Source organism: Mordavella massiliensis, assembly GCF_016902415.1.
GTDB lineage: Bacteria > Bacillota > Clostridia > Lachnospirales > Lachnospiraceae > Merdimonas > Merdimonas faecigallinarum.
Genome location: NZ_JACJLV010000016.1, coordinates 1 through 49,194 on the forward strand (window position 1 = coordinate 1; position 49,194 = coordinate 49,194).

The window sequence follows — 49,194 nt, forward strand, 5'->3', positions numbered from 1 at the left end:
CTGTGGTATCAATAAGATTCATTTAACCGTACTTTTTTCTATGCAAATACGGATTAATGAAAAAAAAGGAAGATTCCAACCGTACAAAAATATAAAATGTACGGCTATGTAAGTTAAAATTCAATTCAAACCGTATTTAAAGGCATAAGTGTACGGTTAACAAGGGAAAAGTCGTATCCGAACCGTATAACAGAGCCCGGGGACACGGCTGAGATATTAAAAGATCAATCTTAACCGTTTGCAACCTGGCCGGCCCTGTTTGGAAAATCCTATATCTTTCTGAAAGAGATTATGCTAAAATGATGATATCTTCCCGGGAAGGAGGTCTTTGTATGAAACTGAAAAATGTCCTGATCGTAGTATCTGATATGGAAAGATCCAAACGCTTTTATCGTGATTTGTTTGGTTTGCCTGTGATCCTGGAGCAAGAGGGAAATGTGATCCTGGCGGAAGGTCTGGTCCTGCAGGAGAAACAGGTTTGGCAGAAAGCAATCGGAAAAACAGTTCAGATCGGTGATGCCGGAGCGGAGCTGTATTTTGAAGAAACAGATATGGAAATATTTCAAAAGAAACTAAATAATTACCAAGAGGATGTTTGTGAAATTCGTTTTTTACAGTCGGGATCTGACGAAGACCTGATCCGGCTGTACGATCCTGACGGGCATCTGATCGAAGTGCGAAAGAAAAACGCGCGCCATGGCTGTTAAGCCGGGGCGCGCATTTTTTTGAGTGTTGCTTTAAAACTGAAGGTGAACATGGTCACTGTTGTTGCAACTGCAATAAAGTCTGCGATGGGTTCTGCCAGAAAGACGGCCATCACCTTATCTGAAAGAAAGGCCGGAAGGATATAGATCAGAGGGATCAATACCAGGATCTTGCGGAAAATGGCAAGAAATGCAGACACTTTTGAGTTTCCAAAAGCAATAAAAGTCTGCTGGCAGGAAATCTGAAGCCCCATCAGAACCACAGATCCCATGTAAATGCGAAGAGCCCAGGAGGCCAGAGCCGACAGCTCCGGATCGCTGGTAAAGACCGCTACGAAGATTCCGGGGGTCAGTTCTGACAAGATCCACAAAATGGCGGCAAAGCTGACACAGCAGATGGTTTGCATTTTAAAGGCTTCCTTTACCCTGTCTGCATTTCCGGCTCCATAGTTAAAACTGATGATCGGCTGCCCGCCCTGGGTGAGGCCCTGCAGGGGCAGAAGGGCAAACTGCATGACACTGGATAAGATCGTCATGGCGCCGACTGCCAGGTCCCCGCCATATTTCAGCAGGGAAGAGTTGAAGCACAGCACCAGAATGCTTTCTGTGGACTGCATGACAAAAGGCGCGACGCCAAGTCCGATGCAGGGAAGTAAGATTTTGGAACGGATCTTTAAATGTTCCTTTTTCAGGCGCAGCACAGTGTTCTGTCCGGTCAGGAACCGGATGGCCCAGACCGCGCTGATCGCCTGGGATAAAATGGTAGCCAGGGCCGCGCCCCGGACGCCCATGCCGAAACCGAAGATAAAAACCGGATCCAGGATGATGTTGGTGACTGCGCCGATCACGACTGTCAGCATACTGATCTTGGAAAATCCCTGGGCAGAGATAAACATGTTCATACCAAGGGTCAGCTGCACAAAAATGGTGCCGATGGCGTAGATGGACATATAGTCCAGCGCATAGCCGATGGTATTTTCACTGGCTCCAAAGAGAAAGAGCAGCGGACGCTGAAAGATCAGGATCAATATCGTTAGCAGCACTGCGGCGATCACCAGGGCGGTAAAACAGTTTCCCATAATTTTTTCCGCCCCCTGATTGTCTTTTTTGCCCATCAGGATACTGGCCCTTGGAGCGCCGCCCATTCCCAGAAGCGAGGCAAAGGCGGAAACGATCATGATCAGCGGAAAACATACACCGACGCCGGTCAGTGACGCGGCGCCGGTTTCTGGTATGTGGCCGATATACATCCGGTCCACCATGTTATACAGGGCATTGACAACCTGTGAGGTGATGGCCGGGACAGCAAGCACAAACAGCAGATGGCGGACCGGCTCGCGGCCAAGGTCCACCTCGTTAGACATTTTCAGTTTCATATTTTATCCTTCTTTCGATGTATGTGTGGAGGGAGTAAGAAGCTTGTGGATTTTATAGATCATGGAAAGAGTTTCCAGAAAATCCACTTCGCTTTTCCCGTAATTCAAGATTTCCTTCAGATTGTTGATCCGGTAGCGGACCGTGTTTTCATGCAGAAACATGGCGGCTCCAGTCCGTTTATAATCTGCGCCGTTTTCGATGAAGCGGCAAAGGGTGACAAAAAGCTGGGAATGATTTTCCTTGTCATATTTTATCAGCGGCGCGATGGTCTCCTGATAATACTTCTGAATCGCCGGATGCCCCTGAATGGATACCAGCAGCCGCATCACGCCCAGATCGCTGTAGGAAGCAGACTGGCCAAAGTCAGCTGAATCAGCCGCTACAAAGGCCTGGGAGATCGCGTCTCCAAGCTGGGAGACGGGCAGGGTGTCGCTGATGCCGATCCGTATTTCCGGAAGCTGTTCCCGCAGATAAGCAAGAATCTCTTCTGTCGCCTGGCGAAGCTGGGAATCGGATTTCCGGTGGAAAGAGTAGGCCAGCAGAATCCCGTCCCGGTACTCTGCGATCAGAGAAGTGATCCCGTAGTAGAGCGGTGTGTCAGATGGCATTTTTTGCTGGAGCGGCTCTGCCCCGGAGCAGAAAAATGCGATCACATGACTGGAAAAACTGGGGTTCAGTTCCCGAATAATCTCCCGCTTCTCTTTTTCTGCCGTATGTTCCGAAGTCAGCGCCAGAAGCTGATTGGTGACGAAACGGCGGCGCTCCAGAGAAAGCTTGCATTCAATAATGTTTGAGATCACGGTGGAATAGGGGACCTGCTGGCTGATAAAGATCACAGGAAGCCTGTGCTCATCACAGAGCCGGACCACCTTTTCCGGGAGCTCGTTTATATACAGATCAATGATACAGACTGCAGATGCCTGGATAGACAGATACCACTCCATGACACTGTAAATATAGTCGGGGTTGTCTTTTCCATAATACAAGGCGGTGAGATAAAAATCATGGCGGGCGGTCAGTTCATCAAGTACGGGATCGCCTGCGTCATGAGGGATATCATATACATTTGGAAAATGGACCGGATTGTCCAGGCCCGAAGCTCCCGCAGCCAGACGATATCCGTCCATAAATGGAAGATTTAATATATCTCGGACAGTCAACTCATTCATCTTTTGTCATTCCTTTCCCCTTTTTTGTAATTCTAACAGCATTTCAGAAATAAATCCAGAGGTGTTTGTAAAAGAAACAAAAAAGGATGAATTTTTTTATATAAGAAATGATGTGTAAAGAAAAAAAGACTGGAAAGAGTACGCAAGGCTTCCGGTTCTGGGCTATCCGGAATCTCTGCTTGCCTTCCGTACACTGGAAGAGTATTTCGGGAAACCATTTTTTGGCGTGGTGGCTACAGAACTGGGAGGAGCCAATACTGCTTACGCGTTTCACATTGCCTGTCAGCTGGGACTTCCGATCATTGACGGGGATCCGGCGGGACGTTCCGTACCGGAACTGCAGCACAGCTCTTTTTGGATTTCATTTTGATTACGTTCCTTTCTCATAAAGTCTGTCAATTTGGAGAGAACTGCGGTATAATGAAGAAAACAACTGCATTTTACGTTTCAGGAGAAAGGGGGACTCTCTATGACAGAACACAGGATCATTACTATCGGCCGTGAATTCGGAAGCGGCGGCCATGAGATTGGAAATCTTTTAGCCACCAGGTTGGATATTCCGCTCTATGATAACAATCTGATCCGTATGGTGGCGGAAAAGCTGGACATCCGGGAAGAGACGGCCCGGGCAGTGGATGAGACAACGCTGAACAGTTTTCTTGCAGGATTTATCTTTGAGCCGATTGAAGAGTCCAGCCGTCTGAACGGTACAGAGTACGTTCCGCCTCTGACACAGCAGGTGTATGAACTGCAGTGCGATATCATCCGCAAACTGGCGGAGCGGGGACCGTGCATTATAGTGGGACGCTGCGCGGATTTTGTCCTGCGGGATCATAAGAACTGTATCAATGTATTTATCTGTGCGGACTGGGAGGACCGGGTGGAGAGGATCGCCGCGAAGTATGACATTTCTCAGCGGAAAGCGGCAGATAAGATCAAGAAGATGGACCGGGAGCGCAGGAATTATTATGAGTCCCATACCGGACAGGAGTGGGGCAGCATCGACTCCCATCACATGCTCCTGAACGTGAGCCGTCTGGGAATGGATCGCACGGTTGATATACTGGAAAGAATCTGCAGATAGAGGAGGCGCTTCATGGACGGACAGATTTATTTTGACAATGGGAGCACTTCCTGGCCCAAAGCGCCCGGGGTGGCAGAAGCGGTGTGCCGTCTGCTGGAAGAGGGGGCATTTAACATTAACCGCGGGAACTATACCGGTGCCTATGAAGTGGCGGGGAAAGTGCTTTCCACCAGAGAAAAACTGGCCCGGATGTTTCAGGTGGAGGATTCCAGGCATGTGATCTTTACATCAGGCGTTACATGTTCTTTAAATTATTTTATCAACGGATTTTTAAAGCCCGGGGACCATGTACTGGTAACCGGGCTTGAACATAATGCGGTGATGCGTCCGCTGCACCGGATGACGAAGCAGGGAGTGGCTTATGATGTGATTCCGGTAGACCGGCAGGGGAACCTGAAGGCCGAGCAGGCGGAGAGTCTGATCCGGCCGGCGACAAAAGCCATGATCGTTTCCCATGCGTCTAATGTGTGTGGAACCGTTGTGCCTATCCGCGATCTGGGAGAGGTGTGCCGGCGCCACGATCTGTTTTTTGCGGTGGATTCAGCGCAGACGGCCGGTACATTTCCAATTGATATGCCTGGAACCGGGATCGATCTGCTGGCGTTTGCCGGACATAAGGGACTTCTGGGACCGCAGGGGATTGGCGGGTTTGTGATTTCTGACCGGCTGAGCCGGGAAATGGAGCCCTGTATCCTTGGAGGAACGGGCAGTCAGTCTGATTCATATGAAATGCCGGAGCAGCTTCCGGATAAGTATGAAAGCGGCACCATGGATCTGCCGGGGATCATCGGACTTCACGCGGCGCTTTCTTATCTGGAGCAGACAGGAATCGACAGCCTTCGCGAAAAAAAGATGGAACTGACCGGTTATTTTCTGGAACAGATCCGCGAATTTCGGGATATCCGGATTGTAGGAAGACCGGATCTGAAAAATAGAACGGCTGTTGTTTCTCTGGATTTTCAGACAATGGACAACGCGGTGGCGGCATTTGAACTGGAACAAAGAGCAGGGATCATGACCCGTGTGGGGCTTCACTGCGCGCCGCTGGCCCACCGGTCGTTACATACATTTCCGGAAGGTACGGTACGGTTTGCCTTCAGCGCTTCCAATACAAGAGATGAGATTGATCGTTGTATTCAGGTGATGAAGGAACTTTTTCAGTAATTAATGATAGAAATCATCAATAAGCAGGAGTAAATGACAGAAAAAATCAATAAATGATCTTTAGCGGTCCGGTTGTTCTTGCCATCTAAACGTGTTACGGTAAATTCAGGAAAATCGTAAGACAAAGGAGGAAATTGAAATGGCAGACAACCGGAAAATGTGGAGTGACCTTGGGATGAACCTGGAACTCCATGATCAGTTATGCGAGGTGCTTCCCCAGGCGTTTGGAGATGTTTTCCTTTCCCAGGAGAACCGCCCGGAGGCAATGGACTATTATAATATGGTGGTAGCCGATATTCACGGCATCCGTCCGGCAGAGCTGATCGAACATCAGAAAAAAGGCGGAAAAGTGTTTGGAACTTTCTGCGTATATGTACCGGATGAAGTGATCTTTGCGGCAGACGCTATTGCCACAGGACTTTGCGGCGGCTCTCAGTTCTGGGTGCCGGGCGGGGAAAAGGTGCTGCCTGTTAACACCTGTCCTCTGATCAAAGCGTCTGTAGGGGCAAGGCTTGACAGAACCTGTCCGTTTTTCCGGATTGCGGATATGTACATTGGGGAAACTACCTGCGATGGAAAAAAGAAGGCGTGGGAAATCTTAAGTGAGGATGTTCCGGTGTATGTGATGGATCTTCCGCAGATGAAGCGGGCAAAAGACGTGCAGGCGTGGGCGGAAGAGATCACTGCCCTGAAGGATCAGGTAGAAGAATTTACCGGAAATAAAGTGACTGCAGAAAAGCTGGCTGCAGCGATTAAACTGATCAATGATAAGAGGCGTGCGCTTGACAGACTTTATAACTGCAGAAAGAGTGAAGTCCTTCCAATCAGCGGAACCGATGCGCTTGTCATCTCTCAGATTGCATTCTATGATGATCCGGCAAGATTTGCGCAGATGACCAACAAACTGTGCGACGAACTGGAACAGAGGATCAGAGACGGCGTCAGTGTAGTGCCTGCAGGAACCAAGCGGATCATGCTGACAGGAACACCTCTTGCAATCCCCAACTGGAAACTTCATAATATCGTGGAGACCAGCGGCGCTGTAGTTGTCTGTGAAGAGATGTGTACCGGAACCAGATATTTTGAAAATCTGGTGGATGAGACGAAGGAAACCGTGGAGGATCAGATTCAGGCAATCGCAGAAAGATATATGAAGATCAACTGCGCATGCTTCACACCGAACCACGGCAGGATCGATGATATTTTCAGACTGGCAAAAGAATATAAGGTAGACGGCATTATTGATGTAAACCTGAAATTCTGCAATCTGTACGATACAGAGGGCTATTTTGTAGAACGGGCCATGAAAGAAGCCGGCATTCCGGTACTTGGCATTGAGACAGATTATACGGACAGCGACGCGCAGCAGCTTCGCACCAGGATCAGCGCATTTGTAGAAATGTTAAACAGCAAATAAAAGAAGGATGAGCGAAATGCAGCAAATGCAGCACTACGTCATTTTCCCCAACCATGATAATGGCATGCGTCTTTATCAGGAATTAAAAAAACAGGGCATTCAGGCAACGATATCACCGACTCCCAGGGCAGTCAGCAAGTGTTGCGGGATTGCGCTGATGATCCGAAAAGAAGATATACCGGCCATAGAAAAATGCGTAGAAGAAAAAGGGATTGAGATTTTGCGGATTGCAGAGATAGCAAAAGATGTCAATCCAAAAAGAGACAGATATTGTTAATTTGCTAACAGGGGACGTAGACCTTTTGCAAAGGTCTACGTCCCCAATTGCATTTTACCCTGTACCTTTTTGAATTATTTCAGGAAAAACCGTATCATTTTTTCGTGTAATTTCCGGTATGGCTGATAGCGCATAGGCAGATCCAGCCAGGTTTTCTTGTCTACGATGCTCTTGTAGTGCGAGAAGGTATCGAAGCCGATCTTTCCGTGATAAGCGCCCATACCGCTTTCTCCAAATCCGCCGAATCCCATTTCTGTAGTGGCCAGGTGGATGATGGTGTCGTTGATGCACCCGCCGCCGAAGCCGCAGTGTGATGTGACCCGTCTGGCTGCTTTTTTGTCTGAGGTAAAGAGGTAGAGAGCCAGCGGATGGGGCCTGGAGTTGACATTGCGGATGACCTCGTCCAGGTGGTCGAATACCAGGATGGGCATGACCGGTCCGAAGATTTCTTCCTGCATCACGGCATCAGCAAATGTGACATTGTCCATGACTGTGGGTTCGATGCGAAGGGTTTTGCGGTCGGATTTTCCGCCGTGCACGACCTTTTCGCCATCGATCAGGCCGAGGATCCGGTCGAAATGTTTTTCGTTGATGATCTTTCCGTAATTTGCGTTTTTCAGCGGCTGCTTGCCGTACTGCTTCTGGATCTGTTTTTGTACTTCTTTGATCAGTCTGTCTTTGACGGATCTGTGGCAGTAAATGTAATCCGGGGCCACGCAGGTCTGGCCGCAGTTCAGATATTTGCCGAAGACGATTCTTCTGGCGGCCAGCCGGATATTTGCGGAAGCATCCACGATGCAGGGGCTTTTTCCGCCAAGTTCCAGTGTAACCGGAGTCAGATGTTCTGCGGCGCTGCGCATGACTTCTTTGCCAACGGACTGGCTTCCGGTAAAGAAGATATAATCGAAATGTTCTTTTAACAGGCAGGTATTTTCTGCCCGCCCGCCGGTGACAACCGCCACGTATTCGCGATCAAAACACTGGGACAGGATCTGCAGGATCACGTCGCTGGTATAAGGAGAATAGGCGCTTGGCTTTACCACCGCGGTATTTCCGGCCGCCAGTGCGTCCACCAGTGGAGAAAGCGTCAGCATAAAGGGATAGTTCCAGGGGCTCATGATCAGCGTGACTCCGTACGGCGAAGGCTTCCGGTAACTGTGGGAATGGAACTGGGCCAGAGGGGTGCGAACCGTTTTTTCTCCGGCAAATTTCCGGACATGTTTTAGCATATAGCTGATTTCTTCCAGAACCAGTCCTGTTTCACACATATAGCTTTCAAACCCGCTTTTTCCCAGGTCCTTTTTCAGCGCACTGTGGATTTCTTTTTCACATTCGGAAATGACAACATACAGTCTTTTCAGGGCGCTGATCCGTGCTTCTACCGGAAGAGTTGCTCCGGTCTGGAAATATTTTCTCTGTGCGGTAACAATGGATTTAATTTCCTGTTCCGTCATGGGTATCCGCTCCTTTCCTATCATCATTTTCATCGTCCGGAGCGCCTTTGTCGGTGTCCGGATCGTCATCGTTCATTAACATATAATAGAAGGCCTCCAGTTCAGCGGCATTCAAAAGGACCGGAACCGGATAAAGAGGGTTGGCCTCCTTATCTGCGTAATGCGCCAGTTTGGGGATGTCCTCTTCCCGGATCTCCGGGATGCGGCTGCCGATACCGAATCTTTCTTTCATCAGTTTGATGGCTTCAATGAACCGGCCGGCTGCTTCTTCGTCAGGAGTGTCCTGGTCGGCAAGGCCGGCGGCAATGGCCAGCCGGTGCAGTTTTTTGTGGATTTTTTCGCCATAGGCTTCCAGTACCATAGGAAGGATCACTGCATTTGCGAATCCGTGGGGGACGTTGTATTCGCCGCCCAGGGAGTGGGCGACGGCGTGAACATATCCCACGTAGGATTTGGTAAATGCGCATCCTGCGTAGAAGGAAGCGTGCAGCATGTTTCTGCGGGCGTCGATGTTGCTGCCGTCCTGATAGACTTTATCAATGTTTTCAAAGATCAGCTGAACAGCCAGCAGCGCATCCTTCCTGGTGCCGTAGGTAGTGGAATTGCCGATGTAGGCTTCCACTGCGTGCGTCAGGGCGTCCATGCCGGTTGTGGCCGTGATAAATGGCGGCAGGCTTAAGGTGACTTTGGGATCCAGGACCGCGTACCGGGGGATCAGCGGGAAATCGTTGATCGCGTATTTGTACCGGGTCTGGGCATCGGTGATGACAGCGGCCAGGGTGGTCTCGCTTCCGGTGCCTGCGGTGGTCGGAACGGCCATCAGAAGGGGAAGTTTTTTATGTACTTTTAAAATGCCCTTCATTTTTGCCAGGGACTGACGGGGTTTTACGGCCCGCGCGCCCACGGCTTTGGCGCAGTCCATACTGGAACCGCCGCCAAAACCGATGATACAGTCGCATCCTTCGGTCTGATAGAGTTCCAGCGCCTCAGCTACATTTGCAGTCGTAGGATTGGCTACGGTTTTATCATACATGCAGTAGGGAATCCCGGCACCGGTGAGGGCTTTTTCCAGCCGGCCGGTGAGGCCGAGTTTTCGGATCCCGGCATCCGTGATGATCAGCACCTTGCTGCACTTTTTCTTTTGAATGATTTCCGGCAGAGCCTTGACGCTGCCGACAATCCTGGGTTTGCGGTATGGCAGGAACGGCAGGGCGATCTTAAGTCCTGTCTGAAAGGTCCTGCAATAAATTTTCTTAAAATAGTTCATAGCGTTGGATCCTTTCCGGCGCGTAAAAAACGCGCATTTTTACATATTTTTCACAAAAAAATATTAGCAGTTACGTCAAGGTTTGTCAATAAACCTGAGTTGCCAGAAGCGGAGAAAAATACGTATAATAGAACTGATGCTTTGGGATGGGGTCCTGCCTCTCCCAAAGGGATTTGCAGAGAAAAGAAGGAGACGAAAATGGATAAGAAAGCAGCATTGTTTTTTGATATAGACGGCACGCTGATCGACGACAGAACGAACGAACTTCCAGAGAGCGCTGCGGAGGCAGTAAAACGGGCCAGGGCAGCAGGGCATCTGATCTTCATTAATACAGGGCGGACGGTCTGCAGCATCCCGGTCGGGATAAAAATGATGGGGATCGACGGGATCCTGGGAGGCTGCGGAACCTATATTAATTACCGGCACGGCGTTCTTCTGGAACATCCGATCCCCGAGGACCGGGGATACCGTTATATTGACGCCATGAAGCGTCTGGGGATCGAAGGTTTCCTGGAGGGTACGGATGATGTGTATTTTTCTGAGCGGATCAGCCGGTTTGAAAATGTGGAGAGCACCCGCCGGTACATGGCGTCCCTGGGGCTTGGCGTGGAGCGGTACTATGAGAGGAAAGGGCTTCGATACGATAAGCTTTTGATCTGTACCGATCAGGCGAGCCGGAAAGAAGAGTTTTTCGAGGCGATCGCAGAAGACCTGGTTCCCATCGACCGGACCAGAGGCGTGTATGAGTGTATCCAGAAAGGATATTCCAAGGCGACGGCCATTGAGTTTATGCGGAAATACCTGAATCTGGATCTGGAACAGATCTATGTGTTCGGTGACAGCAGCAATGATCTTTCCATGTTTGAATATGCAAAGCACGGGATTGTCATGGGTGAGCATGATCCGGTGCTGGAGCCCTATGCCGAATACATTACGGATACAGTGGAGCAGGACGGGATCTGGAAAGCTATGGAACATCTGGGGCTGATCTAGCGGACAGGGGGCTTTTCTTTGCTGCCGGCTTGCGCACTTTTGTATTGTGTATTTGCGTACGGTTTGTGTATTTGCGTGCAGTTTGTGTAGTTGCGTGCAGTTTGTGTAGTTGCGTACTTGACATCAGAATATTCCCGTGATACCATATATTTAACGATAAACATTAAATAATTATCGCAGAACATGTATCGGAGGTGCGGGAATGATGAACGAAGAAGGAAAAGTACAGGAAGAAAGAGCCGTTCAGGTCAATGATTTTGCGGTGGATACGCAGAAGGAAGGAAGAAAAAGAACACCCAGAAGGCTGAAAGTACTTCTGGGGCTGTCGTTAGTTGTGACAGGATTCGCGGCGCTTGGCTGCCTGTGGTCTTTGCCGTGGATGATAAAAGCAAGAGAGTGGGAAGAGGCCGGCGCGGTGGCTTTTGCAGGGCGGATCCTCTTTGTTTTCACCATTTTGATCAGTTTTGCTGGTCTGATCTGTATCGCGAAAGACCTGCATGCAGGCAGGATGTTTTCCGGGACGCTGGCCAGGTGCGTGCTGTTGCTGGGAGTGATTTATACGGCGGCATCTGTATGGATCCCCAGACTTTCCGGTTATCATTCGTCCGGGTATGAGATCTTATCCAGCGATGCGTTTGTACTGATCGACGGAACCATTCTGCTTCCGGGACTCTTGCTTCTCGTATTGGGAAGTCTGATCCGCGAGGGAGCAAGGATGCAAAAAGAACAGGAGGAAATATTGTAGGAGGTGCCGTCATGGCGATTATATTAAGACTGGACCGGGTGATGGCAGACAGGAAGATGTCGTTAAATGAATTATCCGACAGAGTAGGGATTTCCAATGTCAATCTTTCAAATCTGAAAACAGGCAAAGTAAAAGCCGTGCGGTTCTCCACACTGGACGCCATCTGCGACGTGCTGGACTGCCAGCCCGGAGATATATTAGAATATAAGCGGGAAACAGAAGAAAAGACAAAAGAAAAAGCATAGCATGCAATGAATATAAAAAGAGAGAGGAGAAAGAAAAAGTGGGCGAACAATTGACGCCAAATGACGTAAAAAAGATCAAGGAAGAAATCGAGTACCGGAAACTTGTAGTACGGAAAAAAGAATTAGAAGCCGTAAAAGAAGCAAGAGCCCAGGGGGACTTAAGCGAAAACTTCGAATACAAAGCGGCCAAGCAGGATAAGAACCGCAACGAAAGCAGGATCCGCTATCTGGAACGGATGCTCAAACACGCAAAAATCGTTTCCGATCAGTCGGCAGGCGATGAAGTGGGCATCAACAACACCGTAGACCTTTACTTTGAAGACGATGAAGAAGTAGAAACATACCGGCTGGTAACCAGCATCCGCGCCAATTCCATGGAAGGGAAGATCAGCATCGAATCACCGCTTGGAAAAGCGATCCGGGGACACAGAGAAGGCGACCGTGTATTCGTAAAAACCGGCGAAAACGGCGGATATTATGTGGAGATCAGGAGGATAGACAAATCCACGGATGACTCACAGGATCAACTGCGCAGGTACTAACTTGCTAATTTGGGACGTAGTCCTTTTGCAAAGGACTACGTCCCAAATTGCATTTCACCCTGTACCTTTTTGAAAAACAGGGTGTACCCTATTGCCGGCGTCTATAAGTGAGGATGGTTTATCAGCTTTTTGAATTGGTGAGAATGTTTTTGTGCTGTTACAATAAAGGATAGGACAAAATGTACCACTGTGTGGTTCGGAGAGGAGATTTTTATGGAAGTTATTAAGGATTTACCAGAGGTTTTTGAGGAATTTGCAGAGCAGCGCAAGAAGTCTTTCCTGGCGGTGAAGGAGCTGAAGGATAAAGGGGTTCCGGTGGTCGGAGCGTATTGTACGTATTTCCCGCAGGAGATTGCCATGGCTATGGGCGCGGCCACGGTGGGCCTGTGTTCTACATCGGATGAGACGATTTCCGTGGCGGAGAAGGATCTGCCGAAAAATCTGTGTCCGCTGATCAAATCCAGCTATGGGTTTGCCGTGACTGATAAATGTCCGTTTTTCTATTTTTCTGATGTTGTGGTTGGTGAGACTACCTGCGACGGCAAGAAGAAAATGTATGAATATATGTCGGAGTTTAAGGATGTATTTCTGATGGAGCTGCCGAATACGCAGGGCGAGCAGGCGTTTCAGCTGTGGAAGAGTGAGATCATCCGCTTTAAAGAATACCTGGAGAAGAAGTTTGATGTGGAGATCACCGAGGATCAGATCCGGAATGCGATCAAGATCAATAATGCGGGTCGCAGATCGCTGCGCCGTCTCTACGAAGTAATGCATCATGATCCGGCGCCGATCACAGGCCATGATCTGTTTAAAGTATTATATGGAAGCACATTCAAATTTGACCGTTCCCAGATCCCGGCAGAGGTGGACGCGCTGGTGGACAAGATCGAAAAGGAATATGCAGAAGGCAAGATGCAGGAGAAGAAGCCGCGTATCCTGGTGACCGGCTGCCCGATCGGCGGCGCGACAGAGAAGGTGATCCAGGCCATCGAAAATAACGGCGGCATTGTTGTTACATATGAGAACTGTACCGGAGCGAAATCCATTGACAAGCTGGTGGACGAGGACAATCCGGACGTATACGACGCGCTGGCAAGAAGATATCTGGATATCGGATGTTCCGTCATGGCGCCGAACCCCAACCGTCTGGAGCTTCTCGGAAGGCTGATCGATGAATATCAGGTGGACGGCGTAGTGGAAATGATCCTGCAGGCCTGTCATACCTACAATGTGGAAAGCACCGGCATCCGCAGATTCGTAAATGAAAAGAAAAATATTCCGTACATCGGTGTGGAGACCGATTACTCACAGGCTGATATCGGACAGTTAAATACCAGAATTGCGGCATTTATCGAAATGCTGTAAGATAGGTATGAAAGATCCGGACTGCAGAGGTTCAGATGACGAGAGGTCCGGATGACAGAAAGGATGAAGAAAACATGAATTTTGTGGGGATCGATATCGGCTCCACCGCATCTAAAGTTTCCGTGCGGGGAGACAAAGAGATCAATTATGTGCTCCCGACAGGATGGAGCAGCAAGGAGACGGCTGGTACCATTAAGGAAAAGCTTCTGGAAGAGGGCGTAGACGTGGAGGCGGAAGATACGAAAGTAGTTGCCACCGGATATGGCCGGATCGCGGTAGATTACGCAGATTATGTGATCACCGAGATCACCTGCCATGCCAGAGGAGGCCGGGAATTTGCCGGAAATGACTGCGCGGTCATCGATGTGGGCGGACAGGATACCAAAGTCATCATTCTGGAAGACGGGATGGTAAAAGATTTCCTGATGAATGATAAATGTTCCGCCGGAACCGGAAAATTCCTGGAGATCATGGCGAACCGGCTGGGCGTTACGCTACAGGAACTGTTTGAGATGGCGGACAGGGGAAATATTCTGTCTATCAGTTCTCTGTGCACCGTTTTTGCAGAGTCCGAGGTCATCAATTATATCGGAGAGGGCAAACCAAGGGAAGATATTGCGGCAGGAGTGGTGGATTCTGTGGCCGCAAAAGTAGCCCAGCTTGCCCAGAGAAAGGATCTTCCAGAGAAGATCATCCTGACCGGAGGCTTAAGTAAGAGCCGTTATTTTACCGCCCAGCTGTCTGATAAGCTGGGAAGGACCGTGGAGCCTACGGAGATGGGCCGGTATGCCGGAGCCATCGGCGCCGCGAAGCTTGCGGAAGAAAAGAGCCGGAAGCGCCGGTAAAGAATAGAAGGAGCAGATCCGGGAACCGAAGAAAACCATGAAAAGATAAGGGGGCGTGCATAGCAAAAAATGCACGTCCCCATTTACGTTTTCCCTGGTCACCTGTTATAATAGACGAAAAGAAATGTGGGAGGAACAACAATCTATGATTGGAATCTATCTGGACCAGGTGCGCGCACACGCACCACTGATACACAATATTACCAATTATGTCACGGTGAATGACGTGGCAAATATGATCCTTGCCTGCGGGGCGAGTCCGATCATGGCAGACGAGGCGGAAGACGCGGCCGAGATCACGGTCATCTGCGGCGGCCTGAACCTGAATATCGGCACCCTGAACCGGCGGACCATCGAAGGAATGTTTGCGGCAGGCAGGCGGGCAAAGGGACTGGGGCATCCGGTACTCTTAGATCCGGTGGGAGCCGGAGCCAGTACCCTTCGGACCAGGACTGCTTTAGAGATCATGGAGAAGATCCGTCCGGACGTGATCCGGGGAAATATCTCAGAGATCCGTACTCTCTGGGAGAACAGGCCGGGCAGGAGCCGGGAAAACGGGGAAGAGCAGGTGTCTGCCGGAGCGACCCGGGGCGTGGATGCGGATATCAAAGATGCGGTGACAGAAGAGAATCTGGAGGAAGGGATCGCATTTGCAAAGGCATTTGCAAAGGAAATAGGATGCATCGTGGCCATTACCGGCGCTATCGATCTGGTCAGCGACGGGGACAGCTGTTACGTGATCCGCAACGGACGCGCGCAGATGAGCCGTATTACCGGAACCGGATGCCAGCTCTCTGGTCTGATGTGTGCATTTGTTACGGCAAATCCGGAACAGAAGCTTGCGGCGGCAGCGGCCTCGGTCTGCGCCATGGGACTGGCCGGGGAGATCGGATGGAGCCGCATGAAGGACGGGGAAGGCAATGCCACTTACCGGAACCGGATCATTGACGCGGTGTATCAGATGGATGGAGATACATTAGAACAGGGAGCAGCTTATGAGATACGATAAACAACAGTTGGAAAAAGATTTATTACTCTATGCGGTCACAGACCGGTCCTGGCTGGACGGCCAGACACTGGCGCAGCAGACGGAGGAAGCCCTGAAGGGAGGCGTGACCTTTGTCCAGATCCGGGAAAAGGATCTGTGCCGGGAGGAGTTCTCTAAAGAAGCCCGAGAACTGAAAGCGTTGTGCCAGGCCTATGGAGTGCCTTTTGTGGTCAATGACGACGTAGAACTTGCCATGGAGGTGGACGCAGACGGCGTCCATGTGGGGCAAAGCGACATGGAGGCAGGCCGCGTCAGGGAGAAACTGGGACCGGACAAGATCATCGGCGTGTCTGCAAGAACGGTAGAAGAAGCTCTTCTGGCGCAGGAACGGGGCGCCGACTATCTGGGGGTGGGAGCTGTGTTTCACACCAGTTCCAAAGCAGATGCGGCAGACGTCAGTTTTCAGACGCTGCGGGAAATCTGCCAGGCAGTGGATATTCCGGTGATCGCCATCGGCGGCATTACCAGGGAAAATGTAACGGAGCTTGCAGGCAGCGGCATCTGCGGCGTGGCAGTGATCAGCGCCATCTTTGCCAGCCCGGACCGCAGGAAAGCGGCGGAGGAACTGAAAGCAGCAGTGCAGCAGGCGGTAGCACAGGAAAGAGAACTGTCATGATCCGGGGCGCAGTATTTGATATAGACGGGACCCTTCTGGATTCCCTTGGGATCTGGGAGGAAGCAGATGAGAGATATTTAATGGAGCAGGGCATCCGGCCGGAGAAGGATCTGGGACGGATCTTGTATCCTATGACCATGCAGGAAGCCTGCGCCTATATCCGGAAGCACTATCCGGTGAAAGATACAGAAAGCGGGATTGCCGCTTCCATTTTAAAGATCGTGGAGAACTTTTATCAGAAGGAAGCGCCGTTAAAAGAAGGCGCCGCCGGGTTTCTGCGATCTCTGAGTCAGGAGGGACTTCCGATCATTGCTGCAACCACCGGGGAAAAAGAGCTGGCAGACGCGGCGTTCCGTCGCCTTGGCATCCGGCAGCTGTTCCGGGAGATCCTGACCTGCACACAGATAGGAGCCGGGAAAGACCGGCCGAAGATCTATGAAGAAGCGGCGCGGCTTATGGGAAGCAGGCCTGAAGAGACGTTGGTATTTGAGGACGCATTCTATGCGGTAAAGACGGCGGCTGCCGCCGGATTCGTGACCGTGGGCGTCCGGGATCCCTATAACGATGAAGACAAAGAAAAGATCATAGAGACAGCAGATTATTATCTGGAGGATCTGACAGATTTTCCCGGATTCCGGGAAGCCTTAAGAGCATCCGGAAAATTATCCGGGTAATTATCCGGGGCATCATTCAGATCATTATTCAGGTAATCATCCAGGAAAGGAAAACAGATATGAGACATACAGCACTTACCATTGCAGGCAGCGATTCCAGCGGAGGGGCGGGGATCCAGGCAGATATTAAGACCATGCTGGCAAACGGAGTCTATGCCATGAGCGCCGTGACAGCGCTGACTGCACAGAACACCAGAGGCGTCGCCTCCATTCTGGAATCTACGCCGGAATTTCTGGCAGACCAGCTGGACAGCGTTTTTACGGATATTTATCCGGATGCCGTGAAGATCGGAATGGTCTCTTCCGGCGAGCTGATCCGGACGATCGCAGAGAAACTGAAGGAATACGAAGCAAAAAATATTGTGGTGGATCCGGTCATGGTGGCTACCAGCGGTGCAAAACTGATCAATGACGAAGCCATCGGTACTTTGAAGGAATGCCTGTTTCCGCTGGCCGCGGTGTTGACGCCCAATATTCCGGAAGCAGAGGTGCTTTCCGGCAGAAAGATCACCTCAAAGGAGGGAATGGAAGAAGCCGCGGAAATGATCGGCAGGACCTACCACTGCGCGGTTCTTTTAAAAGGAGGACATCAGCTTAATGACGCCAATGACCTGCTTTACTGCGACGGGAAAAGCAGATGGTTTTACGGAAAACGGATTGACAATCCCAATACACACGGCACCGGATGTACGCTGTCCAGCGCGATCGCCGCTGGCCTGGCAAAGGGATACGGCCTGGAAGAAGCGGTAGAACAGGCAAAGCAGTACATTTCCGGAGCTCTGGAAGCCATGCTGGATCTGGGCGGCGGCAGCGGCCCGATGGATCACGGCTTTGACATCCAGAGCCGGTTTGCCCGGTAAGAAGAGGGAAAAGAAAGAAGGAATGACAGGTGGAACAGCTTACATTATTTGATGACAGGCAGGAGAACATTCCCCTGGCCAGCCGGGTGCGCCCGGCTTCCCTGGAGGAATTCGCAGGCCAGAAGCATCTGCTGGGGCCGGGAAAAATGCTCCGGCAGCTGATCGAAAGGGATCAGATCTCCTCCATGATCTTCTGGGGGCCTCCGGGAGTGGGAAAGACAACGCTGGCCAGTATCATCGCCGGAAGGACGAAGGCGAATTTTATCAATTTCAGCGCCGTCACCAGCGGGATCAAGGAGATCAAAGAAGTCATGAACCAGGCGGAGGCCGCCCGCAGGATGGGAGAACGGACCGTTCTTTTTGTAGACGAGATCCACCGGTTTAATAAAGCGCAGCAGGACGCGTTTCTGCCCTTTGTAGAAAAAGGAAGCATCATCCTCATCGGGGCTACCACAGAGAATCCTTCCTTTGAAGTCAATGCGGCGCTTCTGTCCAGGTGCAAGGTATTTGTCCTGAAGGCGCTGGAAGAGGATGACCTGGTACAGCTTTTGTACCATGCGCTGAAGCATCCGAAGGGATTTGCAGACCAGAACGTGAAGATCACGGAAAGGCAGGTCCGCATGATCGCTGCATTTGCAAACGGCGACGCGCGAACGGCTCTGAATACCCTGGAGATGGCGGTGACCAATGCGGACATTACGCCGGAGGGCATGGTGGTGACCGAGGAAGGTCTGGCCCAGTGTATCAGCCGCAAGTCTCTGCTTTATGACAAAAACGGGGAAGAGCATTACAATCTGATCTCCGCCCTTCACAAATCCATGCGCAACAGTGACCCGGACGCTGCCATCTACTGGATGTGCCGGATGCTGGAGGGAGGAGAAAATCCTCTGTATATCGCAAGGCGTCTGATCCGGTTCGCAAGTGAAGACGTGGGGATGGCGGACAGCCAGGCCCTTCAGGTGGCTGTATCGGCTTACCAGGCCTGCCATTTTCTGGGAATGCCGGAATGCGACGTTCACCTGACCCATGCGGTTACCTACCTTGCGATGGCACCCAAATCCAATGCGCTGTACAAGGCCGTGGAGGCCTGCAAGCGGGATGTGAGAAACGGGCAGGCGGAGCCGGTGCCTCTGCAGCTTCGCAATGCACCCACCAGACTGATGAAGGAACTGGATTACGGGAAAGACTATCAGTACGCGCACGACACAGAGGAAAAGCTGACCCGGATGCAGTGCCTGCCGGACAGCCTTGCCGGAACCATCTATTACCATCCTACAGATCAGGGAAAGGAAGCTGCCGTAAAGGAACGGCTTCAGAAGATCAGAGACTGGAAAAATCAAAATGCATAATGGAGGGACAGCTATGGGAGAACACACAGTAAAACTTTATACCCGCCAGAATGACAAGACGCTGTATCAGCTGGAAAGAGACGGGCGGATCATCAATCAGAGAGTGTATGTGGAACTTCATTTTGGGGATATTGCTCCTCTTTTCATGGAAAGCTACGACTGGTTTACAAAGGAGGCGTCCAAAAGACTTCCAAAGCCTGAGGATGTGCATGCGCCCATCTGGTGTTCGATCAGTGTGGAAAACTGTTTAAAACCGATACCTGGGACTGTGGTCTATTGTCTGGAAGTGCCGGAGGATCAGGTCATTTACTTTGATGACGTAAAATGGGACTATGTGCTGAACCGGATCTATCTTCCCAAAGACGAAGAGGACAAGAAGGCTTACCGGCAGCATCTGAAAGACATCGGGGTGGAAAATGGATTTGAATTTCTTTCCGGAAAATATAAAGGAATGTTCCCGGAAGAGGAAGCCCGCATCCGGGAAAGCTGGAAACGGGCCTTTGAGATCGACAACTGGACGATCTTTAATGTATGCGGAAATATCTGGGAAATCAGGAAAGAATGGGTAAAAAAGATCGTTCATCCAGGAGAAAAGATAGAATAGGATGGAAATTCCCTCCATTATTATATATAATGGGGATGGGTCAAAGAGATTTTGTACCTGGAAGGAACGATAAAATACAAGATAAAAAGGAGAAGGTTTCATGGAAATTTTAAAGATCGAACAGGAATTAAGAGAAAACTCTTATCCGGGACGCGGGATTATCCTGGGAAAGAGCCCGGACGGGACCAAAGCGGCAGCGGCGTACTTTATCATGGGGAGAAGTGAGAACAGCCGGAACCGTATCTTTGTAGAAGACGGGGAGGGAATCCGCACGCAGGCCTTTGATCCGTCCAAGCTGACAGACCCGAGCCTGATCATCTATGCGCCGGTACGCGTACTTGGAAACAAGACCATCGTGACCAACGGCGACCAGACCGATACCATTTATGAAGGAATGGACCGTCAGCTTACCTTTGAACAGTCTTTAAGAAGCAGGGAGTTTGAGCCGGACGGCCCCAACTATACACCAAGGATCTCCGGTATCATGCACATTGAAAATGGAACATATAATTATGCGATGTCCATCTTAAAGAGCAGCGACGGATGTCCGGACAGCTGCCACAGGTTCACATTTGCCTATGAGAATCCGAAGGCCGGAGAGGGACATTTCATCCATACTTATCAGTGTGACGGCAATCCGCTTCCCAGTTATGAGGGCGAGCCGAAGAGAATCCAGATCCCGGACGATATTGACGCATTTACAGAGCTTTTGTGGAACAGCCTGAATGAAGACAACAAGGTATCCCTGTTTGTACGTTATATCGACATCGAGACAGGAACCTATGAGACCAGGATCGTAAATAAGAATCAGGCGGCGGACCTGTAAAAAGAGGAGGAGAAAGAGACATGAAAGAATTAGAATTAAAATATGGATGTAACCCGAACCAGAAACCGTCCAGGATCTACATGGTGGACGGGAGCGAACTTCCGATAAAAGTGCTGAACGGAAGACCGGGATACATCAATTTTCTGGATGCATTTAACGGCTGGCAGCTGGTCAGCGAGTTGAAAAAGGCGACCGGACTTCCGGCTGCAACTTCCTTTAAGCATGTTTCTCCTGCGGGAGCGGCGGTAGGCCTTCCCCTTTCAGAGACACTGGCAAAGATCTACTGGGTGGACGACCTGGGAGAACTCTCGCCTCTTGCCTGTGCCTATGCAAGAGCCAGAGGCGCGGACCGGATGTCTTCTTTTGGAGACTTTATCTCCCTGTCCGACGTCTGTGATGTGGACACGGCAAGACTGATCAAACGAGAGGTGTCCGACGGTGTGATCGCTCCGGGATACGAGCCGGAAGCGCTGGAGATCTTAAAGCAGAAGAAAAAAGGAAACTACAATGTGATCCAGATCGATCCGGATTACGTGCCGGCACAGCTGGAGCATAAAGATGTATACGGCATTACTTTTGAACAGGGAAGAAATGAACTGAAGATCGATGAAGATTTCTTCTCCAATATCGTAACAGAGAACAAAGAACTGACAGAGCAGGCAAAGATCGATCTTGCTATTTCCATGATTACCTTAAAATATACCCAGTCTAACTCTGTCTGCTTTGTAAAGGACGGACAGGCGATCGGTATCGGCGCTGGCCAGCAGTCCAGGATCCACTGTACCAGACTGGCAGGAAGCAAGGCGGATAACTGGTGGTTAAGACAGTCCCCGCAGGTAATGAATCTTCCGTTTGTAGATTCGATCCGCCGGGCAGACCGGGACAATGCGATCGATCTGTACATTGGCGAGGATTACATGGACGTACTCTCTGACGACGCATGGCCGGCGATCTTCAAAGAAAAACCGGAAGTGTTCACCCGTGAGCAGAAAAGAGAGTGGCTGGATAAGCTGACAGACGTATCTCTTGGATCCGATGCTTTCTTCCCGTTCGGAGACAATATCGAGAGAGCGCACAGAAGCGGTGTGAAATATGTGGCTCAGCCGGGCGGTTCTGTGAGAGACGACAATGTGATCGAAACCTGTAATAAATATGGAATGGTGATGTCCTTTACCGGCATCCGTCTGTTCCATCATTAATTGGCTGCTTTGATACAACCCTTTTTCCGGATTCCGGAAAAAGGGTTGTATATTTTGTGGAAATAGAATATAATGATAAAGTTGAATGCTGATTGTGCAAAAAAATCGGTAAATAAGCCAAATAATGGAGGAAGTATAAGCCATGGGAAAATATTTTGGAACAGATGGTTTTCGCGGCGAGGCCAATGAAGTCCTGACTGTGGAGCATGCATTTAAAGTAGGAAGATATCTGGGATGGTACTACGGGCAGGATCATAAGGCCAGAGTCGTCATCGGAAAGGACACCAGAAGAAGCAGCTATATGTTTGAGTATGCGCTGGCGGCAGGAATTACCGCTTCCGGAGCGGACGCCTATCTTCTTCACGTGACGACCACTCCCAGCGTATCCTATGTGACAAGGACCGAAGATTTTGACTGCGGGATCATGATCTCTGCCAGCCATAATCCTTATTATGACAACGGGATCAAGATCATTAACGGCAAAGGCCATAAGATGGAAGCGGAAGTAGAGGAAAAGATCGAAGCCTACATAGACGGCAAGGTGGGAGAACTTCCGCTGGCAAAAAAAGAAAACATCGGACGCACAGTGGATTATGCGGCAGGCCGGAACCGTTATATCGGACATCTGATCTCCCTGGCGACCCGTTCCTTTAAAAATATGCGGATCGGTCTGGACTGTGCCAACGGCAGCGCCTTTGCCATCGCAAAAAGCGTGTACGACGCTCTTGGCGCCAAGACCTATGTGATCAACAACGAGCCGGACGGAACCAACATCAATACCAACTGTGGTTCTACACACATTGAGGTTCTGCAGGAATATGTCAGAGAAAAGAATCTGGATATTGCATTTGCCTTTGACGGAGACGCGGACCGCTGTATCGCGGTGGATGAGAACGGGGAAGTCGTAAACGGCGACCTGATCCTCTATATCTGCGGAAAATACTTAAAAGAGCAGGGACGCTTAAATGGCGATACGATCGTAACGACCATCATGTCTAACCTGGGACTTTACAAAGCCTGTGATAAGGCGGGTATCCGGTATGAAAAGACGGCTGTGGGCGATAAATATGTCTATGAAAATATGGTGAAGAACAACTTCTGCCTGGGCGGCGAGCAGTCCGGACACATTATTTTCAGCAAGTATGCTACCACAGGAGACGGAATCCTGACCTCTCTGATGGTGATGGAAGTGGTGATGGAAAAGAAACAGACCCTTTCCAAGCTGGCCGAAGAAGTCAAGATCTATCCCCAGATACTGAAGAATGTACGGGTGGCAGATAAGAAGACGGCAAGAGAAAACCCGGAGGTGGTAAAGGCAGTGGATGCAGTTGCCAAGGCCCTGGGAGACGACGGACGTATCCTGGTGCGGGAAAGCGGCACAGAGCCGGTGATCCGTGTTATGGTGGAGGCTGCCACAGACGAGATCTGTGAGAAGTATGTAGACCAGGTGATCGATGTGATGAAGGCACAGAGACTGGTTACAGAGTAAAAAGAATAAGAAATAAAAAGGATACAAAAAAAGGATTCCCTCCTAGATGGAGTGGAATCCTTTTCCTATGATCTCGCTGGTATTGGATATCAGTAAGAATGCGTCCGGTGAATGTTCTTTGATGTAGTTCCGGAGCCGGATCGCTTCGATACGGCTTAGTACGGTGAGCACCAGATATTTGTCGTCTCCGGAAAACGCGCCCTGCGCCAGTACCACGGTGGCGCTCCGGTGCAGGTCTTCATTGATAAATTCACAGATTGGTTTCGGATCGGAACATACCACATTGAAATACTTGGAAAGGTTCAGACTCTCGATAAAACTGTCGATCATAAATGACCGGAGGAAGAGTCCGAGGAAAGAATACAGTCCGGTGGTGATGCCAAATGCGAAACAGCCGGCCAGTGTGATCAGGAAATCCGTGGCCAGCAGCGCCTTTCCGATGTCAATGCTGGTGTACTTTTTCATGATCATGGCGATAATATCCGTTCCGCCGCTGGAGGCCCCGATGTTAAAGAGGATCGCCGAGCCGACGGCCGGAAGAGCGATGGCAAAGATCAGCTCCAGGAAGGGCTGGTCTGTCAGCGGCTGCTGCATGGGACAGACACGGTCTAATAGCGATAAGGTGACAGACAACAGAATGCTGCTGTAGGCTGTGCCTGCGGCAAATCCTTTTCCCAGTACAAGGAAGCCGATCAGAAGAAGCAGCATGTTTGCCACAAAGGAGAAGTCACTGGCTGAGATCACGCCGGTCTTTGCGACCAGTACGGCCAGACCGGTGATACCGCCAAAAGTAAAGTTGTTGGTGAACTTAAAGAAATAAGTTCCAACTGCCATAATGAGGGTGCTTATTGTAAGCAGAAAAAAGTTTTTTGTTTTTGATTTCATTTTTATACATTCCCCAACGTATTTTTTCGGTTTGTAAATCCACCATGCATTGTAACGCCGGGCAGGCAAAAAGTCAACGAATCCGGCCGGATTTGAAAAAATTGTATGAGGAAGAAAGATCCGGCACATAATATCCTCTGTAAGGAGGAAGAAAACATGTATAAATATCTGCCGATCACAGATGTGTACGCAAGAGAAATCCTAGATTCCCGCGGAAATCCTACGGTAGAGGTGGAGCTGCTGGCAGGAGAGCGATACTGGGGAAGAGCGGCGGTCCCGTCCGGGGCTTCTACCGGAAAATATGAGGCTGCCGAGTTAAGAGATCAGGAAGCCAGATACGGAGGCCTTGGCGTACAGCAGGCGGTGGAGCATGTGAACGCCAGGATCGCCCCGGCGATCACGGATATGAATGTGTTTGACCAGGCGCTTCTGGACCATACCCTCTGCCGTCTGGACGGCACAAAGGACAAATCCGGCCTGGGCGCCAATGCCGTGCTGGGCGTATCCATGGCTGCGGCCAGGGCAGCGGCGGACGCGCTCCGGATGCCTTTGTATCTGTATCTGGGCGGAACCAATGCAAAGAAGATGCCGGTGCCTATGATGAATATTATGAATGGAGGCCGGCATGCGGACAATACCATAGATATCCAGGAGTTTATGATCATGCCGGCCGGCGCCTGCTGTTTCCGGGAAGGGCTTCGGATGTGCGCGGAAGTCTACCAGGCCCTGAAAGCAATCTTAAAAGAGGCGGGTCATCTTACGGCTGTGGGAGACGAAGGCGGATTTGCGCCCAATCTCCGGAATGCCGAAGAAGTGTTGGAGTATCTGACAAAGGCAGTAGAAAAGGCAGGATATCAGACCGGAAAAGATCTGAAGTTTGCGCTGGACGTGGCGGCTTCGGAGCTTTATGACCATCAGTTTAAGAAATATGTTTTCCAGGGAGAGGGGCAGATCCGTTCCATGGAAGAAATGGTTGATTATTATGCAGAGCTTGCGGAAGCATTTCCCATTGCCTCAATCGAAGACCCGCTGGACGAAGAGGACTGGGAGGGCTGGGAACTTCTGACGACCAGGCTGGGCATGCAGGTACAGCTGGTGGGGGACGATCTCTTTGTGACCAATACGGAACGGCTGAAACAGGGGATTGAGAAGGGAGCGGCCAATGCCGTACTGATCAAAGTGAATCAGATCGGTACGCTGACGGAGGCCTTTGACGCCATTGACATGGCGCACAGGGCCGGTTACCGGACGATCCTGTCCCACAGGTCCGGAGAAACAACAGATACGATCATTTCCGATATTGCCGTGGCATACGGATCCGGGCAGATCAAAGCCGGAGCGCCGTGCCGCGCAGAGCGGGTGGAAAAATACAACCGGCTCCTCCGGATCGAAGAACGCCTGGGAGACGCGGCGAAGTATCAGGATCCTTTTGCCTGAAAAGAAATCTGATCTGCCGCAAAATCTGCGCTTGCCTTACAGCCGCTCCTGTGATAGAATATACATGGTTTATCCGCAGGAGGTGTTGAAAGTGGAAATCTTAAAAACGATATTAATGATCATATTTGCAATAGACTGTATCGCATTGACGGCCATCGTCTTAATGCAGGAAGGAAAATCAGCAGGTCTTGGAACCATCGGCGGCATGGCTGACAGCTACTGGGGACAGAATAAAGGCCGTTCCATGGAAGGTACGCTGGTGAAATCCACAAAGTTCCTGGCGATCCTGTTTATTGTACTGGCGGCAGTGTTGAATTTGAAAGTATTTGCTTAATATTTGACGGCAGAAGAGAAAGAACAAGGACACTCCTTAATGTGGGGTGTCCTTTTCAAGTCCGGGGGAGAATAGATTCAGTGACAGATCAGTTTTTTGAAGAAAGAAAACAGAAAATATACCGCTTTATGCAGGATGGACTGTATGTTCCGATGAAGCAAAAAGAGATCGCCGCAGTTCTCCAGATCCCCAGGGAGGAACGGGATGAACTGCGAAAGATCCTGGAAGCGCTTACAGAGGAAGGGAAGATCACAGTCAGCAAGCGGGGAAAATACAGCCTGAGTAAAGAGATCAGACTGACCGGTGTCTTCCGCGCCAATCTGAAGGGATTCGGGTTTGTGACAGTGGAAGGGGAAGACGAGGATATTTATATCCGGGAAGATCAGACAAACGGGGCCATGGATAAAGACACGGTGGAAATCACTCTTACCAGAGCAGGCGGCGGCCGGCACCGGGAAGGACGGGTGCAGAAGATCGTGAAACGGGGCACCGCCAGGGTGGTGGGACTTTTTCAGATGAATCCGGGAAAGAACTATGGATTTGTGCTTCCTGATAATCAGAAGCTGTTCCACGATATCTTTATACCGGCAGAGCGGTCCATGGGAGCGGTGGACGGCCATAAGGTGGTGGCGGAGCTGACCTTCTATGGAGATGAGAAGAGGAAGCCGGAAGGAAAGATCGTAGAGATCCTGGGGCATGTCAATGATCCGGGAACGGATATCCTGTCCATTGTCAAGGCTTATGATCTGCCCGCCGAGTTTCCGGAAAAAGTCTTAAATCAGGCGGCCCGGGTGGCAAAGCCGGTCAGCGGGGCGGATATGGCAGGACGCAAAGATATCCGGGACTGGCAGATGGTGACGATAGACGGGGAGGACGCCAAAGATCTGGACGACGCGGTATCTCTTGTGAAAGAAGGAGATCATTACATCCTGGGCGTGCATATCGCCGACGTGGCAAATTATGTACAGGAGAACAGCGCTCTGGACCGGGAGGCCTATGAAAGAGGGACCAGTGTCTACCTGGTGGACCGGGTGATCCCCATGCTTCCCCATACATTGTCCAACGGCATCTGTTCTTTGAATGCAGGAGAGGACAGGCTGGCCTTAAGCTGCATCATGAAGATCGATCCGGCCGGCCATGTGATAGATCATGAGATCGCCGAGACGGTGATCCATGTAGACCGGCGTATGAGTTATACAGCGGTAAACAAGATCCTGGAGGATCAGGATCCGGAAGAGAGGGAAAAATACCGGGAGCTGGTTCCCATGTTTGAGAGAATGGGAGAACTGTCCCATATCATCCGGGAACGGCGAAAGAAAAGAGGCTCCATTGATTTTGATTTTCCGGAGACAAAAATGATCCTGAATGAAAAGGGAGAGCCGCTGGAACTGAAACCTTATGAGAGAAATACAGCCACCCGGCTGATCGAGGATTTTATGCTGCTGGCCAATGAGACGGTGGCAGAAGACTATTACTGGCAGGAACTGCCGTTTCTCTACCGCACCCATGAGGCGCCGGACGAAGAAAAGATCCGGGCCCTGGCTACCTTTATCCATAATTTCGGTTATTCCATGCATGTCGGGAACCGGGAGATCCGGCCGGGAGAGGTGCAGAAGCTTCTGACAAAAGTAGAAGGAACGCCGGAGGAGCCGTTGATCGCAAGGCTGGCTTTGCGTTCCATGAAGCAGGCCAGATATACAGAAGAAAATACCGGGCATTTCGGACTGGCGGCAAATTATTACACGCATTTTACATCCCCTATCCGCAGATATCCGGATCTGCAGATCCACAGGATCATCAAGGATCATCTGCGGGGAAGACTGAACGAAAAAAAGATGGAACATTATCGTTCGATCCTGCCGGAGGCGGCGAAGCATTCCAGCGAGACGGAGCGCAGAGCCGAGGAAGCGGAGCGGGAGACCATCAAGCTGAAAAAGGCAGAATACATGCAGAAGCGGATCGGAAAGGTGTATGAAGGCGTGATATCGGGCATTACCAAATGGGGCATGTATGTGGAACTGCCCAATACGGTGGAAGGCCTGGTCCATGTGGTCAGTATGAAGGACGACCACTATGAGTACGACGAGCGAAGCTATGAGCTGGCAGGTGTGCATACCGGCAGGCGTTACCGGCTGGGAGAGCGGATCTTTGTGCGGGTGACCGGCGCGGACCGGCTGCAGAGGACCGTTGATTTTGAGATTGCAGAGGAAGGAGAGGAAGACAATGGCGAAAAAAACAGGCATGAAACTGATCGCCAATAATAAGAAGGCATACCATGATTATTTCATCCTGGAGACGTATGAGGCGGGGATCGCCCTTCACGGAACGGAAGTGAAGTCTCTGCGCATGGGAAAGTGCAGCATCAAAGAGGCCTTTATCCGGGTGGAAAATGAAGAAGTGTTTATCTATGGCATGCATATCAGCCCTTATGAGAAGGGAAATATCTTTAATAAAGATCCGCTGCGCGTAAGGAAGCTCCTTCTTCACAAATATGAGATCCGCAAGCTTCTGGGGAAGACAAAAGAAAAGGGAATGACACTGGTACCCCTGAAGGTGTATCTGAAGGACAGCCTGGTAAAAGTAGAGATCGGTCTGGCCAAAGGTAAAAAATTATATGACAAACGCCAGGACATTGCGAAGAAGGATCAGCAAAGAGAGGCGCAGAGGGACTTCAAGGTCCGCAATTTCGGATAGGAGGAAGAACATGGTACCTGTAAAGAAAGAGGATTTAAGAACTCTGGTGACAGAGACTACAAAAGAAGTATATGAGGAGCTGACGCCCCATCTGGTCCAGCTTATCAATCAGACACACCGGAACCCCTCTCTGACGGAGGCACAGAAGCAGGACGAAATCTCCATACATATGATGGGATATGTGAAATCCTGTACCAATGAGATTATCATTGAGGTGCTGGCAGAGATCCTGGGGCTGGAGGATGAAGACGAAGAATAACGAGATGACGGCTACAATAAAAAACTACCGGCGGTTTCATATCGCCGGTAGTTTTTTCAGAATATTATGAGAAGAAAATTATTCGATTGTAATCAGCTTAGGCTGCTCTTCTTCGTGCTGCACCTCTTTTGGAATCTGCAGGGTCAGGACTCCGTCCTTAAAAGCGGCCTTGATATCATCCTGGGTAACTTCATCGCCTACATAGAAGCTACGGTTGCAGGTGCCGGTGTAACGCTCTTTGTGGATGCATTTTCCGTGGGCATCTTTTTCTTCTTTGGTCTCATTTTTGTGAGCGGTAATGGTAAGATACCCGTCCTTTAAGTCGGCTTTGATATCTTCCTTTGCATAGCCCGGCAGTTCCATTTCTACCATATAGTTATTGTCTTTTTCGTGGATATCCGTTTTCATAACCTGGCTGGATGTGCCGCTGTAAGAGCGGGTGAAGAACGGATCATCGAACATATCGTCAAATAAACTGTTAAAACCTCTGTTTGCAAGTAACATAATAATTACCTCCCTGAATCTGATTTATGATTTATTGATTATTGTCTGCATGGATAGAAATTCTATGTGATCGGGGACAGCTTTTGCTGTCCCCGGAATTTTAACCTTCGATCGCGATGCTGTTCCGGGCTTCCACGGCCTTGGCATCTTTTTTGGGGATGCAAAGTTTCAGGATACCGTCCTCAAACTTCGCTTTCACATCGGACTGCTCCACAGCGTCGCCTACATAGAAGCTTCTCTGCATTGCACCGGCATAACGCTCCTTGCGGATATATTTGCCTTTTTTGTCCTGCTCGTCTTTGTCAAGACCCTTGGAAGCGGAGATGGTCAGGTAGCCGTTGTTCAACTGTACGCTGATCTCATCTTTCTTGAATCCGGGCAGGTCCACGTCCAGTTCATAACCTTCGTCGTGTTCCCGGATATCGGTTTTCATCATATTCTTTGCATGCTTTCCATACAACGGGTTTTTGCGTCCGAAAAATTCTCTGTCGAACCGGTCAAACGGGAAATCCATCCAATCATCATCAAATAAGTTTTCTCCAAAAATACTAGGCATCATCATAAGTCATATCTCCTTTCATTTTGAAAACCAATATTATCAGCACTCTTGAAGTTATCTCAAGTGTCTTTTCTTTTGCTCTACGTGTACTATAACACACATTGTTAGCACTGTAAAGAGGTGAGTGCTAATATTTTTGTGAAAAAAGTGTGAACAAACATACTGTTAAAAAAATGCCGAAATTGTGTCCATGTTGTTGACACGTCCGGTTATCTCCGATATTCTTAATATTGTGTATTCTTTTATAAAGAAAGGAATAGGCTGATAAAAAAGAGGGGCGGAGTCTCAGGATGGAAAAACGGAAAAAATTTATCATAAATTTCTTATATTTTGCAATTATCATTGCCGCGATTTTCTTTGCGCTGCAATTTGCTTTATCATTGTTGTTTCCCTTTGTGGCCGCGCTTTTTATTGCTTATATCTTAAAGCATCCGATCAACTTTATTGCCAGAAAGACAAAAATGCCAAGAAAACTGGCGGCAATCCTTATGGTCCTGATCTTCTACGGCACCATCGGTACGTTCCTAGTGCTTGCCAGCATCCGCGCTTTTTCCTTTGCCACTGACCTTGTTCAGAGGCTGCCGTCCATCTTCCGGATTTATGTGAATCCGGTGCTGACGGATCTGTTCGATCAGCTGGAACAGGCGCTGGAACAGGCAGATCCGAATATTCTGGATACAGTGGATTATCTGTGGAGCCAGTTTATGCAGTCTTTGCGCAGCATCGTTTCCAATCTGTCACTGACCAGCATGGAAGCCATTTCCAATGTGGCCTCTTCGCTGCCGATGCTGTTTATAAAACTGCTTCTGATGGTGATCTCTACATTTTTTATTGCCATGGATTACGAGAGGCTGACCGGTTTTTGCATGCGCCAGTTGAATGGATGGGCCAGAGACATTTTCCTGCAGGTACAGAAATACGTGGTAGGCACATTGTTTGTCTGCATCCGGTCCTATGCCCTGATCATGAGTATTACATTTATGGAACTGTTCCTTGGCCTGTCTTTATTTGGGGTGGAATATGCGCTTTTGATCGCTCTTTGTATTGCGGTCTTTGATATCCTTCCGGTTCTGGGAACCGGTGGTATTATGATTCCCTGGGCTGTGATCACGGCGATCCTGGGAGATTATCCCATGGCGCTGAAATTATTCGGCCTCTATATTTTTATCACCATTGTGCGTAATATCATTGAGCCGAAGATTGTCGGCAGTCAGATCGGACTGCATCCGGTGGTGACCCTGGTCAGCATGTTTGCGGGCGTCCAGCTGTTTGGCGTGGTGGGATTGTTCGGATTCCCCATCGGGCTTTCGCTTCTGATGCATCTGAACCGGACCGGAACGATTAAGATCTTTAAGCTTACGGCTGAAGAGGAAAGCACATCCGGGGAAGAAGAAAGGGGATCAGAATCTCCTTGACAAGAGAAACAGGCGGTGCATATAATGAGGTTGGAACAAAGATCACGTCTGCACACCAGGAAAGACATGAGGGCTTGTACTGGTTTCGACGGGGGTCTGGAAGTTGGGGAAGCCATCCGTAGCGGGACACTACGTTAAAAGTTCCATCTAAATATAAACGCAGACGATAGACAGTTAGCGTACGCTGCCTAATCTGGCAGTAGTCGGCCTTAGGTCATCCGCTGCTTAAGTCACCGGCTTCAACGAGGCGGAGCACTTCACCTCCAAAGCTTTGAGGAGATGGAAGAATTTATGAAGCTACTGATATCTGTAACCTGTCATTAGGTGACGGATGGAGGGAATGTTAAAATAATGACTGTGATGGGAGATGCCCTGATGGATGGGCTTTCGGACGCGGGTTCGATTCCCGCCAGGTCCATTTTATGGCGGAAAGACAGAGGATTTGATATTCTCTGTCTTTTTTATAAATATAAAAGAAAGAAAATGATTTCACAGAACGGTCATATTTCCCTGATATGATGGGGAAAACGGAGGTAATTGCTATGGACAAGATTAAAATACTGGTAGTAGATGATGAAGCGAGGATGCGAAAGCTGGTCCGGGACTTTCTGGAAAGAGAAGGATTCCAGGTGCTCGAAGCGGGCGACGGCGCAGAGGCGATGGATCTTTTTTATGAAGAAAAAGAAATCTCTCTTGTGATCCTGGACGTGATGATGCCAAAGATGGACGGATGGCAGACCTTAAGAGAGATCCGGCAGAGTTCCCAGGTTCCGGTGATCATGCTGACGGCAAGATCCGAGGAACGGGACGAACTTCAGGGCTTTAAGCTTGGGGTGGACGAGTACATCTCCAAACCCTTCAGCCCCAAGATCCTGGTGGCGCGGGTGGAGGCCCTGCTCCGGAGAACGCAGAAAGGCGGACCGTCCGACGTTCTGTCAGCAGGCGGGATCACGGTAGACAAGACTGCGCATCTGGTAAAAATAGACGGGAAAGAGATCGAGCTCAGCTATAAAGAATTTGAACTTCTGACGTATTTTGTGGAGAATCAGGGAATCGCACTTTCCAGGGAGAAGATCCTGAACAGTGTGTGGAACTACGACTATTTTGGAGACGCCAGGACCATTGATACCCACGTCAAGAAGCTGCGCAGTAAAATGGGCGACAAAGGCAGCTATATCAAGACCATCTGGGGAATGGGCTATAAATTTGAGGTAGATGCATAAATGAAGTATTCGATCAAAAAGCAGATGATCGCCATTTTCATCGGACTTCTGGTGTGTATGGTGGCGGTCCTTCTGTTTATTAACATGACATTTCTGGAACCCTATTATATCCACAATAAAGAAAGCAGTTTTCAGGAAATGTATGAAGAACTGGGACAGGTGGTCGAGGATCAGTCTTATTCCGATGAAAAAGCCACCAGCGCGCTTCTTCGGGAGGCAGAGCGCAATAACATGTCATTTCTTATTGTGGACCGGGCCACCGGAAATAAATATACCAATGTACACAATGAAGATCTTTTGCTGAACCAGCTGCTGGGATATGTGATCAATCAGGCGCAGAAAAGCGGGAAAATGCTGGAGAGTACGGATCAATATCAGATGCTGCAGGCGCAGGACCCCTGGAACGAGACGGAATACCTGGTGATGTGGGGAAATTTTGACGACGGCAGCCAGTTTCTGATGCGCAGTCCTCTGGAGAGTATGCGGGAAAGCGCGGCGATATCCAACCGTTTTCTGATTTACATCGGATGTATCCTGATCTGTGTGGCAGGTGTGCTGGTCTGGTATTTTTCGAAAAAACTTACGGAGCCGATCCTGGAGCTTGCGGCGCTGTCCGATCAGATGGCAAATCTGAATTTCGAGGCAAAATACACCGGCGGAGGGCCCAATGAGATCGGGGAGCTGGGGGCAAACTTCAACCGGATGTCCGACAGGCTGGAACGGACGATTTCAGAACTGAAAAAAGCCAATAACAGTCTGCTTAAGGATATCGAGCAGAAAGAGAAGATAGAAGAAATGCGACAGGAATTCCTGGGAAATGTATCGCATGAACTGAAAACCCCCATCGCTTTGATCCAGGGATATGCGGAAGGGTTAAAAGACGGAGTCAGCGACGACCCGGAGAGCCGGGAATTTTATTGTGACGTGATCATGGATGAAGCCATGAAAATGAACCAGATGGTGAAAAATCTTCTGACGCTGAATCAGCTGGAATTCGGGGATGAAGACGTTGAGTTTGAGCGCTTTGACCTGGCGGCTCTTGTACGGGGGGTTCTCCAGAGCATGGAGATCCTGGCGTCCCAGGATTCTCTTCAGGTGGAGTTCCGCCAGGAAGAGCCGGTGTATGTCTGGGCGGATGAGTTTAAGACAGAGCAGGTGATCCGCAATTATGTAAGCAATGCATTTCATCATGCATCGGGAGAAAAAGTGATCGAAGTAAAGATCGTGGTGGAAGGCAAGAAAGCAAGGACCAGCGTGTTTAACACGGGAACCCCGATCCCGGAAGAGGATATAAGCCACATCTGGGAGAAATTTTACAAGGTGGACAAGGCGCACACCAGAGAATATGGCGGCAACGGCATCGGATTATCGATCGTTAAGGCGATTATGGAGTCGTTCCACCAGCAATATGGAGTGAAGAATTATGACAACGGTGTTGAATTCTGGTTTGAACTTGATGTAGAATAAAAAACAATACAGGGCATAGTTTTTCTTTGCCCAAATATGCGGCGGAAAAGGAGTAAGATCATTGATAGCGATCATAGACTACGATGCGGGAAATATCAGGAGTGTAGAAAAAGCATTAAAATTTCTGGGTCAGGACGTGAAGATCACCAGAGATCCGGAGGAGATCCTAAGTGCGGAAAAAGTGATCCTGCCGGGAGTGGGAGCTTTTGGAGACGCCATGGGAAAGTTAAAGGAGTACGGGCTTGACCAGGTGATCCGAAAGACAGCCGGGAAGGGGACGCCTTTTCTTGGAATCTGCCTGGGGCTGCAGCTTCTGTTTGAAAGAAGTGATGAGGCGCCGGGAGTGGAAGGGCTTGGGATCCTGAAAGGCGAGATCTTAAGACTGCCGGAAAAAGAGGGCTACAAGATTCCGCATATGGGATGGAATTCCCTGGAACTGGTCCATAACGGCAGGCTGTTCCGGGATCTGCCGGAAGATCCTTATGTGTATTTTGTGCATTCTTATTATCTGAAAGCAGCGGATGAAACGATCGTAAAAGCCCGGACAGAATACACGACTGCCATTGATGCTTCCGTGGAACAGGGAAATGTATTTGCCTGCCAGTTCCATCCGGAAAAGAGCAGCGAAACGGGACTGAAGATCCTGAAGAACTTTGTGGAATTAGAAGGATAGGGGGAACAGCATGCATACGAAACGGATCGTTCCCTGCCTGGACGTACATAACGGCCGGGTAGTCAAGGGAGTGAATTTTGTAGATTTAAAGGATGCCGGGGATCCGGTGGAGATTGGAAAGGCCTATGACAAGGCCGGCGCGGACGAGCTGGTCTTTCTGGATATTACGGCGTCTTCTGATGCAAGAAGCACGGTGGTCGATATGGTGCGCCGGGTGGCGGAAACAGTGTTTATTCCCTTTACCGTTGGAGGCGGCATCCGTACTGTGGAGGATTTTAAAGCGCTTCTTCGGGAAGGGGCGGACAAGATCTCGATCAATTCTTCCGCGATCAACACGCCGGAGCTGATCTCAGAAGCTGCCGACAAGTTCGGAAGCCAGTGCGTGGTGGTGGCCATTGACGCGAAACGTCGGGAAGACGGCGGGTGGAACATTTACAAAAACGGCGGCCGGATCGACGTGGGCATCGATGCGGTGGAATGGGCGGCCCGGGTTGAGAAGCTGGGGGCAGGAGAGATCCTTCTGACCAGTATGGACTGTGACGGCACCAAGGCCGGGTATGACCTGGAGCTTACCAGAGCGATCGCAGAGATGGTAAATATTCCGGTGATCGCAAGTGGCGGCGCCGGTACGATGGAACATTTTTATGAAGCGCTGACCGAAGGAAAGGCAGATGCGGCTCTGGCGGCTTCGTTATTTCACTATAAAGAGCTGGAAATCCGGCAGGTAAAGGAGTATCTGCGGGACAAAGGAGTGCCGGTGCGCCTGTAAGAGCGGGCAGCAAAGGGACGGACGGCAGAAAGAAAAGGACAGGAAGAAAAGGACAGGAAGGAAATCAGAGTATGGGAGCGATCACGAATGACTGGCTGGAAGCTCTGCAGGGAGAGTTTCGCAAGCCCTATTATAAACAATTGTTTGAGACGGTGAACCGGGAATACCGGACAAGGCAGATTTTCCCGCCTGCAGACGACATTTTCAATGCGTTTCATCTGACGCCGCTCCACAGCGTGAAAGCGGTGATCCTGGGGCAGGATCCCTATCACAACTACGGACAGGCCCATGGCCTTTGCTTTTCTGTTAAAAAGGGCGTGGCGGTCCCGCCGTCTCTGGTGAATATTTATCAGGAACTGCATGATGATCTGGGGTGCCGGATCCCGGATCACGGATGCCTGACTAAATGGGCCGAGCAGGGGGTGCTGATGCTGAATACGGTGCTGACAGTCCGTGCCCACCAGGCAAATTCCCACCGGGGGATCGGATGGGAGGAGTTCACCGATGCGGCGATCCGGGCGCTGAACGAACAGGACCGGCCCATTGTGTTTATCCTGTGGGGAAGTCCGGCGCAGAAGAAGGCTTCTATGCTGAACAATCCGAAGCATCTGATCCTGAAAGCGCCGCATCCCAGTCCGCTTTCTGCATACAGAGGATTTTTCGGCAGCAGGCCTTTCAGTCAGACGAATGCGTTTCTGGAAGCGCATGGAGTGGAGCCGGTGGACTGGCAGATCGAGTAATTCGTTACAAAAATATTAATTTTCGTGTCATTTTATGCCAAGTGGTTGAAATCGTATCATCCATTTGGCATAATTATTAGATGAGTAATTATTTAATGTTATGAAAAAGGGAATACATTATGACAAGGGAATTAAAAATCAGAAGTATCATATACGGAGCCGGGGTGGCGGTATATTTATGCGCGATCCTGGTGACCATGAATTATACACTGCCGGACATGGCCCGGTTTGTGTGGTTTCTGATCTCATATCTGCTGATCGGCTTTGACGCATTTCGAAAGCTGGAAGAGAATTTTTGCCAGAAAAAATTCCTGACAGAGTATACGCTGATGGTCCTTGCGACGATCGGCGCTTTTGGCGTGGGGCGCTATGTGGAAGGCGTGCTGGTCATGCTGCTGTTTGAACTGGGAATGATGTTTGAAGCGTACACTACGGACAATGCCAAGAGATCGATCGAAAGCATGATCAATATCCGTCCGGAATTCGCGACCCGCAAGGTGCGAGGGAAGGAATTCAAGGTGGACCCGGCTGCGTTAAAGATCGGACATACGATCGTGATCCGTCCGGGCGAGAGGATACCGGTGGATGCGGTTGTCACCTCCGGTACTTCCAGTATCGATACCAAAGCGCTGACCGGTGAATCCATGCCCCAGACTGTCTGGCCGGGCGACCGCATTTACAGTGGATGTATCAATCTGAGCGCAGTTATCGAAGCAAAGGTTACTGCTCTTTACGTGGATTCTACGGTATCCAGAATCATGGAAATGGTAGAGGATGCCCAGAATCAGAAGGCGGAGAGTGAGAATTTCGTAACCCGTTTTTCCAAAATATATGTGCCGGTCATGCTGATCTGCTCACTGGCAGTGATGATCTATCCGCCGCTTACCTTTTCTTACGGAAACTGGGACACCTGGATTTACCGTGGACTGATCTTTCTGATCATCGCCTGCCCGACAGGACTTGTGATGTCGGTGCCCATTGCGTTTCTTGGAGGGATCGCCTCAGCCGCCCGTCACGGGATCGTGGTGAAGGGCGGAAATTATCTGGAAGACCTGGCAAAGGCGGATACCTTTATCTTTGATAAAACCGGTACGCTGACAGAAGGCGTGTTCCGGGTGACAGAGGTGAAGCCTGTGGGGATGAGCGAGCAGGAACTTCTGCGGATCGCCGCGCATGTGGAGTGCCACTCGAATCATCCGATCGCCCAGTCTCTGAAAGAGGCTTATCAGGGAGAGATCCAGGAAACAAAAGTCTACCGGATGCGGGAGATCCCGGGTTACGGCGTAAATGCGACCTTTGAGGGAAACCGTGTATATATTGGAAATAAGAGGCTGATGGAGCGCCAGAAGGTGGACTATGACGAGGTGAAGAAGACAGGAACACCGGTGTATGTCGCCATCGGGGATAAATATGCCGGATACATACTGATCGCCGACCAGGTGAAAGAAGATGCCAAACCAACGCTTCAGTATCTGCAGGAACGGTGCAGGGCGGTGCTCGTCATGCTGACCGGAGACACCGAGGGCGCCAGCAAAGAAGTGGCAAAGGAAATGAAGATGGATTATGCCTATACCAATCTGATGCCGGAAGACAAGCTGGAGCAGCTGGAGGACTTTATGGGGCTGCAGGACAGCGGCGAGAAGCTGGTATGTGTCGGCGACGGTATCAATGACGCTCCGGTGCTTGCAAGAGCGGATGTGGGAATCGCCATGGGAGCGCTCGGGTCCGCGGCGGCGGTGGAAGCAGCGGATGTGATCCTGATGGAAGATGAATTGTCCAGGATCGTGGACGCCATCAAGATCGCCAAAGAGACTCTCCGGGTAGTCAGCCAGAATATTACATTTGCCATGGTGGTAAAAGTATTGATCCTGATCCTTGCGGCAGTAGGGTACTTCGGTATGTGGGAGGCGATCCTCGCCGAGGTAGGAGTGATGTTTGTGGTCATCCTGAATGCAGTGTGGGTGGTAAGATATCAGGTATAGGAGACAGATGGTATGAAATTAAAAAGTTTATTTGCAGGGACTGCCCTGCTTTTGGCGCTTTCACTGACTGGTTGTTCCGGATCTGTGGAAAAAGGACTGGAATATCTGGAAGCGGGCGAGTTTGAAAGCGCGGCGGAAGAGTTCCAGGCAGCCGCAGAGAAAGACAAAGATGCCGCAGAGGCGTTCCGCGGACTGGGAATCGCGAAATGGGAGCTGGAAGATTATGAAGGCGCCCGCGATGCGTTCAAGTCTGCGTTGGACAACGGCGCCGACAAGACGGGGACACTCTATAATTTTATCGGCTGCTGCGACCTTCGCCTCGGCGATCCGTCTTCGGCTCTGAATTATTTCAATCTTGGCATCAGCCAGGAGGGAAACAGCGAGGAGCTTCTTCAGGAGATGAAGTTTAATGTGATCGCGGCATATGAAGGAATGGAAGATTTTGAGAGCGCAAAGACGAAGCTGAAAGAGTATCTGGAAGAGTATCCGGATGATGAACAGGCGCAGAAGGAAATGACATTTCTGGAGACCAGATAGGACGTGGGATATGATTGAGACTGCAAAAGAAAGAGAGCGGGTGATCCTGGTGGGGGTTAGCCTTTCGGATCCGAAGGATGCCAGAAGGTCGCTGGAGGAGCTGGAAGAGCTGGCGGCCACCGCAGGGGCCGAAACCGCAGGATATGTGATACAGAGCCGGGAGCAGACGCACCCGGCTACTTACGTTGGAAAAGGAAAGATCGAGGAGATCCGGGATCTTTTGTGGGAACTGGAGGCAACGGGGATCATCTGTGATGATGAATTGTCTCCGGTACAGATGAAGAACCTTCAGGACGAACTGAATACGAAGGTGATGGACCGGACGCTTTTGATCCTTGACATTTTTGCAGGAAGAGCTTCCACAAGCGAAGGAAAGATCCAGGTGGAGCTGGCCCAGCTGAAATACCGGCAAACCAGGCTGACCGGATTCGGAACGGCCATGTCGAGGCTTGGCGGCGGGATCGGCACCAGAGGACCGGGAGAAAAGAAGCTGGAAATGGACCGGCGGCTGATCAAGAGCCGGATCGCCCAGCTGAACCGGGAGTTAAAAGCGGTCAAACGGCACCGGGAGGTTACGAGAGAGCAGAGAAGTAAGAGCCGGATTCCGGTAGCCGCGATTGTGGGATATACGAATGCCGGGAAATCCACACTTTTAAATACGCTGACCGGCGCCGGGATCCTGGCGGAAGATCAGCTTTTTGCAACCCTGGATCCGACGACCCGGGAGCGGAAGCTTCCCAGCGGACAAAAGATCCTTCTGACGGATACAGTGGGATTTATCCGGAAACTGCCCCATCATCTGATCGATGCATTCCGCAGTACGCTGGAGGAGGCAAAATATGCGGATCTGATCCTGCATGTGGTGGATGCGTCCAGCCCGCAGATGGATGAGCAGATGTATACGGTTTACGAGACGCTTCGGAATCTGGAGATCACAGATAAACCGGTGATCACGGTATTTAATAAGAAAGACAGGCCCGGATTTGATGAGATGGCCCGAGATTTCCGTGCAGATCACACGGTACGGATCTCGGCAAAGAGCGGAGACGGCCTGGACGAGCTGCTGGCAGCCATTGAGACCGTGCTCCGGCAGCAGAAGATTTACATCGAAGATCTGTATTCTTACCAGGAAGCTGCAAAGATCCAGCTGATCCGGAAATACGGCGAACTGCATTCCGAAGAATACCGGGAGGACGGGATCTTTGTGCAGGCATTTGTTCCCGTAGAGATTTACGAAAAAGTAAAAGGAAATTCCGGGGAGTAGCAGCTTACGAAAGCGCAAGGGTCTCCCGGGGGGATTCCTGAAATAATTTTTTGTAGGAACGGGAAAACGTAGAGTAATCCCGGAAGCCGCAGTCAAAACAGACCTGTGTGCTGGGAACGCCGGACAGGATCAGTTCCCTGGCAAGCAGAAGCCGCTTCTGCGTGATATATTGCCCCAGCGTGTAACCGGTCTCCTGCTTGAAAAGCCGCATCATATAATATTTGCTGATAAAAAACCGGCCGGCCAGTCCGTCAATGGTCAGATCTTCAGACAGATGATCATTGACATACTGCAGGATCTCCTGAATCTTCAGATTATAATTCTGCGTATCAATAAACTCCAGCCGGTTTTTCCGCGCCGCCCGGTTCAAATGGATCATAAACTCCAGGAAAAGAACCTGCCGGTAAAGCTCCGAAGCATAGCCGTCATCCGAAAAAGAATGCTCCAGGCGCATGATCGAACGGAAAAGAGAACTCTTTTCCAGAGAAGAAATACGCAGCACATTGGAATGTTCCAGTTCTGCCTTCCGGAAACAAAAACTTAAGTCATAGGAATCCGTATGGTAGGCATCCATAAAATTCGGAGAAATATAGACGATGATCCGCTCATAAAGCACAGAATTATCCACGGAAAGCCGATGAATGTCCCCGTGCCGCACAAGCACAATATCATAAGGCTTCAGGGCATAAGACTTTCCCTCGATCATATAGCTGACATTTCCCTTAATAAAAATCGTAATCTTATCAAAATCATGATAGTGGTAGGCAATCTCATGCGTTTCCCGGTCGGTCAGATGAAAAAGCCGGAATTCACTGTTGAGATAGCCTTTTTTTGTATACATTTCCATAAAAAACTCCATTTGGGTACAGGGTAAAATGCAATTTGGTACAGGGCAAAACGCAATTTGGGACGTAGTCCTTTGCAAAAGGACTACGTCCCAAATGTACCACGAAAGAGCAGGATTTGCAATATATACAGCATGATTTGTGTTGTATTGGGAAATAATGCCTGATATGATAAGGATAGAGTGTGATAATCTTATGATTTTCGGAGGTTATGTTATGAAGGTTGTTTTACAGAGGTATCATGGGCTGGGAAATGATTATCTGGTGTTTGATCCGAACAAGAATGAGCTGGAGCTGACGCCGGAGAATGTGAGGCTGATCTGCGACCGGAATGCGGGTCTTGGATCGGACGGTGTGCTGGAGGGCCCGGTGCTCCGGGAGGGCGGCATGTATGTGAAGGTGTGGAATCCGGACGGCAGTGAGTCGGAGACCAGTGGAAATGGTGTGCGGATTTTTGCGAAGTATCTGAAGGACGCAAGCTATGTCCAGAAGAAGCATTTTACGTTATATACGGGAAATGGCCCGGTGGATGTGACCTTCCTGAATGAGGACGGAAGCCGTCTGCGTGTCTCTATGGGGAAACTGTCGTTCTGGAGTGATGATATCCCGGTGACCGGCGAGCGCAGGGAAGTGATCAACGAGGATATGGTTTTTGGCAGAACGCTGTATCCGGTGACCTGTGTTTCTATCGGGAATCCGCATTGCGTGATACCGATGCGGGAGATTTCCAAGCCACTGGTGTGCAAGATTGGTGATTATGCTGAAATTGCAAGATATTTCCCGAACCGGATCAATACGCAGATCATGAAGGTGCTTGACAAAGAGCATGTGGCTATCGAGATTTATGAGCGCGGAGCCGGCTATACCCTGGCTTCTGGTACCGGAGCCTGTGCGGCGGCCGGTGTTGCCTATAAGCTTGGTATGACAGGCAGCAAGGTGATCGTGCACATGCCGGGCGGAGACCTGCAGGTGGAGATCGAGGATGACTGGAGTGTATTTATGACCGGCGACGTATTTTATGTGGCAAAACTGACGCTGAGCAATGAATTCACAGAGAAACTGAGAAATGCATAAGATGATACAATAAGATCTGGCGGGGACATGCGGCAAGCATGTCCCTTTTTTGTATAGCGGCAAACCGGCGTACGGGCGTGGCTTTACACTCTTCGTTGTACTATCCGGCTGCCCGTGTTAAAATAAAGCTGTTAAATGCTTCAAAAGTACGACACGTAAGTTTTGGATGCGAACACAGGGAGGAATTATGGCGCTTCAGTTTATTTTTGGCCCGGCGGGATCGGGGAAATCTTATACATTGTATCAGGACGTGATCCGGGAATCGATGGAGCATCCGGAGCAGAATTTTATCGTGCTGGTGCCGGAGCAGTTTACCATGCAGACGCAGAAGGATCTGGTCAGCATGCACCCGCGCCGCGGCATTATGAATATTGATGTTTTGAGCTTTGCGCGGCTTTCCTACCGGGTATTTGAAGAGACGGGCGGAGGAAGCCTGCCGGTTCTGGACGATGAAGGGAAAAATCTCATCCTTCGCAAGATCGCCGGAGATTATGAGGAAGAGTTGAAGGTTCTGCGGGGAAATATGAAGAAGCTTGGCTGCATCAGCGAGGTGAAATCGGTTCTTTCGGAGTTTGCCCAGTATGATATCGGGGAAGAGGAGATCCTTACGGTGATGGAGTCGGCCGGAAAAGAGTCGAGGCTCTATTATAAGCTGCAGGATCTTTTGCTTTTGTACCGCGGGTTTTCGGACTATCTGAAAAGCCGCTATATTACCAAGGAAGAACTTCTGGATGTTTTGTGCCGGGAAGTGCCGGGATCAGAAATGTTAAAAAACAGTACCGTGGTATTGGACGGATTTACCGGGTTTACACCGGTACAGAACCGGCTTTTGCTGGAACTTTTAAAGCATTGCCGGAAAGTCTGCGTGACAGTTACCATGGATGACCGGGAAGATCCGTTTTCCTACCGGCATCCTTATCAGCTGTTCGCGTTAAGTAAGCAGATGGCTTCCACGCTGGTCAGTCTTGCCGGGGAGGCGAAGACAGAGATCCTTACGCCTGTTTTTCTTTATGACGGGACGCCCCGGCGCTTCCGGCAGAATCCGCCCCTTGCGTTCCTGGAGCGGAATCTGTTCCGTTACGGGGCGGAAAGTTTTTCCGGCAGCCAGCAGGCGGTTACGCTCCATGTGGCAAGAAATCCCAGAGCCGAGGCCTTTGCGGCGGCCGGGCGGGTCCGGGAGCTGGTGCGAAAACACGGCTGCCGTTACCGGGAGATCGGTGTGATCGTAAGCGACATGAGCGCCTACGGAGACTACCTGAAGCGGGCTTTTGAACTTTATGACATTCCGGTATTTATGGACCAGAAAAAAAGCATTCTGCTCAATCCTTTTGTGGAATATATCCGAAGCCTTCTGTCCATGGCAGAACAGAATTTTACAGAAGAAAGCGTTTTTCGTTTTCTGCGGACCAATCTGTCGGGATTTACAAGAGACGAAACGGACAGCCTGGAAAATTATGTGACAGGTCTGGGGATCAAAGGATACAAACGCTGGCAGCAGCGCTGGATCCGGCGGCTGAAAACAACTACAGAGGAAGACCTGGAATTATTTAACCACTGCAGGGTACAGATGGTAGAAAAAGTGGACGGCCTGATGTTCGTGTTAAAGCAGCGGAAAAAAACGGTGCGGGATATTACGATGGCCCTGTATGAGTTTATGGTAAAAGAAAATCTGCAGGTCAGGCTGAAAGAAAGAGAAGAAGCATTTCAGGCAAAGGGCGAGCAGGCTCTGGCCAGAGAATACGCGCAGATTTACCGGATCGTGATCGAACTGTTTGATAAATTCGTAGAACTTCTGGGCGATGAACCGGTGAGCCTGAAAGAATATGGCAAACTTCTGGACGCGGGCCTGGAGGAGGCAAGGGTGGGAGTGATCCCGCCAAGTCCGGATCAGGTGGTGGCGGGAGACATGCAAAGGACCAGGCTGAAAGATATAAAAGCGCTGATCTTTGTGGGGGCAAATGATGCCTGGCTGCCGGGAAATCTTCTCCGGACCGGCCTTTTGTCGGAAAGAGACCGGGACAGATTTACCAGGGAAAAGATCCCGTTAGCGCCCGGCGGCAAAGAGAGAACCTACGAACAGAAATTTTATTTATATCTGAACCTTACCAAACCTTCGGAGAAACTGGATATTTTTTACAGCAAAGTGTCTTCGGACGGAAAAAGTCTGCGGCCCTCCTATCTGATCCAGGAAATCCGGAAATTATATCCGGACCTTGTGGTGACGGATGAGGAAACCATCGGATTTGCAGAGCGGGAATGGACGGAAATGCTTGGCATGAAAGAATGGATCCGGGGAATCCAGGATGTCAGAAACGGCGTCTTAAGTATGGACGGCTGGATGGAACTCTACCGCAGATACCGGAAGGATCCGGCATGGCAGGAAGAAGTAGAACGGCTCCTGGATGCCGGCTTTTACAGAAGGACGTCGGAAATGCTGACCGGGGAGACGGCCAGTCGGCTGTATGGGGAGAAGTTTGAAGACAGTATTACCCGGATCGAACGGTTCTCTGCCTGCGCCTTTTCGCATTTCCTGACTTATGGCCTTCGCCTGCGGGAACGGGAGACCTATGACTTTCAGGCGGTGGACCTGGGAAATATCTGTCACGGGGCGCTGGAGCGCTTTTCGGAAAAGGTGGAGCATTCGGGGAAGGACTGGATCAGGCTCACCGGGGAAGAACGGGAGGCCTATATTGATGCGAGTGTGGAGGAGACGGTGACCGATTATGGCAACAGCGTCCTTTACAGCAGCGCCCGCAATGCATACATGATCGTGCGCATCAAGAAGATGCTGGAGCGGACGGTCTGGGCGCTGACCAGACAGCTGGAGGCGGGAGATTTCCGGCCTGCTGCCTATGAGATGCGCTTCCGGGGCGGAAAGATCGACCGGATCGATACCTGTGCCGGGGAAGATAAGGTCTACGTGAAGGTGGTGGACTATAAGACCGGGAAAAAGGCCTTTGATGTGACTGCTCTCTATCACGGACTGCAGCTGCAGCTGATGGTATATCTGGACGCAGCCGTACAGATGGCGGAGAAGAGATATCCCGGCCGTGAAGTGATCCCTGCCGGCGTATTTTATTACCGGATCGATGATCCCCTGGTAAAAAAACAGGGAGAGGATGAAACAGTAGAAGAAAGCATTTTAAAAGAATTGAAGCCGGACGGGGTGATCAACTGCAAAGACGAGGTGCTCTCCCATCTGGACCGGAACCGGGAGGGGGAATCCCTTGCGGTTCCGCTGAAATATAATAAAAACGGAAGCCTGTCCAAAACCTCCAGGGCTGTTTCGGAGGAAGAATTTATGGTGATGATGGAGCATGCTGTCCACAAGGTGAAAAAGGTCCATCAGGAAATCCTTTCCGGGGAGATCGGGATCCACCCCTACCGGAAAGGACAGGAGACAGGCTGTGATTACTGCAGCTACCGGAATATCTGCGGATTTGACACCCGGATCGACGGGTATGATTACCGGCAGCTTAGGAAAATGAGCCTGGAAGAAGCGATTGCGGCAATGAAAGGAGAGAGACAGGCATGGGAGTCATCTGGACCGAAGAACAACAGAAAGTAATCCGTCTTAAGAACCGGAATATCCTGGTCTCGGCGGCCGCGGGCTCCGGAAAAACAGCGGTGCTGGTAGAGCGGATCATTACCATGCTGACCCGGGCGGAAGATCCGGTGTCAGTGGATGAACTGCTGATCGTTACCTTTACAGAGGCGGCTGCCGCAGAGATGAAGGAGAGGATCCGCCAGGCGATTGAACAAAAGCTTGGCGAGCAGCCGGATAACGAGCATCTGAAACAGCAGGCGACTCTGATCCACAATGCCCAGATCACTACGATCCACAGCTTCTGTCTGGGCGTGATCCGGGATCATTTCCATGCGATCACGCTGGACCCGGGATTCCGTGTCGGGGAAGAGGGCGAATTGAAACTGATGCAGCAGGACGTCCTGCGAAAGATGCTGGAAGAAAAATATCAGGAAGGAGATCCGGAGTTTCTGGATTTCATATCTTCTTACAGCGGAACCAGAAGCGACCGCAGGCTGGAAGAGTGGATCCTGAAGATCTATGAGTTTTCCAGAAGCTACCCGGATGCCTCTGGATGGCTTCTGGACTGCGTGCAGGCGTATGCGGCGAAAACGCCGGAGGAATTTGAACAGTCCGGGATCGCGGCAAAGATCCGGGAACGGGTACGCCAGTATCTGAAGGATGTCCGGCTGCTCCTGAAGTCTGCCCTGGAAGTCTGCCTGGAGCCTGACGGCCCGGCTGTCTACGAGGAGACCATCTGCCTGGATCTTCAGATGGTATCAGAGCTTGAGAAGGCCGAAACCTGGCAGGAACTTCAGGAAAAGATGGCAAAGCTGTCATTTCCAAGGCTTGCGCCAAACCGGAAAAAAGAAGTGGATCCGGGGAAAGCGGATTTTGTAAAAAATGCCCGGGCCGGGGCAAAGGAATTGCTGGAAGACCTGAAGGAACAGTATTTTTATCAGGACATGGAAGAAATGTTGAAAGATTTTCAGGTCTGCCTGCCGGCGGTGCGTGAACTGACAGGACTTGCGTCGCTTTTTGCGCAGAATTATCAGACAGAAAAACAGAATCAGAATCTGATCGATTTTTCCGACATGGAGCAGTATGCCCTTCAGATCCTGACAGAAAAAAAGGACGGAATCTTCGTACCTTCTGCGATCGCCGGGGAATACCGGCAGCAGTACCGGGAGATTATGATCGACGAATATCAGGACAGCAACCTGCTTCAGGAGACGATCCTGACCAGTGTTTCCAGGGTGTCAAAGGGAACCTTTAACATTTTCATGGTAGGAGATGTGAAGCAGAGCATTTATCGTTTCCGCCTGTCCAGACCGGAACTGTTTATGGAAAAGTTCCATACCTATGATCTTAAGGACAGCAGGACGCAGCGGATCGATCTTCATAAAAATTTCCGCAGCCGGCCGGAGGTGCTTTCCAGTGTGAATCAGCTGTTCCGGCAGATCATGGCGGAGGATCTGGGCGGGATCACCTATGATGACGAGGCCGCCCTGTATCCAGGCGCCTCTTTCCCGGAATCGCCGGATCCGGAGACGGAAGTGCTGGTGCTGGAGATACCGGAAAAGGAAGAACAGGAAGAGGCAAGAAAAATGGAAGCCCGCATGATCGCAGGCAGGATCCGCCGTCTTCTGGCCGAAGGAAAGGTGACGGATAAGGAGACCGGGGAACTTCGCAGGGTGAAATATTCGGATATCGTGATCCTGACCCGCAGTATCCAGGGGTATGCGGATACATTTGCAGAGGTGCTGAACCAGGAAGGGATCCCGGCCCACGCAGGCAGTAAAGAAGGATATTTCGGATCCAGGGAGATCGGCATTCTTCTGGATTACCTGCGCATACTGGATAACCGGCAGCAGGATATTCCTCTGGCCGGCGTCCTTGCTTCGCCCATCGGCGGTTTTTGTGAGGAAGAACTGGCAAAGATCCGGAGCGCCTACCCGGAACTTCCGTTTTATCAGGCGGTCGTCTGTTACGGGCAGGAGGAAAAGGGTGAAGAAACAATCCGGGAGAAGCTTAGAAAAGTTCTGGGTCAGATGGAGGATTTCCGGGAGCAGGTTCCCTATACGCCGATCCACGAACTTCTCTGGAAGATCCTGGATGAGACGGGATTCGGGGACTATATGGCCGCCATGCCGGGAGGAGCGGTCCGAAGGGCCAATCTGGAAATGCTGATCGAGCGGGCGAGGATATTTGAGTCAGCCAGTTATAAAGGATTGTTTCATTTTGTCCGTTACATGGAACAGCTGCAAAAGTATCACGTAGATTACGGGGAAGCCAGTGTGGAGGATGAGCAGTCGGACACCGTGCGGATCATGACGATCCACAAAAGTAAGGGGCTGGAGTTCCCGGTGGTGTTTGCGGCAGGCATGGGCAAGCGGTTCAACCTGCAGGATGCAAGGAGCAGCGTAGCCCTCCATATGGGAATGGGGATCGGACTGGACGCCGTGCGTCTGGAAGACCGGACGAAAATACCAAGTCTGGTCAAAAAAGTCATTCAGAAAGAAGAAGCGCTGGACAGCCTGGGGGAAGAACTCCGGGTGTTGTATGTGGCGCTGACCCGGGCCAGAGAAAAACTGATCCTGACAGGAACGCTTTCCGGCGCAGGGGATAAAGTTGCAGCCTTCCGGAAAGAAAGCCGGCAGGAAACGCTGTCCTTTGCACGGCGGAGCAGTGCAGTCACCTACTGGGACTGGATCCTTCCGGCCGCCGCGGGCTGTGAGGCGGACGCTCCGCTAACGATCCGGGTCATCACTCCGGAAGAACTTCTGGCAGAATCCTGTGCAGAGGAAGCGGCCGGGCGGTTTACCAGAGAGGCGCTGGAAGAGTGGGCAGATGAAGGGGAGACGGATCCTGAGAAGATCCGCGCGATGGAGGAACAGTTCTCTTATCAGTACCCCTACCTGCAAAGCCCCAGGCAAAAAATGAAATTTACGGTGTCGGAATTGAAAAAACGCGCATATCTGTTAGAAAGCGATGACGCGTCGGACGAGGCGTGGGAGATGGGGGAAGTCCTTTACGAGGAGCCGGAGGTTGTGCCCCTTCTGTCGGCATTTCTGAAAGAGGAAGAGCCGCTTACAGGCGCGTCCAGAGGAACCGCTTATCACCGGGTGATGGAACTTCTGGATTTTGCGGCGGATGAGAGCCGGAAAGGGATCGAAGACGCTCTGGAGAACTGGACGGAACAGGGAAAGATGACAAAAGAGATGGCAGCCTGCATCCGGCCGGAAGAGATCCTGAAGTTTCTGGAATCTTCCTGCGGCCGGAGGATGAAACAGGCGGCTGGAAACCGCCGGCTTTACCGGGAGCAGCCCTTTGTGCTGGGCATAGAGGCTGGGGAGGTCTACCCTCAGGAGCAGGAGGGAGAACTTCTGCTGGTGCAGGGAATCATTGACGTCTGGTTTGAGGAAGAAGACGGACTGGTGGTCCTGGATTACAAGACGGATCAGGTTGATTCTCCAGAGAAACTGACGGAGAAATATCACGCCCAGCTGGATTATTACGCAAGGGCGCTGGAACAGCTGACCGGTAAAAAAGTAAAAGAAAAGATCATTTATTCCTTTACGCTGAAACAGGAGATAAGGCTTCCATAGAACAGAAGGCCGGCAGATGCCGGTCTTTTTGTTTGTGCTTTTTTACAGATACTTGTTGACAAACTATATTATACAACATATAATAT

Annotated in this window: 46 protein-coding genes and 1 other RNA gene; 39 read left to right on the top strand and 8 right to left on the bottom strand. The window is 50.5% G+C overall.

The genetic code is table 11. The features are described from left to right. The first annotated feature begins 332 nt into the window (after window positions 1–332). Window positions 333–707: a VOC family protein gene (locus H6A13_RS06280; RefSeq protein WP_204908764.1), complete on the top strand. Its 375-nt coding sequence runs from the start codon at window positions 333–335 to the stop codon at window positions 705–707. On the opposite strand, the gene H6A13_RS06285 is transcribed toward H6A13_RS06280, so the two are convergent. Continuing rightward, complete coding sequence (locus tag H6A13_RS06285; protein ID WP_420827220.1) at window positions 704–2,074, bottom strand: MATE family efflux transporter; 1,371 nt, start codon at window positions 2,072–2,074, stop codon at window positions 704–706. The two genes, H6A13_RS06280 and H6A13_RS06285, sit on opposite strands and share 4 nt — an antisense overlap. A gap of 9 nt (window positions 2,075–2,083) precedes the next feature. Continuing rightward, a complete protein-coding gene (locus H6A13_RS06290) occupies window positions 2,084–3,250 on the bottom strand; it encodes a PucR family transcriptional regulator (protein ID WP_204908766.1) in 1,167 nt (388 codons plus the stop codon). A 175-nt stretch (window positions 3,251–3,425) separates the two neighbouring features. Between H6A13_RS06290 and H6A13_RS06295 the strand changes: the two genes are divergently transcribed. From H6A13_RS06295 to H6A13_RS06315, 5 genes are all read left to right on the top strand, one after another. Further along, entirely contained in the window at window positions 3,426–3,620 is a 195-nt protein-coding gene (locus H6A13_RS06295; RefSeq protein WP_275952149.1) for an S-methyl thiohydantoin desulfurase domain-containing protein, read from the top strand. 99 nt (window positions 3,621–3,719) lie between these two features. Beyond that, window positions 3,720–4,334 (top strand): cytidylate kinase-like family protein, encoded by a 615-nt coding sequence (locus tag H6A13_RS06300; RefSeq protein ID WP_204908767.1) that lies wholly within the window; start codon window positions 3,720–3,722, stop codon window positions 4,332–4,334. 12 nt (window positions 4,335–4,346) lie between these two features. After that, on the top strand, window positions 4,347–5,498 hold the full coding sequence (locus H6A13_RS06305; protein WP_204908768.1) for an aminotransferase class V-fold PLP-dependent enzyme: 1,152 nt from the start codon (window positions 4,347–4,349) through the stop codon (window positions 5,496–5,498). A 139-nt stretch (window positions 5,499–5,637) separates the two neighbouring features. Next, window positions 5,638–6,915, top strand: a complete 1,278-nt coding sequence (locus tag H6A13_RS06310; protein ID WP_204908769.1) for a double-cubane-cluster-containing anaerobic reductase — start codon at window positions 5,638–5,640, stop codon at window positions 6,913–6,915. Window positions 6,916–6,931: 16 nt separating this feature from the next. Continuing rightward, the gene (locus H6A13_RS06315) at window positions 6,932–7,192 is read left to right on the top strand and encodes a putative Se/S carrier protein (RefSeq protein ID WP_204908770.1); all 261 of its coding nucleotides are present in this window, start codon (window positions 6,932–6,934) and stop codon (window positions 7,190–7,192) included. A 74-nt stretch (window positions 7,193–7,266) separates the two neighbouring features. On the opposite strand, the gene H6A13_RS06320 is transcribed toward H6A13_RS06315, so the two are convergent. Continuing rightward, window positions 7,267–8,646 (bottom strand): aldehyde dehydrogenase, encoded by a 1,380-nt coding sequence (locus tag H6A13_RS06320; protein WP_204908771.1) that lies wholly within the window; start codon window positions 8,644–8,646, stop codon window positions 7,267–7,269. Further along, entirely contained in the window at window positions 8,627–9,913 is a 1,287-nt protein-coding gene (locus tag H6A13_RS06325; protein WP_204908772.1) for an iron-containing alcohol dehydrogenase, read from the bottom strand. The genes H6A13_RS06320 and H6A13_RS06325 overlap by 20 nt, the downstream gene beginning before the upstream one ends. A gap of 198 nt (window positions 9,914–10,111) precedes the next feature. On the opposite strand from H6A13_RS06325, the gene H6A13_RS06330 reads away from it, so the two are divergent. The 15 genes from H6A13_RS06330 to glmM all read left to right on the top strand — a co-directional run bounded on the left by H6A13_RS06330 (window position 10,112) and on the right by glmM (window position 23,313). Next, window positions 10,112–10,906 (top strand): HAD family hydrolase, encoded by a 795-nt coding sequence (locus tag H6A13_RS06330; protein ID WP_204908773.1) that lies wholly within the window; start codon window positions 10,112–10,114, stop codon window positions 10,904–10,906. 202 nt (window positions 10,907–11,108) lie between these two features. Beyond that, on the top strand, window positions 11,109–11,651 hold the full coding sequence (locus H6A13_RS06335) for a hypothetical protein (protein ID WP_204908774.1): 543 nt from the start codon (window positions 11,109–11,111) through the stop codon (window positions 11,649–11,651). 11 nt (window positions 11,652–11,662) lie between these two features. Then, complete coding sequence (locus tag H6A13_RS06340) at window positions 11,663–11,896, top strand: helix-turn-helix domain-containing protein (RefSeq protein ID WP_204908775.1); 234 nt, start codon at window positions 11,663–11,665, stop codon at window positions 11,894–11,896. A gap of 38 nt (window positions 11,897–11,934) precedes the next feature. Continuing rightward, the gene (gene greA / locus H6A13_RS06345; protein WP_204908776.1) at window positions 11,935–12,438 is read left to right on the top strand and encodes a transcription elongation factor GreA; all 504 of its coding nucleotides are present in this window, start codon (window positions 11,935–11,937) and stop codon (window positions 12,436–12,438) included. Window positions 12,439–12,651: 213 nt separating this feature from the next. Next, window positions 12,652–13,803, top strand: a complete 1,152-nt coding sequence (locus tag H6A13_RS06350) for a double-cubane-cluster-containing anaerobic reductase (protein ID WP_204908777.1) — start codon at window positions 12,652–12,654, stop codon at window positions 13,801–13,803. A gap of 74 nt (window positions 13,804–13,877) precedes the next feature. Beyond that, entirely contained in the window at window positions 13,878–14,648 is a 771-nt protein-coding gene (locus H6A13_RS06355) for an acyl-CoA dehydratase activase (RefSeq protein WP_204908810.1), read from the top strand. Between the two features lie 145 nt (window positions 14,649–14,793). Beyond that, window positions 14,794–15,657 carry a hydroxyethylthiazole kinase gene (gene thiM / locus H6A13_RS06360; RefSeq protein ID WP_204908778.1) on the top strand — a complete coding sequence of 288 codons (864 nt, stop codon included), beginning with the start codon at window positions 14,794–14,796 and terminating at the stop codon, window positions 15,655–15,657. Beyond that, window positions 15,644–16,312: a thiamine phosphate synthase gene (thiE, locus tag H6A13_RS06365; protein WP_204908779.1), complete on the top strand. Its 669-nt coding sequence runs from the start codon at window positions 15,644–15,646 to the stop codon at window positions 16,310–16,312. The genes thiM and thiE overlap by 14 nt, the downstream gene beginning before the upstream one ends. Then, on the top strand, window positions 16,309–16,986 hold the full coding sequence (locus tag H6A13_RS06370) for an HAD family hydrolase (RefSeq protein WP_204908780.1): 678 nt from the start codon (window positions 16,309–16,311) through the stop codon (window positions 16,984–16,986). Before thiE ends, H6A13_RS06370 begins: the two co-directional genes overlap by 4 nt. Window positions 16,987–17,045: 59 nt before the next feature. Beyond that, window positions 17,046–17,846, top strand: coding sequence for a bifunctional hydroxymethylpyrimidine kinase/phosphomethylpyrimidine kinase (gene thiD / locus H6A13_RS06375; protein WP_204908781.1), 801 nt, complete (start codon window positions 17,046–17,048; stop codon window positions 17,844–17,846). Window positions 17,847–17,875: 29 nt separating this feature from the next. Beyond that, window positions 17,876–19,195, top strand: coding sequence for an AAA family ATPase (locus tag H6A13_RS06380; RefSeq protein WP_204908782.1), 1,320 nt, complete (start codon window positions 17,876–17,878; stop codon window positions 19,193–19,195). Window positions 19,196–19,208: 13 nt separating this feature from the next. Next, window positions 19,209–19,799, top strand: a complete 591-nt coding sequence (locus H6A13_RS06385; protein ID WP_204908783.1) for a DUF3841 domain-containing protein — start codon at window positions 19,209–19,211, stop codon at window positions 19,797–19,799. Window positions 19,800–19,899: 100 nt separating this feature from the next. Continuing rightward, window positions 19,900–20,625, top strand: coding sequence for an IMP cyclohydrolase (locus H6A13_RS06390; RefSeq protein WP_204908784.1), 726 nt, complete (start codon window positions 19,900–19,902; stop codon window positions 20,623–20,625). 20 nt (window positions 20,626–20,645) lie between these two features. After that, window positions 20,646–21,824: a phosphoribosylaminoimidazolecarboxamide formyltransferase gene (locus tag H6A13_RS06395; RefSeq protein ID WP_204908785.1), complete on the top strand. Its 1,179-nt coding sequence runs from the start codon at window positions 20,646–20,648 to the stop codon at window positions 21,822–21,824. A 142-nt stretch (window positions 21,825–21,966) separates the two neighbouring features. Further along, window positions 21,967–23,313: a phosphoglucosamine mutase gene (gene glmM, locus H6A13_RS06400; protein ID WP_204908786.1), complete on the top strand. Its 1,347-nt coding sequence runs from the start codon at window positions 21,967–21,969 to the stop codon at window positions 23,311–23,313. A 42-nt stretch (window positions 23,314–23,355) separates the two neighbouring features. On the opposite strand, the gene H6A13_RS06405 is transcribed toward glmM, so the two are convergent. Further along, the gene (locus H6A13_RS06405; protein ID WP_204908787.1) at window positions 23,356–24,198 is read right to left on the bottom strand and encodes a YitT family protein; all 843 of its coding nucleotides are present in this window, start codon (window positions 24,196–24,198) and stop codon (window positions 23,356–23,358) included. Between the two features lie 156 nt (window positions 24,199–24,354). Between H6A13_RS06405 and eno the strand changes: the two genes are divergently transcribed. The 5 genes from eno to H6A13_RS06430 all read left to right on the top strand — a co-directional run bounded on the left by eno (window position 24,355) and on the right by H6A13_RS06430 (window position 28,922). Continuing rightward, on the top strand, window positions 24,355–25,635 hold the full coding sequence (eno, locus tag H6A13_RS06410) for a phosphopyruvate hydratase (RefSeq protein WP_204908788.1): 1,281 nt from the start codon (window positions 24,355–24,357) through the stop codon (window positions 25,633–25,635). 91 nt (window positions 25,636–25,726) lie between these two features. Beyond that, window positions 25,727–25,969 (top strand): preprotein translocase subunit SecG, encoded by a 243-nt coding sequence (gene secG, locus H6A13_RS06415; protein ID WP_204908789.1) that lies wholly within the window; start codon window positions 25,727–25,729, stop codon window positions 25,967–25,969. An 80-nt stretch (window positions 25,970–26,049) separates the two neighbouring features. Beyond that, window positions 26,050–28,230, top strand: coding sequence for a ribonuclease R (gene rnr, locus H6A13_RS06420; protein WP_204908790.1), 2,181 nt, complete (start codon window positions 26,050–26,052; stop codon window positions 28,228–28,230). Beyond that, complete coding sequence (smpB, locus tag H6A13_RS06425) at window positions 28,193–28,663, top strand: SsrA-binding protein SmpB (protein ID WP_204908791.1); 471 nt, start codon at window positions 28,193–28,195, stop codon at window positions 28,661–28,663. Before rnr ends, smpB begins: the two co-directional genes overlap by 38 nt. 10 nt (window positions 28,664–28,673) lie before the next feature. Continuing rightward, window positions 28,674–28,922 carry a hypothetical protein gene (locus H6A13_RS06430; RefSeq protein ID WP_204908792.1) on the top strand — a complete coding sequence of 83 codons (249 nt, stop codon included), beginning with the start codon at window positions 28,674–28,676 and terminating at the stop codon, window positions 28,920–28,922. Window positions 28,923–29,000: 78 nt separating this feature from the next. On the opposite strand, the gene H6A13_RS06435 is transcribed toward H6A13_RS06430, so the two are convergent. Together H6A13_RS06435 and H6A13_RS06440 are read right to left on the bottom strand one after the other, a co-directional pair. Continuing rightward, window positions 29,001–29,426: an Hsp20/alpha crystallin family protein gene (locus H6A13_RS06435; protein ID WP_204908793.1), complete on the bottom strand. Its 426-nt coding sequence runs from the start codon at window positions 29,424–29,426 to the stop codon at window positions 29,001–29,003. A gap of 100 nt (window positions 29,427–29,526) precedes the next feature. After that, the gene (locus H6A13_RS06440; protein WP_204908794.1) at window positions 29,527–29,988 is read right to left on the bottom strand and encodes an Hsp20/alpha crystallin family protein; all 462 of its coding nucleotides are present in this window, start codon (window positions 29,986–29,988) and stop codon (window positions 29,527–29,529) included. Between the two features lie 287 nt (window positions 29,989–30,275). Here H6A13_RS06440 and ytvI point away from each other — a divergent pair, with 287 nt between their 5' ends. The 10 genes from ytvI (at window position 30,276) to hflX (ending at window position 40,055) form a co-directional block, all read left to right on the top strand. Next, window positions 30,276–31,400 carry a sporulation integral membrane protein YtvI gene (gene ytvI, locus H6A13_RS06445; protein ID WP_204908795.1) on the top strand — a complete coding sequence of 375 codons (1,125 nt, stop codon included), beginning with the start codon at window positions 30,276–30,278 and terminating at the stop codon, window positions 31,398–31,400. A 70-nt stretch (window positions 31,401–31,470) separates the two neighbouring features. After that, window positions 31,471–31,821, top strand: a transfer-messenger RNA (tmRNA) gene (gene ssrA, locus H6A13_RS06450). A gap of 121 nt (window positions 31,822–31,942) precedes the next feature. After that, the gene (locus H6A13_RS06455; protein WP_204908796.1) at window positions 31,943–32,623 is read left to right on the top strand and encodes a response regulator transcription factor; all 681 of its coding nucleotides are present in this window, start codon (window positions 31,943–31,945) and stop codon (window positions 32,621–32,623) included. Beyond that, window positions 32,624–34,090: a sensor histidine kinase gene (locus H6A13_RS06460; RefSeq protein WP_204908797.1), complete on the top strand. Its 1,467-nt coding sequence runs from the start codon at window positions 32,624–32,626 to the stop codon at window positions 34,088–34,090. A gap of 61 nt (window positions 34,091–34,151) precedes the next feature. Further along, window positions 34,152–34,763, top strand: coding sequence for an imidazole glycerol phosphate synthase subunit HisH (gene hisH, locus H6A13_RS06465; protein ID WP_204908798.1), 612 nt, complete (start codon window positions 34,152–34,154; stop codon window positions 34,761–34,763). 10 nt (window positions 34,764–34,773) lie between these two features. Next, on the top strand, window positions 34,774–35,532 hold the full coding sequence (hisF, locus tag H6A13_RS06470) for an imidazole glycerol phosphate synthase subunit HisF (protein WP_204908799.1): 759 nt from the start codon (window positions 34,774–34,776) through the stop codon (window positions 35,530–35,532). Between the two features lie 71 nt (window positions 35,533–35,603). Further along, a complete protein-coding gene (locus tag H6A13_RS06475) occupies window positions 35,604–36,272 on the top strand; it encodes a uracil-DNA glycosylase (protein ID WP_204908800.1) in 669 nt (222 codons plus the stop codon). Between the two features lie 119 nt (window positions 36,273–36,391). Then, window positions 36,392–38,254, top strand: coding sequence for a heavy metal translocating P-type ATPase (locus tag H6A13_RS06480; protein ID WP_204908801.1), 1,863 nt, complete (start codon window positions 36,392–36,394; stop codon window positions 38,252–38,254). 12 nt (window positions 38,255–38,266) lie between these two features. Further along, entirely contained in the window at window positions 38,267–38,791 is a 525-nt protein-coding gene (locus H6A13_RS06485) for a tetratricopeptide repeat protein (RefSeq protein WP_204908802.1), read from the top strand. Between the two features lie 10 nt (window positions 38,792–38,801). Beyond that, window positions 38,802–40,055, top strand: a complete 1,254-nt coding sequence (gene hflX, locus H6A13_RS06490) for a GTPase HflX (protein WP_204908803.1) — start codon at window positions 38,802–38,804, stop codon at window positions 40,053–40,055. 4 nt (window positions 40,056–40,059) lie between these two features. Here the strand turns inward: hflX and H6A13_RS06495 are convergent, their stop codons facing one another. Further along, window positions 40,060–40,902, bottom strand: a complete 843-nt coding sequence (locus H6A13_RS06495; RefSeq protein ID WP_204908804.1) for an AraC family transcriptional regulator — start codon at window positions 40,900–40,902, stop codon at window positions 40,060–40,062. Window positions 40,903–41,116: 214 nt separating this feature from the next. On the opposite strand from H6A13_RS06495, the gene dapF reads away from it, so the two are divergent. The 3 genes from dapF (at window position 41,117) to addA (ending at window position 49,108) form a co-directional block, all read left to right on the top strand. Beyond that, window positions 41,117–41,974, top strand: a complete 858-nt coding sequence (gene dapF / locus H6A13_RS06500) for a diaminopimelate epimerase (protein ID WP_204908805.1) — start codon at window positions 41,117–41,119, stop codon at window positions 41,972–41,974. Between the two features lie 187 nt (window positions 41,975–42,161). Beyond that, window positions 42,162–45,542, top strand: coding sequence for a PD-(D/E)XK nuclease family protein (locus tag H6A13_RS06505; RefSeq protein WP_204908806.1), 3,381 nt, complete (start codon window positions 42,162–42,164; stop codon window positions 45,540–45,542). After that, on the top strand, window positions 45,506–49,108 hold the full coding sequence (gene addA, locus H6A13_RS06510) for a helicase-exonuclease AddAB subunit AddA (protein ID WP_204908807.1): 3,603 nt from the start codon (window positions 45,506–45,508) through the stop codon (window positions 49,106–49,108). Before H6A13_RS06505 ends, addA begins: the two co-directional genes overlap by 37 nt. Window positions 49,109–49,194 lie beyond the last annotated feature (86 nt).

Bases quoted from the DNA above. Each gene is read 5' to 3' on its own strand.
- H6A13_RS06335 (WP_204908774.1), top strand. From the start codon at position 11,109: ATGATGAACGAAGAAGGAAAAGTACAGGAAGAAAGAGCCGTTCAGGTC.
- H6A13_RS06355 (WP_204908810.1), top strand. From the start codon at position 13,878: ATGAATTTTGTGGGGATCGATATCGGCTCCACCGCATCTAAAGTTTCC.
- H6A13_RS06405 (WP_204908787.1), bottom strand. From the start codon at position 24,198: ATGAAATCAAAAACAAAAAACTTTTTTCTGCTTACAATAAGCACCCTC.
- H6A13_RS06440 (WP_204908794.1), bottom strand. From the start codon at position 29,988: ATGATGATGCCTAGTATTTTTGGAGAAAACTTATTTGATGATGATTGG.
- smpB (WP_204908791.1), top strand. From the start codon at position 28,193: ATGGCGAAAAAAACAGGCATGAAACTGATCGCCAATAATAAGAAGGCA.
- H6A13_RS06310 (WP_204908769.1), top strand. From the start codon at position 5,638: ATGGCAGACAACCGGAAAATGTGGAGTGACCTTGGGATGAACCTGGAA.
- H6A13_RS06495 (WP_204908804.1), bottom strand. From the start codon at position 40,902: ATGGAAATGTATACAAAAAAAGGCTATCTCAACAGTGAATTCCGGCTT.
- H6A13_RS06435 (WP_204908793.1), bottom strand. From the start codon at position 29,426: ATGTTACTTGCAAACAGAGGTTTTAACAGTTTATTTGACGATATGTTC.
- H6A13_RS06330 (WP_204908773.1), top strand. From the start codon at position 10,112: ATGGATAAGAAAGCAGCATTGTTTTTTGATATAGACGGCACGCTGATC.
- H6A13_RS06305 (WP_204908768.1), top strand. From the start codon at position 4,347: ATGGACGGACAGATTTATTTTGACAATGGGAGCACTTCCTGGCCCAAA.
- thiD (WP_204908781.1), top strand. From the start codon at position 17,046: ATGAGACATACAGCACTTACCATTGCAGGCAGCGATTCCAGCGGAGGG.
- thiM (WP_204908778.1), top strand. From the start codon at position 14,794: ATGATTGGAATCTATCTGGACCAGGTGCGCGCACACGCACCACTGATA.
- addA (WP_204908807.1), top strand. From the start codon at position 45,506: ATGGGAGTCATCTGGACCGAAGAACAACAGAAAGTAATCCGTCTTAAG.
- H6A13_RS06340 (WP_204908775.1), top strand. From the start codon at position 11,663: ATGGCGATTATATTAAGACTGGACCGGGTGATGGCAGACAGGAAGATG.
- hisF (WP_204908799.1), top strand. From the start codon at position 34,774: ATGCATACGAAACGGATCGTTCCCTGCCTGGACGTACATAACGGCCGG.
- H6A13_RS06430 (WP_204908792.1), top strand. From the start codon at position 28,674: ATGGTACCTGTAAAGAAAGAGGATTTAAGAACTCTGGTGACAGAGACT.
- H6A13_RS06485 (WP_204908802.1), top strand. From the start codon at position 38,267: ATGAAATTAAAAAGTTTATTTGCAGGGACTGCCCTGCTTTTGGCGCTT.
- H6A13_RS06475 (WP_204908800.1), top strand. From the start codon at position 35,604: ATGGGAGCGATCACGAATGACTGGCTGGAAGCTCTGCAGGGAGAGTTT.
- H6A13_RS06390 (WP_204908784.1), top strand. From the start codon at position 19,900: ATGGAAATTTTAAAGATCGAACAGGAATTAAGAGAAAACTCTTATCCG.
- H6A13_RS06505 (WP_204908806.1), top strand. From the start codon at position 42,162: ATGGCGCTTCAGTTTATTTTTGGCCCGGCGGGATCGGGGAAATCTTAT.
- H6A13_RS06315 (WP_204908770.1), top strand. From the start codon at position 6,932: ATGCAGCAAATGCAGCACTACGTCATTTTCCCCAACCATGATAATGGC.
- H6A13_RS06480 (WP_204908801.1), top strand. From the start codon at position 36,392: ATGACAAGGGAATTAAAAATCAGAAGTATCATATACGGAGCCGGGGTG.
- eno (WP_204908788.1), top strand. From the start codon at position 24,355: ATGTATAAATATCTGCCGATCACAGATGTGTACGCAAGAGAAATCCTA.
- H6A13_RS06350 (WP_204908777.1), top strand. From the start codon at position 12,652: ATGGAAGTTATTAAGGATTTACCAGAGGTTTTTGAGGAATTTGCAGAG.
- H6A13_RS06290 (WP_204908766.1), bottom strand. From the start codon at position 3,250: ATGAATGAGTTGACTGTCCGAGATATATTAAATCTTCCATTTATGGAC.
- H6A13_RS06325 (WP_204908772.1), bottom strand. From the start codon at position 9,913: ATGAACTATTTTAAGAAAATTTATTGCAGGACCTTTCAGACAGGACTT.
- H6A13_RS06300 (WP_204908767.1), top strand. From the start codon at position 3,720: ATGACAGAACACAGGATCATTACTATCGGCCGTGAATTCGGAAGCGGC.
- H6A13_RS06370 (WP_204908780.1), top strand. From the start codon at position 16,309: ATGATCCGGGGCGCAGTATTTGATATAGACGGGACCCTTCTGGATTCC.
- glmM (WP_204908786.1), top strand. From the start codon at position 21,967: ATGGGAAAATATTTTGGAACAGATGGTTTTCGCGGCGAGGCCAATGAA.
- dapF (WP_204908805.1), top strand. From the start codon at position 41,117: ATGAAGGTTGTTTTACAGAGGTATCATGGGCTGGGAAATGATTATCTG.
- H6A13_RS06455 (WP_204908796.1), top strand. From the start codon at position 31,943: ATGGACAAGATTAAAATACTGGTAGTAGATGATGAAGCGAGGATGCGA.
- H6A13_RS06395 (WP_204908785.1), top strand. From the start codon at position 20,646: ATGAAAGAATTAGAATTAAAATATGGATGTAACCCGAACCAGAAACCG.
- H6A13_RS06385 (WP_204908783.1), top strand. From the start codon at position 19,209: ATGGGAGAACACACAGTAAAACTTTATACCCGCCAGAATGACAAGACG.
- H6A13_RS06320 (WP_204908771.1), bottom strand. From the start codon at position 8,646: ATGACGGAACAGGAAATTAAATCCATTGTTACCGCACAGAGAAAATAT.
- thiE (WP_204908779.1), top strand. From the start codon at position 15,644: ATGAGATACGATAAACAACAGTTGGAAAAAGATTTATTACTCTATGCG.
- ytvI (WP_204908795.1), top strand. From the start codon at position 30,276: ATGGAAAAACGGAAAAAATTTATCATAAATTTCTTATATTTTGCAATT.
- hflX (WP_204908803.1), top strand. From the start codon at position 38,802: ATGATTGAGACTGCAAAAGAAAGAGAGCGGGTGATCCTGGTGGGGGTT.
- H6A13_RS06460 (WP_204908797.1), top strand. From the start codon at position 32,624: ATGAAGTATTCGATCAAAAAGCAGATGATCGCCATTTTCATCGGACTT.
- H6A13_RS06280 (WP_204908764.1), top strand. From the start codon at position 333: ATGAAACTGAAAAATGTCCTGATCGTAGTATCTGATATGGAAAGATCC.